We start from the raw sequence: 44507 nt of genomic DNA, 5'->3' as shown, positions 1-44507 counted from the left end.
CGAAGGTGCGCTGCAGGTAGCCCGGCTGCTGCATCTCGGCGCGCGTCGCCGCCCGGGCCATCTGCCGCGGGTCGTCGGACTGCGGCCGTTCCGAGGCGGGCAGCGTCTGGGTCATCTCCTGGAGCACCTGCTGGCGCTGCTGCGGGGTGAGCTGAGAGAACGCCTGGGCGTGCGCCTCCTCGATCCGCTCCGGAGGAGCCGTGCGCAGTAGGTACCGGTAACGGGCGATGGCCGCTCGGTCCTGCGCCGTGGCGCCGGTGGTGGAGTCCTGAGGACCGTTGGCATACCCCTGCCGACCGTTCCCCTGCTGCTGGTACTGCTGCGGGTAGTCCTGCTGCTGGTTCCGCTGCTCCGGGGTCTCCCGGCCGAGCAGCCTGTCGAGGAATCCCATGTCCACTCCTTCTGGGGGCCTGAGTCGAGGTCGCCGGTCGAGATCGGCGTGGTCACGGCTCCATCCGTCCAACGACCCACATCCCGAGCGGTTCCCGGGAAACGTCCAGAGAACCTCTCAGACCGCGCCCAGGGATGCCAGTCGAGGTCACTGGCAGCGGCGGACCGCCAGCATGGCGACGTCGTCGTCGTGACGGGCCGGTCCCACCCGGCGCACCCGTCGGGCGACCCGTTCGAGGAAGGTATGCAGGTGGTCGCGGTCCTCGGCGACCGAGTGGCGGACCACGGCGGTGAGGCGGTCGACGCCGGCATCGAGGTCCTCGTCGCGGCGCTCGACGAGACCGTCCGTGTAGAGCAGGACGACGCCGCCGCGAGGCAGGTAGACCGGCTGGGGGCGGCGATCGACGTCCCCGACCCCGAAGGCCGGCCAGACGGTGACCTGCCAGCGGACGGGCGTGCCGTCCAGGCCCACGAGCAGAGGCGGCGGGTGCCCGGCGACGAGCACGTCGGCGCTGTCGGTCTCGCCGCCGAAGGCCATCAGGACCAACGTGACCAGCGGCTGCTCGCTGGACAGGGCCAGCATCCGGTCCAGCCCGGCGGCCACGGCTCGCAGGTCTGGGTCCGCCGCCACCAGGGCCCGGACCGCCGCCTGCAGGCGCGCGGCGGTCGCGGCCGCGTCCACGCCGCGACCCATGACATCCCCGATCACCGCGACATATCGGTCGGTCATCAGGTCGATGACGTCGAAGAAGTCGCCGCCGACCTCGGCGCGGCCGGACGGCTGGTAGAGCGTGGCGAGGTCCCAGCCCTTCAGCTCCGGGAGCCGCTGCGGCAGCAGGGCGTGTTGCAGCGTCTCGGCCGCTCGCTGCGTCTGCGAGAAGAGGTCGGCGTTGTCGATGGCGAGCGCGGCACGGCGGGCGAGGTCCTCGGCGAAGACGATGTCCTCGGCGGTGTACTGCCGACTGCCTGAGGCGAGCGACATCGTCCCGGTGGTGCGGCCACGGGCGACGAGCGGGACGACGATCACCGACTGCAGGGCGAGCTGCTCGGCGAGCGCGATGAGCTCCGGGTCCTGCGACACCCGCTGGATGAGCTCCACGGTCACCGGCGAGTAGAGCTGGCTGCGGCCAGTCCGGGCGACGGCGTAGGACCCCACCTCGGCGTTCGGGTTCGTGGGGACCCGCGTCATCAGCTGGTGCGCGGCCGCCGCGAGCTCGGGGTCGCTGTGCGCCACGACCAGCGTGTGCAGCCGGCCATCCTCCAGCAGCTGGACGGCGCACCAGTCGGCGACCGACGACACCGCCAGCTCGGCGACCGTTTGCATGGTGGCGTGGTGGTCGAGGCTGCGGGCCAGCTGCTCCGACGCCGACGAGAGGAACTCGATCCGCCGCAGTCGCTCCGCGCTGCTGGCCTCCGCCCGGAGCCGCAGGACGGTCTGCGTGCAGACGTCGGCGGCGATGTGGAGCAGCTCGATCTCCTCCATCTCGGGCCGCGGGGCCGGCGCGTCGAACCGGAGCGCAAGCGCCCCGAAGGCCTGGTCCTCACCGCTACGGAGCGGGAACGCGAGCATCGCCACGGTGTCGCTTCCCGCGAGGTTCGGATACGCCGCGGCCAGCTCCTCGCTGTCGAGAAGGAGCACCGGTTGGCCGGTGAGGATCGCGTCGCAGATCGGCACCGGCTCGGAGAGCGGGAACCGGCCGGCCGCCAGCTCCGGGACCAGGGGGGTACCGCGCAGCCCGAGGGTGACGAGGTCGTCGCCATCGCGCAGGGCGAGCATGGTCACGCTGGCCGACACGGCATCGCCGACGAGGCGCGTGATGATGTCGGTGACGGTGTCGAGGTCGGTGGCGGCGGAGAGGTCGCGCGTCACCCGGCCGAGCCGGGTGAACCGCTGCAGCTCCATGGGTGCTCGCCCTCTTTCCGGGCTCGGCCCGCTCGACAACCATCGGGGTATGCGCGTGACCGGCGGCCCCGAGCGCGCCGTACGAGCGGATCCCAAACGCTAATCGGGTGGACGAGTCCGCCGAGAGTGATTGGCGATGTTCGGGGGAAAGACGGTGATCTGTCCCGGTGGAGGTGCCGCCGGCATACCCGTGGTCGGACGTCTGGGGTCCGACCGGGCGGTGTCCGGGCCGCTACGCCGCGTAGGCCCGCGAGACCGCCGTGTCGAGCTCACCCGACGGCCAGCGGGCAGCCAGCAGCACCGTCGCGCCGAGGCAGATCACGGCGCACATCGTGACCGCGGAGGCGGGGTTGGTCAGCTCCGAGAACCAGCCCGCGACGAGGTAGGAGCAGCCGGCCGCGGTGACCGACAGGGCGCCGCCGAGCCCGAACACGGCACCCCGGCGGTTGTCCGGCGTCACCAGGGAGAACGTGGACTGCAGCGGCAGCATGAACGCCTGCAGCGTTCCGGCCACGAACCAGAGCATGGCCGTCACGACGATCGGCGGCCGGAACGCGGTGAACAGCAGGGGAACCGGCATGGCCAGCGCCATGGCGATGATCCGTCCGTTGGAGACGTGCGGCTCCCACCGGCTCACGACGACGACACCGACCGCCGCTCCCGCGATGGGACAGGCCATCAGCAGCCCCCCGAACCCGGGGCTGCCCGCATACGGAAGGGCGACCGCCTCGGGCGCGGAGATGCCGAGGGTCGCGACCAGGCTGAGCCCCAACAGCCGGCGCAGGACGCGGTGCCGCGTGACCACCCCGGCGGCCGTCCCGAGGTCGGCGAGGAAGCCGGAGAGGCCGGGCCGCGGTTCGCCCGGTACCGGGCGGGCGGAGACCACGAGGGCGACGACCGCGGCGGAGATGACGAAGGTCGCGAAGTCCAGCGCAAGCCCCCGGACCGGCCCCAGCGCGAGCACGATGATCCCACCGAGCGCGAAGCCGAGGGCCTGGTTGGCCTGCTCCGCGAGGGCCGACAGCCCCATCGCCCGCAGGAACACGCGCCGGTCGGCGAAGAGGTCGGTCATGAGGACCAGCTGGGCCGCGGACGCTGGGCCGCCGAGCGTCTCGAGCACGAACAGCGCGACGAGCAGGACCGGCACCGGAGCCTCGACCGACACGGCCCAGATCAGCACGAGCACCATGGCAGCGCGGCTGACGTGGGAGGCGATGAGCACGTACTTGTACGGGACGCGGTCGGCGATCGGCCCGAGCACGCTGCGCCCGAAGATCGACGGCACCAGGCTGACGGCGAGCGTCGTCGCGGTGGCGAGGGGCGACTGCGTGCGGTCGTAGACCACGGCGGCAACGGTCAGCCGCGCGATGTAGTCGCCCCACGTGGAAAGGCTGGCGGCGATGAAGAGCGAGAGATACCCACGGACCGCGAACACCTGGGAGAGCGGCGGCATGGACGTCTGATTTGTCCCGTGCCCCGACACCCGGCCGACGGTACAGGTCACGGCCGCGGCGGGGCTACTCCAGACCGTTGTTGACCACTGCTGCCTGGTCCTGGCGGCTCTGGTAGAAGTTCTGGTCTGTCGCGGCCCGGCTGCGGCGGGCAACGCGCAGGTAGTCCTCCTCGAGCGTCGACTGCGCACCGGGTGGCCGGCCGATGATCCGGCCGATACCGTCGGCGTCGCGCATATCGGCCGGGACCGACTCGACCGGCCGCCCTCGCCAGAGCACGGAGGCGTTGCGCAGGGACGCCGCGAGGCGCCAGCCGGTCCGCAGGCTGCGAGCGTCGGGGGCTGAGAGCTGCCCGGCGGCCTCGGCCGCGTCGAGCCCGGCCATCGTGCTCGGGGTGCGCAGCGCAGGGTCGGCGGCGGCGTGCTGGAGCTGGACCAGCTGGACCGTCCACTCGACGTCGGTGAGACCGCCGAGACCGAGCTTGAGATGCGTTCGCTTGTCGCCGCCCCGGGGCAGCCGCTCCGCCTCGACGCGGGCCTTCATCAGCCGGATGTCGCGGACCTGCGCGGCGGTGAGCCCGCCCGCGGGGTACCGAACCGGCTCGATGACGTCCATGAACGCCTGGCCCAGGTCGGGGTCTCCCCCGACCGGCCGGGCCCGCAGCAGGGCCTGGAACTCCCACGTCGCCGCCCAGCGCTGGTAGTAGGTCGTGTACGCGGCGAGGCTGCGGACCAGCGGGCCGGCCTTGCCCTCGGGACGCAGGTCGTTGTCCAGGGTGAGCTGCGGGTCCGGGCCGGTAGGCCCGAAAAGGCGGCGCATCTCCTGGACGACGAGCACCGCCCGGCGCTGGGCCTCCTCGTCGGACACCTCACCGGTGGCCCGGTGGACGAAGATCACGTCGGCGTCCGACGCATACCCCATCTCGCGGCCGCCGAGGCTGCCCATCCCGATGGCCGCCATAGCGGTGCCGAGCGCCGACCCGACCTGCTCCTCCACCTTGCGCACGGCGATCTCGAGGACGACGTGGATGATCGCCGACGTGAGGTCGGACAGCGAGCGGCCGACCGCGGCGAGGTCGATCTCGTGGGCGAGGTCGGCGATGGCGATCCGGAGCAGCTCGTGCCGGCGCAGCTGCATCACCGACGCCGTGGCCGCGTCCGCGTCCGGCCTTCGTCCCGCCGCGCTGCCGAGGGTGAGCCGGAGCTGCTCCAGGGCGCGCGGGGTCAGGCCGCCCGCCTCCCCGAGGATCGCGACCGACTCCGGCGAGCGCACGAGGAGGTCCGCCGCGTAGCGGCTGCGACCCAAGGTCCTGGCGAGGCGCTCGGCCGACGAGCCCTCGTCCCGGAGCATCTTGAGGTACCAGTGGATGGTGCCGAGCTCCTCGCTGACCCGACGGAAGGCCAGCAGGCCGGCGTCCGGGTCCGCTTCGTCGGCGAACCAGCCGAGCATCACCGGCAGCAGGGTCCGCTGGATCGCGGCCCGCCGCGTCACGCCCGAGGTGAGCGACTCCAGGTGGCGCATCGCGCCGGCCGGGTCGCGGAACCCGAGCGCGGCGAGGCGGGCCCGGGCGGCCTCCGGCGTCAGCGAGGTGTCGGCGGACGTGAGCTTGGCGGCGGCGTTGAGCAGCGGCCGGTAGAACAGCCGCTCGTGGATGCGCCGGACCTCGCGGGACCGTGACGCACGCAGCTCGACGACCTCCTTGGCGGGGGTGACCCGCAGCCCGATGGCCCGGCCGAGACGCCGTAGCTCGGTCTCGCTGGTGGGCATGAGGTGCGTCCGGCGCAGGCGGTAGAGCTGGATCCGGTGCTCGAGAGTCCGCAGCAGTCGGTAGGCCTCGCCCAGGGTCAGCGCGTCCTCGCGGCCGATGTAGCCGCCCTTCGCGAGCGCCGACAGACCCTCCAGCGTGGTCGCGGACCGCAGGGACGGGTCGCCGCGCCCGTGCACCAGCTGCAGCAGCTGAACGGAGAACTCGACGTCGCGCAGACCACCGCGGCCGAGCTTGAGCTGCCGGTCCGCTTCGGCGGCCGGGACGTGCTGCTCGACACGCCGGCGCATCGCCTGGACGTCCTCGACGAAGTGGTCGCGGCCCGCGGCGTCCCAGACCAGCGGCTGGATCGCCTCCTTGTAGGCCTTCCCGACCTCCAGGTCCCCGGCCGACACCCACGCCTTCAGCAGGGCCTGGAACTCCCAGGTCTTCGCCCAGCGCTCGTAGTAGGTCCGGTGGCTGGCGATGGTCCGCACCAGTGGTCCGGACTTGCCCTCGGGGCGGAGGGCGGCGTCGACCGGCCAGAGGGTGCCCTCGCCGGTGTTGGCGGAACAGGCTCGCATCATGCCGGTGGCCAGGGCGGTGGCGACGGTGATCGCGCGGTCCTCGTCGACGCCTTCAGCCGGCTCGGCGACGAAGATGACGTCGACGTCGGACACGTAGTTCAGCTCGCCACCGCCGGTCTTTCCCATCCCGATCACGGCGAGCCGGGCGTCCTCAGCCCCGGGGCCGTACTCCTCCCGAGCGATGGCCAGCCCGGCCCCCAGGGCCGCCTCGGCGAGCCACGACAGCTGCTCCCCGGCCGTCGGCATGTATCCCACGGGGTCCGACGACGTGAGGTCGAGCGCGGCGATGCTCAGCAGCTCGCGCCGGTAGGCGATGCGAAGGGCGTCGTATGCCGTTCGCTCCCCCCGTTCCTCCGGCCCGACCGCGGCGACCAGGCTCTCCCGGAGACCGGCGGCGGTGGGCGGGGTCGCGTCGGCCACGCAGCGCCAGTGGTCGGGATGTCCGACGAGGTGGTCGACCAGGGCGATGGAGCCGCCGAGGACGGCGACCAGCCGGTGGCGCGCCGGTCCGGGTCGCCGGAGGGCGACGAGCAGCGCGGCACCGTCATCATCGCGGTCCGGGACGGGACGGCCGTTCTCGGGGAGGTTCCTGGCGCGGGCCCGGGCTCCGCGGTCGCGCAGCGACTCCATCAGCCGGACGAGTCCCAGCAACGCCTGGTCGGGGTCGGCGGCCGCGCTGAGGGCGTCGGGCAGGCCGTCGTGGAAGACGTCGTCGAGCGGGTCCGCGAAGCCCGTGAGCGCCCGGTCCTGAAGGAGTGCCTCGGCCCGGCTGGGGTCGGCGAAACCGAGCCGGGCGAGCTGCCCGCCGGCCGTCGTGGCCCGCGTCGTCACCGACTCGCCGCCGCTAGAGACGCGGCAGGTAGCGGTCGAGCTCGAACTGGGTCACCTGGCCACGGTAGTCCTCCCACTCCGCCCGCTTGTTGCGCAGGAAGAAGTCGAAGACGTGCTCGCCCAGCGTCTCGGCGACGAGCTCGCTGCGCTCCATCACCTCGAGCGCGCGGCCCAGTGAGAGCGGCAGCGGCTCGATGCCCATGGCCCGTCGCTCGGAGTCGGTGAGGTTCCAGACGTCGTCCTCGGTCTCCGGCGGGACCTCGTACCCCTCCTCGATGCCCTTGAGCCCGGCGTTGAGGATCACCGCGAACGCGAGGTAAGGGTTGCACGCCGCGTCGAGCGAGCGCATCTCGACGCGCGTCGACTGGCCCTTGCTCGGCTTGTACATGGGGATCCGGATCAGCGCGGACCGGTTGTTGTGGCCCCAGGTGATGTACTCCGGGGCCTCGCCCCCGCCCCAGAGCCGCTTGTAGGAGTTGACCCACTGGTTGGTCACTGCGGTGATCTCGGCGCCGTGCCGGAGTAGGCCGGCGACGAACTGCCGCCCGGTCTTGCTCAGCTGGTAGGGCGCGCCGGCCTCGTAGAACGCGTTGGTGTCGCCCTCGAACAGGCTGAGGTGCGTGTGCATCCCGGAGCCCGGGTACTCCGCGAAGGGCTTCGGCATGAAGGTCGCGTAGATGCCCTGCTCCAGCGCCACCTCCTTGACGACCGTCTTGAACGTCATGATGTTGTCCGCGGTGGTGAGCGCGTCCGCATACCGCAGGTCGATCTCGTTCTGACCCGGCGCGCCCTCGTGGTGGCTGAACTCGACCGAGATGCCCATCGCCTCGAGCATGGTGATCGTGGCACGGCGGAAGTCGTGGCTGTTGCCGTGCGGGACGTGGTCGAAGTAGCCCGCGTCGTCCACCGGCTTCGGCTTGCGCCCCTTCTTCCAGCTCTCTTTGATGAGAAAGAACTCGATCTCCGGGTGGGTGTAGAAGGTGAAGCCCAGCTCACCGGCCCGCCACAGGGCCCGGCGCAGCACCTGGCGGGGGTCGGCGAAGCTCGGCGATCCGTCGGGCATCTGCAGGTCGCAGAACATCCGCGCGGTGCCCGGGGACTCACCGCGCCACGGCAGCACCTGGAAGGTCGCCGGGTCGGGCTTGGCCAGCATGTCCGCCTCGAAGACCCGCGCGAACCCCTCGATGGCCGACCCGTCGAAGCCGATTCCCTCGGAGAACGCCCCCTCGAGCTCGGCCGGGGCGACAGCCACCGACTTCAGCGTGCCGATCACGTCGGTGAACCACAGCCGGACGAAGCGGATGTCGCGCTCCTCGATGGTGCGGAGCACGAACTCTTGCTGGCGGTCCATGGGTCGATCCTGCCGCACGCGGGTGTGGCCGGAGTGACCCACCCGCAGGCTGGACGCGGTGTCCCCGTCGTGTGCCACCCTCGACCGATGACGGAGTCGCCCACCTCGACCCTGCACGCCTACCTCGGCTACCCCGACGCCGTGGCCGCGATCGACTTCGTCCAGCGTGGTCTCGGTTTCCGCCTGGTCCGCCGATGGCCAGACGAGGGCGCTACGGTCGCCCACGCCGAGCTGCGGCGCGGGGACGCGGCCATCACTCTCTTCACCGACGAGACCGGTTACGAGCGGCCGCCGCGCAAGGGAGACACCTGCGGCATCGGGCTCTACATCGCGGTCGCCACCAGTGACGACGTCGACGAGCGGTATGCGTCGGCCACCGCCGCGGGCGGCACCGGCGTGTGGGTCCCGGAGCAGAGCGAGTGGAACTACCGGTGCCGGGTCGTCGACCCACAGGGCGTCCAGTGGACGCTGGGCACCTACCGCCCGGGCGAGCCGGCCGCCGGGTAGCCGACGGCGGGACGTGACTCAGACGCTGCTGGTCAGGTCGACCCACGTCCGCGACCCGTCCAGCGGGGAGAGGCTCCGCACGCGCATCCCCGGGTGCAGTCGGTCGTCGCGTCGGTACAGGTCGAGCAACCGCTGCTCCGCCTCGAGGTCGCCGGCGTCGGCGGCGACGAGGAGGGCCGCCACCTCGTCGACGTAGGCCACCTCGTCGTCCTGGGTGCCGGGCCCGCCGCACATCCCCCAGTCGTCCCAGAGCAGCATCTCGTCGCCGAACCGGTGAGCGACCTCCTGGACGACGTAGTTGCGGACCATCCAGGCTCCCCGGACGTCCGGGACCGACTCGTCGACCCCGTAGCGCTCCACGTCGATCCGGCCGGCCCGGTGGGCGCGCCACACCTCGGCGGCGGTCTCGAAGCCGGCGCCCTCCCCCGTGTCGAGGTCGAGCGGATCGGGGATCCCTTCGCTCCGTTCGGCTACCTCCGGTTCGAACCGGCGCCAGCGGCCGTCGTCCCACACCTCAGGGACGACATGGTCGTGGTGCCACCGGGGGACGAAATAGCCCGCGAACCCGATGCGGCTCCGCGCCGGGACTCCATGCTGCCGGAGGATCGCGACGGACACCAGGGCGAAGTCGCGACAGCACCCCTGGACCCGGGTGGTCGGGGTGCGCGGGACCGACAACGGCTCCGGATGGCGCTCCTGGTCGTGGCCGAGGATGGCCGAGACCCAGCGGGAGCCGATCTCGCCGGCCGTCTCGACCGGGAGGTCCTCCCCGGACGCCCGGTAGTGGATGACGACGTTGCGAGCGACCTCCCCGACCACGGCGAGGTCCGGGACCACCCCGTCGAGCAGGGGCGCGTACGGCCCCGGGTCGGAGAACCGGGAGTGGGCTCCGTGATCGACGACGGACGGCGCGCCGGTGGTCACCGGAGGACCGCCTGCGCGCTGTTGTGGCCTGGTATGCCGCTCACCCCGCCGCCGCGGCGCGCGCCTGCCCCGCACACCGTCACCCTCGGATGGATCGTCTCGACGCCCCAGGTCCCGACCTCCTCGGGTCGCTGCGCCCAGGGCCACTGCAGCGGCCGGTGGAAGATGTTGCCGCCCGGCAGGCCGAGGTCCCGCTCCAGGTCGGCCGGCGTCCGTACCTCGAGGCAGGGGTTCCCGTGGGCGTCGCGGGCGAGGACGTCGGCCAGCGGCTCGTCCAGAACCGAGTCCAGGGCGCGGAGGACGGCCCGTGTCGCTTCGTCGCGGCGGACCGCCTGGCGGCCGCCCGAGCGCCCCCGGAACAACCGCGCCGGGAAGTGCAGCCCGAACAGGGTCAGCGTCTGGGCGTCCGACGCGGCAAGGTCGGGACCGAGGATGCTGCGGTCCGAGAGTGTGTGGCAGTAGACCTCGCACGGGGCCAGGGCCGGGATCCGGCCGCTGTCGGCGACGGCGTGGGCGTCCTGGAGGTGGGCCATCCCCTCATGGACGTGGAGCGTGCCGGCGAACGCGACTCGGGGGTCGACTGTGCGGTCCTTCAGCCGCGGGAGCCGGGTAAGCAGGAGGTTGACCTTGAGCTGGGCACCTTCCGGCGGCGGCTCGTCACCGGAGACGGGCGCCGACCCGGACGCCGACAGCAGCGCGTCCAGTCCGGCCGGGGCCAGGCCGGCGTGGACGTGGCCGCGTGACCGGTGCTCACGGTCGCCCAGGCGCCAGACGACCTCGCCGTCTCCGTCGACGGAGACGACGTCGGCGTCGGTGACGAGCTCGGCACCCGCGCCGACCGCCGCCTTCGCCAGCGCGTCGGTCACGGCGCCCATGCCACCCACCGGCACGTCCCAGTCGCCGGTGCCACCGCCCATCTGGTGGTAGAGGAAGCAGATGTTCTGGGCCAGCGACGGGTCGTCGAGGTCGGCGAACGTCCCGATGAGGGCGTCGGTGGCGACGATCCCGCGGACGGTGTCGTCGGCGAACGTGGCACGCAGCAGCGCGCCGAGCGGCGCCGCGGTGAGAGCTTCCCACAGCTCGTCGTCGGCAACCAGCCGTCGCACGTCGTCGGCCGACCGTAGTGGCTCCAGCACGGTTGGCCAGAGCCGCTGTGCCACCTGCGCCACTCGGGGGTAGAACCGTTGCCACGCAACGTAGTCCACGTCGTCGCCCAGCGCCGCGACGAACGAGGCCCGGGTGGCGTCGGGGTCGCCGGCGTCGACGAGCAGGCCGCGAGTCGGGTCGGCGGCCAGGGGTGTGTACGACGCGTACCGGCGCCGCACGAGACGGACGTCCAGGTCGAGGTCCTCGACCACCCGTCGAGGGAGCAGCGAGACGAGGTACGAGTAGCGCGAGAGCCGGGCCTCGACGCCCGGGAACGGCGCCGCCGAGACCGCGGCTCCGCCGGGGTGGTCCAGCCGCTCGAGGACGAGAACGCGCCGCCCGGCGCGCGCGAGGTAGGCGGCCGCCGTCAGCCCGTTGTGGCCGGCACCGACGACGACGTCGTCGTAGGTCGAGACGCCCATCGACCGATCCTGCCAGAGATGCGCGACCGGCCCCCGGGAGCGTCCCGGGGGCCGGCTGCGTTTCGTGCGGGAGTGGTGGTGCTCAGCCGGCGAAGGCCACGTGGACCTGCAGCTCGTTGCCGCCGTCCCTCGTGTGCGTCACTGTCATGGACGTACCGGTTCCGGCCACCCTGACCGAGTTCCACGGGTTCGCGGAGCTCCAGTACTTGTTCGGGTTCGTGTCGTCGAAGACCGGGATGCCGGGCGACGACGGAACCGTCACGGGAACGCCGTTGCGGTGGAAGGTCACCGCGTCGGTGGCCTCCTGACCGAAGGTCGCGTCGAACGGCTGCCGGCGGTTGCCGAGCTTGACGCCGTCCGGGAACGTGATCGGCGCGGGCCGCGCGTCGACCGGCAGCACCAGGCCGGCACCGGGGTGCGTGATCGTGTTGTTGTCGTTGTACGCGTAGTCGACGTAGCTGACGAGCAGACCGTTCTGGTAGGGGAACCGCTCGACCCAGTCCGGCCGGGTGTTCGCAAAGCCGACGTTGTACGGTCCGGTCTTCAGCGTCTCGTCGTAGCCGGTGTAGGTCCGGTTCTCCGTGATGTAGTAGCGCGGCGTGGTCTTCTCGACCGTCCCGGAGATGACCGTGAAGCCCTTGGCCGTCCACGCGCCCGCGCTCGCCTCGACATCGTCGACCGGGCCGGCCACGCCGTCCTTGGTCACCGTGATGTCGTCGATGAACGCGTCCTTACTCAGTCTTTACGAAGGTTGCTGTGGCACACCCCATGCTCGACGTTGGGGCCGGTCGACGAGCGGCCGCCCCCAACTAGGCTCGAACCATGGCGCAGCTGCGACTCGCATTGGCCCAGGTCAACCCGGTGTTGGGCGACCTCGCCGGGAACGCCCGGATGATCCGTGACCGGGTGGCCGAAGCCGCCGCCGCCGGAGCGCACCTGGTCGCGTTCCCCGAGATGGTGCTCACCGCATACCCGGTCGAGGACCTCGCGCTGCGGGAGTCCTTCGTCGAGGCGAGCCGCCGCGCGCTGGTCCGGCTGGCAGCCGACCTGGCCACCGACGGGTACGCCGACCTGCCGGTGGTCGTCGGCTACCTCGACCGCGCGGACGAGAATGCCCTCGATGGCGACCCGGGCCGAACCCTCCCCCAGAACTGTGCGGCGGTCATCCATGGCGGCCGGGTCGTCGGCCGCTACGCGAAGCACCACCTGCCCAACTACGGCGTCTTCGACGAGTACCGGATCTTCGCGCCCGGCGAGTCGCTCACCGTGGTCCGGATCCGCGGCGTCGACGTGGCCATCGCCATCTGCGAGGACCTGTGGCAGGAAGGCGGGCCGGTCGCGCAGACCCGCGACGCGGGCGCCGAGCTGCTGCTCGTCATCAACGGCTCGCCCTACGAGCGGGAGAAGGACGATACCCGGCTCGAGCTGGTCCGGCGACGCGCGGCACAGGCCGGGTGCACGCTCGCCTACCTCAACATGGTCGGCGGCCAGGACGAGCTCGTCTTCGACGGCGACTCGATGGTGGTCGGGACCGACGGCGTCGTGCTCGCGCGCGGCCCGCAGTTCGTCGAGTCGCTCGTCGTCGTGGACCTGCAGATGACGCCGTCGACGGTCGACGACGCGGCACTGCCGGAGGGCGTGGTTCACGTCGTCGTGTCGTCCGAGCCGGCCGACCGGTATGCGCCCGTGGACCCTCCGATGTACCCACGGCTCGACCCGGTCGAGGAGGTGTGGCGCGCGGTCGGGCTCGGGCTGCGGGACTACGTGCGAAAGAACGGGTTCCGCAAGGTCCTGCTCGGGGTGTCCGGCGGGATCGACTCGACGGTCGTGGCGACCATTGCCGCGGACGTGCTCGGCGGCGAGAACGTCGTGGCGATCAGCAACCCGAGCAAGTACTCGTCGGACGGCTCCAAGGACGACGCCGCCGAGCTGGCCAAGAACCTCGGCCTGGACTACCGGGTCGTCCCGATCCAGCCGATGGTCGACCCGTTCCTCGCGTCCCTCGGACTCACCGGAGTCGCCGAGGAGAACCTCCAGGCGCGCGTCCGGGGCGTCATCTGGATGGGCATCTCCAACCAGGAAGGCCCACTCGTCCTCGCCAACTCCAACAAGAGCGAGGTGTCAGTCGGGTACTCGACGATCTACGGCGACAGCGTGGGCGGGTTCGCCCCGATCAAGGACGTGCCGAAGACCTTGGTGTGGGAGCTTGCCAGCTGGCGCAACCGGTATGCGGAGGCGCGCGGCGAGCCGCCCCCCATTCCGGAGGCGACAATCACCAAGCCGCCGTCGGCCGAGCTGCGCCCGGGCCAGACCGACCAGGACTCCCTGCCGCCCTACGAGATCCTCGACGCGATCCTCGCCGGCTACGTCGGGGTGGCCCATGGGCGCGAGCGGCTCATCGCCGACGGCTTCGACCCGGCAACGGTGGACAGGGTGATCCAGCTCGTCGACCGCGCGGAGTGGAAGCGTCGCCAGTTCGCCCCCGGCCCGAAGATCTCACCGCTGGCGTTCGGCAAGGACCGACGGCTGCCGATCACCAGCCGCTGGCGGGAAGAGGGCGAGGACCGGTCGTGACGACACCCCGCCAGACGCCCGTGACGTTGCGGCCTTGGTCGGCCGACGACCTGCCGTTGCTCGAACGGAACAACGCACCCGAGATGACCGTCCACCTCGGTGGACCCGAGTCGCCGGAGAAGGTGAGTGACCGGCACGAGCGCTACCTACGCCACTGGCTCGACGGGACGGCCTGGATGTTCACCGCCCGGGTCGACGACGAACCGGTGGGCCTGGTCGGCTACTGGAACACCACCCACGAGGGCCGGGACGTGTTCGAGTGTGCCTACGGGATCCTGCCCGAGTTCCAGGGTCGCGGTCTCGCGGCGGCGGCGATGCAGACCTGCCTGGCCCACGCCGCGCTGCACGGGACGCGCGACGACGTCTACGCCTACCCGAAGGTCACGAACGGGCCCAGCAACGCACTCTGCGAGCGGCTCGGGTTCGTCCTCGAGGGCGAGCAGGACTTCGAGTACCCCAAGGGGCATCCCATCCGTGCGAACGCGTGGCGGTATGCGTTGGGCCCGCTCCGGGAGGCGACGTCGGGCACCGACGGCGCGTAGCAGCAGCGGCGAGGGCGGTCCGACGCAGCTCGTCCGGCCTGACACTCTCGTCGGGTGCGCGCAGGTTTCGTACGTGGCGCGCAGGATTCAACGTCCGCGCGGCGTCGCCAACCTGCGCGCGACGGGCTTGAATGTCCTGCGCGCCGACCTCCCCGCCTGGCGAGAGCGGTTCACAAGGTCCGCGCAGACCTTGTGGTCAGAGCGCAGACCGTGCACCGTGTGCGCGTTGATCACCACATCTGCGCAGACCCTGAGCGGGTGCGCGCAGACAGCATGCGCGCGGTCAGCAACCTGCGCGCGCCGCCCAGGACGACTCTGAGCCCCCACCACCGGCTGGCGCTCAGGTGGTGATCGCAAACCCGCCGCTCGGTAGGTGGACACCGTTGTGCCCCACCGGGTTGCGCCGGCCTCCCTCGGGCGTCCATGCCCAGCCGGTCCCCGGCGCCAGCGGCGACACGGACGTCGGGGAGGTGCTCGAGTTGACGTAGAGGACCGCCGGGGTCGCGGACCCTCGCGCGTACGAGACGGTCGTGACGAGCGGTTGCAGCATCAGGGCGTCGAGCTGCAGGTCTCCGGTCGTCTCGACCACCAGGCTGATCGACCCGGCGGGCAGGCTGCGGGAGAGGGGGAAGGGTTTGAGGAGGCCGTCGGCCTGGACGACCCCGGTGTCGCGCAGACCGCCGTTGTCCACGCGACCGAGCAGCGTCCGTCGACCGCGGGCGTTGACGGCCGTGTAGGTGCTCGTGCCGTGGCTTCCTGGCCGCCGGTTGACGATGGGGTGGACGAGCGCGCCGTCGTGTCCGGAGACGTCGAGCGTGACCGTGCCGCCAGACGGCACGGCGACGTAGGCGGCGCCCGACCAGTTCGCGGCGCCGGTCCAGGCCGACGGCGGATGCATGACGGCCGCCCCGGAGGCGAGCACACCGTTCTCGGCCTCGAGGACGCGGAGCCCGTCGAAGGAGTAGCCGGTGATCGACGCGGCGAGGGCCGCCGCGACCGGATGGGCGTCGAGGGCGAGCATGGCGAGCAGGCCGTGGATGGTCGACTCGGCGCCGGAGTTGGCATTGATCCGGCCGTCCACCTCGACCCCGTCGAACGTCGCCCCGGTGGCCGGGTCGTAGGTCGCCCGCCCACTGGTGTTCGCGCCGAAGAACCAGCCCGCGGCGACCCCGCCCATGGTCAGAAAGCCCGGCGAGGAGGTGAGGTCCGCCGCCGCCAGCAGCCCGGAGACCCGTCCCTCGGCGCCGTAGGCGATCTGGGCCTCGCCGGGGACAGGGGTCCAGGAGTTGTGCGGTCCACCGGACGTCAGCACCTGGGGCGTGAACGACCCGGCGTCGGACAGACCCGCCGCGCGGAGGGTCGACCCGCCGAGCACCTGGGCCGTCCGGCACAGCGCCTGCGGTGCCTCGCCACCCCACGCGTGCCAGAAGCTCTGCGACAGCGTCCACGGCAGGAGGGCGCCGAACGGCCAGACCGCCGTGTCACCCGACCGCATCGCCGCGACGCCCTCGGCCAGCCGGCTCAGCGCCATGCGAGCGCGCTGGTCGTCGGGCTGCGCGCGCACGTAGGCGGCCAGCCCCAGACAGGCTTCGGCCGTCGCGTCGGCACCGCCGGTGATGAGCCAGGCCGGGACCCGCACGTCGTCGGCCACGAGCCACTGGCCGTAGGCGCTGAGCGAGCCGCGGTCGAGGGCGTCGAGCCCGAGGTGCAGCCGGTCGCGCAGGAACGCGGCCATCGCCGGGTCGGCGCCTTGGAAGGCGGCGTAGCCCTCCCCCACGGCCCACAGCGTCCGCGCCAGCCAGTACGACTCGGCCGAGTCGGAGGGGTTGGGCGAGTCCGCCGGCTGCGGCGTGAGGTTGAGGGTGCCGTCGGCCTGCATCCACAGGGCGACGTTGCCCGCATTCGGCCCGGTGGCGTCCTGGAGGTAGGTCAGCGTGCGGAGCAGACCCCGGGCATCGGCCAGCGCTCCGGCGGCCCCCTGCGTCGCGGCCCGCACGAAGACCACGGCCGCGCGGGCGATGTCGTCGGCGTTGTAGGCGCCTTGCGACCAGTACCCGGTCGTAGCGTCGAGCGACCCGCCACCGATCCTCGTCCACCCGCCGCCCGCATTGGCGTTGGCGTAGGTCCACGGGGCCACGCCCATGGGGTTCGCGGCGACGTCGATCGTCGTGTGGAGCGCACTGGGCGCCAGGCGGACGTCGTCGAGCAGCCAGCGCAGGTGGGCGAGGTTCGTCAGTGGTGTCACGGGTGTCGGAGCTGCGGCCGTGGTCGCGGCGGATGCCGGTGCGGCGGCACCGACGGCACCGACGGCGAGACCGCTTCCGGCAAGGGCGGCCGTGGCGGTGATGAACGAACGGCGGGTGATCATCGGGCGCTCCGTTGCGGTCGTGGGTTCTGAGAAGGTGTCCGGCGGCCCGGCCGGTCAGCCGGGAAGGACCTGCGACCAGCGGTCGCCTGGGACGAACGTGGCGACACCGAGGGTGGAGTCCGACTGGCCGTAGTAGGCGAGCCACCGGTCGCGGAACCACACCAGGCCCTCGACGAAGGTGACATTGTCGACCAGCCCGTGGCGCTCCTCGTGGGTGAGGGGCTCGATCCAGGGCCGGGTGAGCTCGGCGAGCACCTCCTGGGGGCGCTCGGGATGCACGAGGAGCTGGCCGGCGGTGTAGCGGACCGACCCGTCGGGGTCCTTGACCGCTGCGTTGTGGACCAGCAGCACCAGCCCGTCGTCGGTCAGCAGAGGCGGTGGACCGACCTCGACCAGGAAGTCGGTGAAGGTGCCGGGCCGTGGCGCCATGAGCGGCGGGTCGATGTCCGACGTCGTCGGCGTCCAGTGCAGGAGGTCTCGCGACGTCGCGGCCCAGATGGAGCCCTCACCGAAAAGCATCAGGTAGTGGTCGCCGACCCGCTCGCGGAGGATCCCGCCGGCCTTGGACCAGGCGCCGGTCTCGCCCCGCCCCTGCGGCTGGAAGGTGTCGAAGTCGGGGAAGAGCGGACCGTGCTTGGTCCACGTATGCAGGTCACTGGAGGTGGCCAGACAGAGCAGCGAACGGTCCCGGTCCCAGCCGGAGTAGGTGAGGTAGTACGTGCCGTCGACCTCGGTGACCCGCGGGTCCTCGACGCCGAACCGGTCGTAGTCCTCGCTCGGTGAGAGCACCGGCTGGGGTTCGCGTTCGAACACGTACCCGCCGTCGCTCCAGGCGAGGCCGACGTGCGAGACGATGTCGTCGGCGTGGGCGCGGTAGAGCAGCGCGACTCGGTCGCCCACGACGACGGCCGCGGGGTTGTAGACGCTGCCGGACTCCCACGAGTCGCCGCGCGGCGCGAGGATCGGGTTGTGCTCATACGGCGTGAACGGCCCGAGCGGGAAGTGGACGGGACCTCTACCCGACGTGACGACCTCATCGGACGATCGCGGACGAGCGGTCTTCGTGACCATCAGTGCCTCACCCCTTCACGGATCCGCCGACGACACTGGCGACGAGGTAGCGCTGCAGGAAGAGGTAGGCGACGAGCAGTGGCGCGGCGACGATGATGGTCGCGGAGGCCAGCAGACTCCATTGGCTGGTGTAAGTGCCCTTGAACGCGAACAGGCCCAGCGTGAGCGGGTACTTGCTCGCGTCGGGCAGCAGGATGGTCGCGAGGATGATGTCGTTCCACACGCCGATCGCCTGCAGGATGAAGACGGTCGCCAGCACCGGTCGGATGAGCGCGGGCAGGAACCGGAACAGGTACCTCGTGTAGGAGATCCCGTCGAGGGCCGCGGCCTCGTCGATCTCCTTGGGAACCGACTTGAGGTAGCCCGTGATCAGCAGCGGACCGACACCGACCCCCGACGCCATGATGAGCACGTAGCCGAGCCGGGTGTCGTAGAGGTTCATCCGCAGGGCCAGCTGGAAGACCGTCACGAGCGTGTTGGGTAGGAACAGCATCGCCGCGAACAGGCCGTTCCAGAGCCGGGTGTGCTTCAGGTAGCCCCGCGCGACCGGGAAGCCGACCATGAGCGACATCGCCGTCCCGAGCGCCGCCGCCACCAGGGTGTACAGGATCGAGTTGAGGAAGTATGCGGCGAAGTTGCCCTTGGACCAGGCGGTCCCGAAGTTGCTCAGCTCGGGCGCCGTGACCAGGCCGGTGGGGTTGCTGCCGAACTCAGCGTCGGACTTCAGCGCGGTGTTGACGAGGAACAGCAGCGGGTAGAGGTAGATCAGGACGACGACGACCAGCAGGGCGTAGAGCACGATCTTGCCGCGGACACGGTGGTTCTTGGCCGGTGGTGGATTCGGCCGGTCCGGCCGTGGGGTGGCCGCGGAGGGAGCGAGGGTGGGCCCGATGACACTCACAGCGACGTCTCCCGTCGCCGTAGGTAGCCCAGGAGGAACAGCGAGACGATCATCACGATGATGAACTGGACGATCGAGATGGCGGCCGCGTAGCCCTGCGACAGGGCGGCCCCGCCCTGGGCACCGCCGAACCCCTGCGTGAAGATCGCCAGCGACAGCACCTGGGTGGCGGGGTTGATCGGGCCGGTCAGGACGTAGATGAGCTGGTAGCTCTGCAGGGCGCCGATCACACTGAGCAGGGTGTTGGCCGTCACCGCGGGGGCCAGCAACGGCACGGTGACGTAGCGCAGGCGCTGCCAGCTTCCTGCGCCGTCGATCGACGCGACCTCGTAGAGCTCGGTCGGGATGGCCTGCAGGCCGGCGAGATAGATGACCACGGCGACGCCGACGCCCGACCACACCTGCACGGCGATGACGAGCGGCATGGCCAGCGACGGTGAGCCGAAGAAGGCCGACGAGCCACCGAACCAGCTCCACACGCTGGCCGCGGGACCACCCGTGGGGTTGAACACCAGGCTGAAAACCAGCCCGATGACCGTGACGCCGAGGATCGTCGGTAGGAACACGATCCCGCGAGCGATGTTGCGGCCGCGCAGCCGCTGGTTCAGCAGCACCGCGACGAACAGGGCGATCGCGTTCTGCAGCAGTGTGACCGAGATGGCGAAGACCAGCGTGTTCCACAGGGCGTGCAGGTTGTAGCCGAGCTGCGCCGAGCCGAAGAACGTCGCGTAGTTCTGGAGCCCGACGAAGTGCACCGGTAGGAACGGCAGGGACCGGATGTCGCTGAACGAGATCGCGAGGATCCCGATGGCGGGGACCAGCGAGAAGACGATGACCAGCGCGAGACCGAGAGCGAAGATGAGCTGTGCGGTCGAGCGCCGACCGAAGAGGAAGACGCTTCCTTTCACGTCGGCAGTCCGGTCACTTCGACAGTCCGGCAGCCCAGTCGTTCTGGGCGGCACCGGCGGCGGCGGCCGCGTCCTGCGACCCCATCGGGCTCACCCCGGCCCAGTTGAACGGGACGGATGCGGCGGGCCCGGCCTTGGTGTTGACGATCCAGATCGTGTCCCACGCCGGCTGGAACTGCGCGGTGGCGTCGGCGATCGACGTGTAGAAGTCGTTGCTCTTGGCGCCCGTGACCGACGGCGCGAAGCCGGCCTGGTCGTCGAACATCGCGTAGTTCTTGGTGAAGAAGTCCATCCAGCTCACCGCCGCCTGCGGGTTCTTGGCGTTGCTCGGGATGGCCAGGGACAGCTCGACCTTGCCGCCCAGCGCCTTGTTGTCCGCCGGGTTGTCGCTGGCGGGGAGCGGGAAGTAGCCGAAGTCGAGCGCCGACCCACCCGCCTTCTGCAGGGCCGTGACGTCCCACGTGCCGTCCGCGATCATCGCGGACTTGCCGTTGACGAAGTCGGCGGTCATGGTCGTGTAGTTAACGCCGGCAAAGTTGGGCTCGGCGTAGCCGTAGAGGGTCTGCAGCTTGGTGAGCACCTCGAGCTGCTTACCGTCGTTGAGCTTGACCGAACCGTCGTAGAGGCCCTTCGCGAGAGCGTCCTTGTCCGCCTTCGCCGGGTATACGGACTGCACGATGCCAAGGGTCGCCACGCCTGCCGTGTCCTTGCCGGCGAGGCCGATGGGAGTGACGTTCTTCGCCTTCAGGGCGTCACAGGCGGCGGTGAACTGCGCCCAGGTCGTCGGGACGTTGATCCCGTTGTCCTTGAAGATCTTCTTGTTGTACATCATCCCCGTGTAGTAGCTGAGCCCCGTCGGGACGCTGTAGCTCTTGCCCTTGTACTTCGTGGCGTCGAGGACGGTCTTGTCGAAGGCACTGAGGAACGGCTGACCGGTCAGGTCGAGGAACCCCCCGGCGTCGGCCAGCCGGGCGTCGTCCCCCTCGTTGCCGGGCGGGACGTAGCTCGGCAGCTCCCGTGGGAAGGCCACGACGATGTCGGCACTGCCCGCGGTCAGCCGTGACGAGCGGGCTTGGTTGTAGTCCTCGTTCGGGATCGGCGAGAAGGTCACCTGGACCCCTGGGTGCGCCGCCTGGAACGCCTTGTTGACCGCCTGGAAGCCCGCGTCGGACCCCGTGGCACTCGAGACGAGGATGTTGAGCGAGCCGCTCACGTCACCCCCGACCGAGGGGGCCGCGGCTCCACCGCCATCTCCGCTGGAGCAGGCGGCCAGTGTCGCGGTCACGGCCGCGATCGCTGCGATGGTCGATATTCGGGTCACGCGCAACTTCATCGTCGCCATCCTGTGCTCTCCCAATAACCGAAACGTTTTGGTAAATCGGAAACGTAGCACTGCCACGGGTCGTGGCGATAGGTGAGAGGACCGAAACGTTTCGGGTCAGCCGTGCGCCCGGCGCCTCGACACCGCTCGTTCCGCCGGCGGTGCCGCCAGCGACTCGCGGTAGAGCGGCACGGTGGCGGGCACGTCGACGTCGGCGAGCTGCTCTCCTCCGAGAATTCCCAGCAGGAGCCGGGCCGCCGCCTCACCCAGCGCCCGCGGCGAGGTGGCCACCGTCGTCAGCGCGGGCCGCACGTAGGCCCCGATCTCCAGGCCGTCGAACCCGGTCACCGACATCTGTCCCGGCACGTCGACACCGAGTGAGCTCGCCCTGGCGATGAACCCGATGGCCATGAGGTCGTTGGCGCAGACGACGGCGGTCGGCCACTCCCCGGGTCCCGCCAGGATGCGATCCGCGGCCCGGCTCCCGCTCTCCGTCGAGAAGTCCCCGTAGACCGGGGCCCCGGGCTTCAGCCCGGCCTCGGTGACCGCCGAGCGCCAGACCTCCACCCGCTGCCGGGTGTGGATGAGCCCACGGCGACCGGCGACGTGGGCGATCCGGCGGTGCCCCAGGTCGATCAGACGGTGCATGAGCTGTTCCAGTCCCGGGAGGTGGTCCTGTCGGACGGCGGGCACACCGCAGTTCGGCGCCGGGTTGACAGCGACGGCGGGCAGCTCGAGGTCCTGGAGCATCGGCACTCGAGCGTCGTTCTGCGCCATGTCGGTGAGGAAGGCCCCGTCGATCCGGTGGTCGAGGGCTAGCCGCCGGTAGCGCTCGATAGCGGCCGATCGGTTGTCGGCCAGCTGGAGCACCAGTGCGTAGCCCTTCCGGCTCAGGACCACCTCGACCCCAGCCAGGAACCCGGCGAAGAACGGGTCGGACTCGATCACGCTCGACGGACGCTCGATGACCAGACCGACGGCATACGCGCGCTTTCCGGACAGGCTTCGCCCGCGCAACGACGGCACCCAGCCCAGCTCACCGGCCACCGCGAGGATGCGGGCGCGGGTCGCGTCGGAGACTCCGGGTCGCTCGTTGAGCGCGGCGGACACCGACGCGATAGACACGCCGGCCTCGGCCGCTACGTCGAGGATCGTGACCCGTCGCCTCACCACAGGGTCATCATGGACCTCGACCCGCGCTCAGCGCTCGGAGCAGCAGGGCTTCGGCGACGGCGGTCCGGCGCAGCTCGTCCGGGCTGACACTCTCGTCGGGTGCGTGGATACGGCAGGCCGGTTCCTCCACCCCGATGAGCAGGATCTCCGCGTCGGGATGCGCCTCGGACAGCGTGACGCACAACGGGATCGCGCCGCCCTGGCCGGTCTGCACCATCGGCCGGCCGTACGCCTGCTCCATCGCGACGGCGAGTGCGGCGTATGCCGGGCCGTCGGTCCGTGCCGCGAACGGGCGCCCCAGGGTCTTGGGCTCGACCGTGATCCGGGCGTTCCAGGGCGCGGCGGCGGTGAGCTGTTCCACGAGCCGCTGCTGCGCGTCGGCCGCGTCGACGCCGGCGGGCACGCGAAGGTTCACCACGGCCCGGGCCTCCGCCTGCACCGACGCCGTCACGTCCTTGATGGCGGGTCCCTCGATGGCGAGGACCGTCGCCACCGGTCGCGCCCACAAGGCGTCCGCGACGGTCCCTCCGCCGATGACGTCCACCCCGTCGAGAACTCCCGCGTCCGAACGGAACCGCTCCACCGGGTAGGCGGCGCCCGTCCACTTCCCGTCGGTCGGCACCCCACCCACCGTGGTCGCACCGTCGTCGTCGCGCAGCGTGTCGAGAACCCGGATCAGCGCGGCCATCGCATCGGGCGCCGCACCTCCGAAGGCGCCGGAGTGCACGGGTCCGGAGAGGGTCCGCACCGTCACGAGGACGCTGCCGGTCCCCCGCAGGCTGGTCGTCACCGTCGGGACGCCCGCCTCAACGTTGCCGGTGTCCGCGACGACGATGACGTCGGCGGCGAAGAGGTCCGGCTGCGCGGCGACGAGCCGTTCCAGGCCACCGGTCGACATCTCCTCCGAGCCCTCGCACACGACGGTCAGGGACACCGGCCAGCCGCCCTCGACGTCGCGCAGCGCGCGAAGCGCGGTGAGGTGCATGACGAGGTTGCCCTTGCAGTCCGCCGCCCCCCGCGCATACCAGCGGCCGTCCCGTTCGGTGAGGGTCCACGGGTCGCTGGACCACGCGTCCTCGTCTCCCGCCGGCTGGACGTCGTAGTGCGCGTAGAGCAGGACTCGTGGCGCGCCGACCGGACCGACGGTCCGACCGAGGACGACGACGCTGCCGTCGTCGGCGTCGAGGAGCCGGATGTCGTCGAAGCCCAGGTCGCGGTAGAGGCCTTCGACCAGTTCTGCCGCCTCTCGACCCGCCGGGACGGGCACGCGCTCCTCCGACGCCACCGACGGGATCGCCACGAGCCGCTCGAGGTCCTCTCGAGCCTGCGCCATGAGCCGGTCGACCGCCGACGCCAAGGCGTCGGCGGTCATCCGACGATCTCGTCCACGTAGGTCGGGAGCATCTTCCACCAGGTGGGCCAGTCGTGGTCGTACTCCGGGCCCCAGTCGTCGACCCGGTTCGGGATCCCCTTCTCCCCCAACACGTTTCCGGCGGCCCACGACTCCCCCGTGTCCTCCCAGCGGCCGGAGCCGGAGGCCAGGACGACGAACCGCTGACGCAGCAGGTCGAGCTGCGGGCCCTCCATCCCCTTGACGAAGTGGACGGGAGACGAGAAGTAGAGGTCGTCGTTGAACCCACCGAGGAACTTCTCCATGTGGAACGTCCCGCTCATGCAGATCGCGGCGCGGAACAGCTGCGGGTAGCGGCACACCATGGCCAGCGCGTTGAAGGCACCGATCGACGACCCTGCGGCGACGATCTCGTGGCCACCGGTGTCGGCCTGGATGGCCGGGACCACCTCCGACGCGATCGCGTCGTGGTACTGGTTGAACAACCACATCCGGTGCTCCGGCGAGCCTTCGTGCGTCGCCAGAGCGCGGCCCGCGGTGCTGTCCACCGAGTAGACCTTCACCCGGCCCGCGTCGACCGCCTCGGCCAGGTGGCCGAGCAGGTGGTGTCGTTCGATCTCCTCCGCGTCACCACCCGCGGTCGGGAAGACCAGCAGGGGTGTCCCGTAGTGCCCCCACCGCGCCAGCGTCAGCTCGCGCTGGGTCCTCGGGGAGATCCAGCGTTCTACGACCTTGTCCACTCGGGTCAGCCTCTCTACTCGTAGACGAACTTCTGCTCGCCCGGGAAGATCCACGTCAGGGCGTCCCGCAACCGGTCGCGCCAGTTCTCCCAGTTGTGGCCGTCGCGGGCCTCGGCGTAGCGGACCTCCATGCCGGTGTCGCGGAACGTCGAGACCATCGAGCGGTTCGGGGTGATGAGCGGCTCGTAGATCCCGCACGTCTGGTAGATCCGGTCCGCGACCACCCGTGGCCGGGCGCGGTACCCGTTGACGAACTTCACGACCGGGTCGAACACCGGCCCACCGCCGTGCTCCGCGCCGATGTCGGTGAAGACGAACGACCCCGACTCCACCAGCAGCGACCCGAACACCGACGGGTAGCGCACCGCGGTCGAGAGCGATGCCACTCCCCCGAAGCTCGAACCCATCAGGCACCGCCCGTCAGGAAGGTCGATCAGCGGCAGCTCCTCGGTGAGGTAGGGCACCAGCTCCCGTGCGACGAAGCGCGCATGAGGGGCGTAGTTCGCATACTCGACGAGCCGGTTCCCCGGCGGGATGAAGGCTGCCACGAGGGGTGCGACCTCACCGCGGTGGATGAGGTTGTCCAGGACGGTCTTGGCGGCGGCGTAGTTCAGGTAGTCGTCGCCGTCGTGGACGATGAGCAGCGGGTAGCGCCGGACCTCGCGGAACCGAGCGGGCCGGTAGAGCCGGATCCACTGCTCACGGCGAAGGGCCTTGCTGCGCAACGAGATCGAGTCGATCGTACCGGGACGAGCCTCGGGGTCGGGCAGAGTCCATGACGGTACGACGTAGCCCGAGGCGGCCGCCACCGACTGCGAGCCGAACGGACCGTGGGCCAGACGGGGGTTGAGCGGGTCGTTGAGGTACTGCTCACGCACCCCCCCGCGGACGACCTCGAACTGGTACTCCACCCGCGACATCTCGGGCAGCTCGATCGTCGCGTGCCACAGGTCGGTGTCGGGGAGGCGGCGCAGGTGAAGGGGATCCGGCAGCCCGACGACCCGGTGACGGACCATCACCTCCTCGGCGTCGCCGCGCCAGAGGAAGGTGGCGAACCGGCCCTCGATGATCGGGGCGGTGTGGCGTTGGAGGAACCGGTCGACGGCGCCCGTGTCCGATGTCGCGAGCCGGTCGCGCAACCGGTTGATCGCCAGCTTGCGCTGGTGCCCGCTCGTCGGGGCCGTGGTGGTGGGCGACGTCATGCGCCGGCCTCGACCACGCCGACCGTCCCGTCGGCACGGATCACTCTCGCGCCGGGCGGAAGCGCCCCGTCCGGCCCCACCGCGACCTTCGCCCCGTCGTCGAGGAGCAGGCACGCCGACCGCTCGAACCGCCGGACGAAGACCTGCATCCGGATGCGGTCGTCGAGGTGGATCCGGCGGCGGGCGTGGGGCAGTGCGACGACGTTCTCGACCCGGGCGAGCCCGCGGTCCCAGACCTCGGCGGCGCCGTTCGCCTGCACGAAGTCGTTGAACAGCACCACGGTTCGCGTCATGGCCATCGCTCCGGCAGACCACGCGACGACCGGCAGCTCGGCCGGTGGCCGGACCGAGAAGAACTGCATGGTGCGCAGCAGCATGCCGACGTGTCCGCCGGCGACGGCGAGGACGGAGGAGCCGGCCAGCAGGCGGCCGACCTCCGCCCGGTGCTCGGCCCAGAGCTCGCTGCCGCCCGCCGCGCCGGTCGCGTACGCCTCGCTGTAGAGCGCACGGACCTCGTCGAGGTACCACTGGTCGAGCCGCTGGACCGCGCCGACCCCGTCGGCGTAGGCCGCCGCGATCACGTCCGCCCGACCCTTCCGGCGGCGCACCGCGTAGACGGCGTCAAGCGCGTGGTGGAGGCGTACCGAGTAGGTGCCGGCGAGGTCGTCGACCGCGTCCCGCAGCGTGAGGGCCGCGGCGGCCACGGCCTCGTCATGTTCGAGGACGTCCATCATGCGGCCGAACAGGCGCAGGTTCTGGGACCGGCCGTCCATGACGGCGTCGAGCTCGCCGTCGTCGGACTCGCGCTCCTCCCACCCGGCGGTGATGGTCGCGACGGGTCCCTCGACGTCAAGGCTGCGCACGACGGCCCCGGCGGTCGTGAGGAACCGCTGGGGGCCGAGCAGGTGGGTCGAGCTCATCCGTCCACGTCCATGCGGGTCAGCCCGCATGGACGTGCACGGTGCGTCCCGTGTCGTCCAGCATCCCGTGGAGGACGTCGTAGTCGGGGTGCTTCATCCGGACGTAGGCGTTGGCCATGTAGCCGGCCTCGACCGGCTGGGTCGGGGTGCCGGGGTCGGGCAGGTGCGCGTCGATGATCCACTCGTTGTAGCGGTCGCGGATGTCGTCCAGCCCGCTGTACCCCTGGATCGTGCCGTCCCCGGACGGGCGGAGCGCGATGATCCCGGCGGAGTACTGGCGGGACAGGGCGCGGTCCGGGCCGCCGTGGACGATGCCGTTGGCCCACTCGCGGTAGACGTCGACGTCGTTGGCCGCGGAGTAGAGGTCCCACGCGCCCACACCGGGCGGGCGGCACCCGATCTCGGAGAACCGCAGCCCCTTCGGTCCGTAGAACCACTCCATGTGGGTCGCCGACGTCTCGATGCCGAGCGCCTCGATCACCCGAGCGCCCATCTCGCGCACTTCGCCGTAGAACGAGGACTGGTCGATCCGGTTCGAGGTGATGAACTGCGGCGAGATCCAGCGGTGCCGCATCGCCTCGAGGACGTTCGGGTAGTAGTGGGTCGCCCAGTCGTGGACGACGTGGCCGTTGACGGCGATGGTGTCGTAGAACCCCTCGTGGCCCTCAACGAACTCCTCGACGGCGATGGAGTCGGCGTCACCGAACGAGACGAGCGCGGCGTCGAGCTCGGCGTCGTTGTCGACGCGGGTCGTGCCCAGCGCACCGGCCCCGGCCCGCGGCTTGAGGATCAGCGGGTAGCCGACGTGACGGGCGAACTCGCCGGCCTGGTCGGCGGTGTCGACGGCAGCGGACGCCGCCGTCGGGACCCCCGCCTGGCGCAGGGCCTCCTTCATCGACGGCTTGTCGCGGCAGAGCCAGGTCGTACGGACCGAGGTGCCGGGTATGCCGCGCCACTCGCGGACCCTCGCGGCGGTCATCTGGTGCGACTCGATGGTCGACTCGAGCCGGTCCACCCACACCTGGTCCTGAGCCCAGCGGACGGCGGCGTCGAGCTGCTGCTCGTCGGTCACGTTGGAGACCTGGTAGTACGCCCGCATCTGGCCGCGCAGCTCGTCGCCGAGGTCCCCCTCGGGAGACTCGCCGACCCCGATGACGCCGGCTCCCACACCCGCCAGTGCCGCGACGAAGCGGCGCTGGTTGTTCGGGAAGGCCGGCTCGACGAAGACGATGTTCACGCTCGGGAGCCTAGTGGCGCCTCATCCTCCAGGTGACGCCCACCAGAACACGTCGAGCTGCGACACGTCGTGGCCCCGGTACCCCCGAGGCCCCCATCAGTCGTCGACCTGCGGATTCTCGTGGCCGGAGAGGCTGTGGATGACGTCGGCCCCTACGGTGGCTGGTCGGCCAGTCTGAGGGGATGACCTCCAGCGGCCCGCTCCTCACCCGAGCGATGGCGTTGGCCGGCGGGATCAGCGACTGGCAGCTGCGCGGCCCCTCGTACGAGCGACTCTTCCACGGCGTCAATGCCCCCTCGGACCTGCCGATCAGCGCCGCACTCATGGCGCCCGCGGCGGGTTGTTGGCCGCACCAGCAGGCTCTCTCGCGGCACGGCATACCGCCGCCGAGCTCTGGCGCGGCATCGTTCCCGACCAGCCCGACGTCCACCTCGCCATCCCGCCGGGCGCGCGGATGCAGGTGGCCGGTGTCGACGCCCGGGCATGGGCCGGCACATCGTCCAGCCGCCGGGCCGGGATCCGCCTCACTACCCCGGCCGACACGTTCGTCGACCTCGCCGCCGACCTGACCCTGGTGGATCTGGTCGTCCTCGGTGACTTGCTCGTTCGGCGGGGGCTGTTGGCGCCGCGTGACCTGACCGCCGCGGCCGAGCTGGCACACGGCCAAGGGGTGCGTGCGGCTCGGCGAGCGGCACGCCTGGTCCGGCTCGGCGTCGACTCGGCGATGGAGACCCGGCTACGGCTGCTGCTGGGCCTGGCCGGGTTACCGGAGCCCGTTGTCAACCTCGTCATCCGCGACGACGTCGGCACCTGGCTGTTCCGCCTCGACCATGCCTACCCCGAGGTCAAGGTCGCGATCGAGTACGACGGTCGCCAGCATGCCGAGAGCCGGACGCAGTGGGCCAAGGACGTCGGTCGGCGCGAGTGGTTCGACGGTGATGGCTGGCGGATCGTCTACGTGCTCTCGGGTGACCTCTACCAACGCCCGGACCTGACCCTCGACCACGTGGTCGGTGTGCTCCAGGCAAAGGGCATTCGCACTCGGGTCCGCGGGGTGGAGTGGCAGCGGCACTTCCCGGTACGCCGGGGCGCCTGACCTCCGGACGAGAATCGTCGCCGAGATGCGGATGTTCGCGGTGTGCAGGGCGTGCGAGGGCTCGGAACGGCGTCGAGATGCCACTTATCGAGGGCCGAGCCGGGCCGCAACTCTGTTGCCCGGCCTCGGGCTACCCAGGACACTCGTCTCCCGTGAGAGCGTGGCTGTCGCGAACGCGGATGGATGTGACGCCGTACCGGCAGTCGCGCGACTTCCGGCTGCTGTTCCTCGCCGGCACCGTCTTCTACCTCGGCGGGATGGTCACCTACGTCGCCGTCCCGTATCAGCTCTACGACATCACGGGTTCGAACTTCGTCGTCGGCGCGGTCGGCCTCGTGGAGCTGGTCCCGCTCATCGTCTTCGGCCTCTGGGGCGGCGCGCTGGCCGACCACATGGACCGGCGGACCCTGTTGGTGTGGACCGGCGTCGCACAGGTGGTGTTCACCGGCGTCCTCGTCGTCAACGCCTTCCTTTCCGAGCCGCAGGTATGGGTCATCTTCGTCGTCGCGGGCCTCCTGTCCGCCGCTCAGTCGCTGCAGCGTCCGTCGCGCGAGGCCTTGATCCCCCGCACCGTCGCCCACGACCAGCTCCCGGCGGCGGTCGCGCTGTCCACGGCGGGGGTCCAGGTCGGCATGCTGGCCGGGCCCGCGGTCGGCGGCGTGCTGCTGCACGCGGTCGGCACCGGCTGGTGCTTCCTGGTCGACGTCGTCGGCATCGCGATCGCGACCTCGCTCTTCTTCCGGATGCGCGCGTACCCACCGGTGGAGGATGCCGCCCCGCCCAGCCTGCGCGGGATCGGCGAAGGCCTGACGTATGCGGTCGGCCGCCGGGACTTGCTCGGCACCTACCTCATCGACATCGTCGCGATGTTCATGGCGATGCCCACCGTGCTCTTCCCCGCCTTCGCGCAGGACGTGCTGCAGCGACCGGAGATGCTCGGACTGCTCTACTCCGCAGGTACCGTCGGTGCGCTCATCGCGTCGCTCACCTCCGGATGGACGGGACGCATGCACCATCACGGCCGCGCGGTGGTGCTCGCTGCGATGGCCTGGGGCGCGTCGGTCGCGGTCGCCGGCCTGCTCTACAACCCCTGGCTGGTCCTGCTGTGCTTCACCGTCGCCGGTGCCATGGACAACATCAGTGGCATCTTCCGCAGCATCATCTGGCACCAGACCATCCCGGACTCGATGCGTGGCCGGCTGGCCGGAATCGAGATGCTGTCGTACTCGATCGGCCCCATCGGTGGGGAGATCCGGTCAGGCCTGGTCGCCGACCGGTTCGGCGTCCGGCAGGCCATCACCACTGGTGGGATCCTCTGCGTCCTCGGAGTCGCCGCCACCTCGCTGTGGCTACGGGGCTTCTGGACCTACGACGACCGCACCGACCAGTACGCCGTGCACGAACGGAAGGTCAGAGCCGAACGGGCCGAGCTGGAGGGCTGACCCGCATACGCCTCAATCTCCGGTGTCAGGGCTGGTAGGGCGGGGCCACACCCCAACCCCAGCGTGGCACGGGTGCCTCGGTGACGACCTCGGCGCCGGGCTGGGAGTTGTGCAGGGCCAGGCGGGTCGCCCACTCGAGGTACCCGACGAGCGCGGCCCGGAACTCCGGGTCGTCCGGGAGTCCGGCGTCGTCAGCGGCGAGGCTCATCAGTGAGGCGAACCGGAACCGCTGCTCCACCGTGATGCCGAGGCCACGATGGTGGTCGAGCATCCGCTGGTAGCCACCGAGCGGTGTGTAGTCGGCCGGACCACCGAAGACCTCCACCCACCACAGGACCACGTGGGCGCGGTGCTCCTGGGACACGCCGCCCGGGAACAGGGGGCTCAGCAGGTCGTCGACCTCCACGCGGTCGTAGAACGCCGCGATCAGCCGCCGGAACGCGTCCGTACCGCCGGCCCACGCATACAGGCTCGGCGGCTCGTCCTCAGTCGTCGGCGTCACCCGAGGACGACGCGCCGGAGTTCCACCGGCGCTCCTCCTCGTCCCACTTCTCCGTGCGCTCGTGGGCGGACTGCAGCGCCCGCGCCGCCTCCGCCTCGCTCTCGTAGGGGCCCATGACGTCCTGCGCCTGACCTCGGTTGTCGTCGGTCTCGACCTGACCGGTCGCCGTGTTGTACCAGTAGCTCACGGGTGCTCACCTGCTCTCGCTCGGCTGGGACGCGGCCTCTCGGACGCCGTGCTTAGACTCCAGCGTATGCCGGTTACCTTCGCAACCGTCGCGCCGCACGACGTCTCGCCGCGCCGGCCGGTGCCCAGTGCCATCGCCCGGCCCGAGTACGTCGACCGGCCCCGCCCGGAGCCGTTCACCGGGTCGGAGGTCAAGGACGCCGACACCATCGCCCGGATGCGGGTAGCGAGCCGGATCGCCGCCCAGGCCATGGAGGCCGCCGCCGCCGCCATCGCACCGGGCGTCACCACCGACGAGATCGACGCGGTGGGTCACGAGTTCCTCCTCGACCATGGCGCCTACCCGTCGACCCTCGGCTACAAGGCGTTCCCGAAGTCGCTGTGCACCTCCGTCAACGAGGTCATCTGCCACGGCATCCCCGACTCCCGTCGCCTCGAGGACGGCGACATCGTCAACATCGACATCACCGCATTCATCGGCGGAGTCCACGGCGACACCGACGCGACCTACCTGGTCGGCGCCGTCGACGAGGAGTCCCGGCTTCTCGTCGAACGCACCCGTGAGGCGATGATGCGGGGCATCCGCGCCGCCCTGCCGGGCCGTCCGATCAACGTCATCGGACGGGTCATCGAGTCGTATGCGCGCCGCTTCGGCTACGGGGTGGTCCGCGACTTCACCGGGCACGGGATCGGGACGAGCTTCCACAGTGGCCTGGTGATTCCCCACTACGACGCGGCCCCCGCATACGGACGCCTCATCGAACCCGGCATGACCTTCACCATCGAGCCGATGCTCAACCTCGGCACCGCGGACTGGCAGATGTGGGACGACCGCTGGACGGTCGTGACCGCCGACCGGAGGCGGTCGGCGCAGTTCGAGCACACGATCCTCATCACCGAGGACGGGAACGAGATCCTCACTCTGCCGTGAGGGTGGGTTGACCTGCCAGACTGCACCTCACCGACCAATCTCAGCGACCGATCTCACCGACGAGCAGGCGAAGGCGGAACCATGGCGAAGCACCATGTGGCCCTGGGAATCGACATCGGCGGCAGCGGGATCAAGGGCGCCGTCGTCGATCTCGGCAAGGGCGAGTTCACGACGAAGCGCAAGAAGATCCTCACCCCGAAGCCGGCGACACCCGAGGCGGTCATCGAGGTCGTCGCCCAGCTCATCGACCACTTCGCCGACAAGATCGACGACAAGACGGCGGTCGGCATCACGGTCCCGGCGGTCGTCCAGCACGGCGTCGTCCTGTCGGCCGCCAACATCGACCCGACGTGGATCGAGTTCGAGGGCGAGAAGGCCCTCGAGAAGCGGCTCGGCCGGGACGTCCACCTCGTCAACGACGCCGACGCCGCCGGCTACGCCGAGCTGCACTACGGCGCGGCCATGGACGAGAACGGTCTGGTCATCCTCACGACGTTGGGGACCGGAATCGGCAGCGCGATCCTCTACCGCAACGTCCTGGTGCCCAACAGCGAGCTCGGCCACCTCGAGATCGACGGCAAGGACGCCGAGGACGAGGCGGCGTCGTCGGTGAAGGACACCCTGGGCCTCACCTACGAGGAGTACGTGCCGCGGCTGCAGCGCTACTACTCGGTGGTCGAGGCACTCTTCTCGCCCGACCTGTTCGTCGTCGGCGGCGGCATCTCCAAGGACGCCGACCAGTTCCTGCCGAAGCTCAAGCTGCGGACGCCGATCATCCCGGCCACCCTCGAGAACCGAGCCGGCATCATCGGGGCCGCCCGCCTCGCCCACGAGGAGCGCGGCCGGCACGACTGATCGGCGCATCGTCGACTCGTCAACCAGAGGCCTCGACTTCTGCCCGGACGTCTGCCCAGAATGACGGGATGACCCCGACTCAGGAAACTCCCAGGAAGTCCCTGTCCCGGCGCGCGCTCCTCGGTATCGCCGCCGGCACCGCCCTGCTCCCGGTCGCCATGTCGGGAGGCACGGCCCAGGCACGTCGTCGGGTCGGGCCGGCTCCCGAGACCGTCGCGCTCCCCGACGGGTTCCGGCCCGAGGGCATCTCCTCGGGCCCCGGCACGACCTACTACGCCGGTTCGATGGCCAACGGCCGCATCGTCACCGGAGATCTCCTCGGCGGTCCGCAGTCGGTGCTCCTCCCGCCGGCCGACGGTCGGGCGGTTCGCGGCCTGTACTACGACGAGCGGAGCAACCTCCTCTGGTTCGTCGGCAACGTGTCGACGGTGCAGTGGGTCTGGGCGATCAACGCCACCAAGGGCGCCCTGGTCTTCGGGCAGTCCGCCCCCGGAGGGGGCTTCCACAACGACCTCGTCCTCACGGACTCCTACGTCTACGTCACCGACTCGAGTGTCGACCGGCTGGTCCGGGTACCTCTCAACCCCGCCACCGGGCAGCCCACCGGCGCCCTCAGCTTCCTCGCGCTCGGTGGCGCATGGCCGGTGGGCCTGGCGGGAACCACCAACGCCAACGGTATTCGCGAGCTACCGGACGGCTCGCTCGTCCTCAACAACAGCCGCGTCGGGGGCCTGTGGCAGGTCGACTCGGCCACGGGGGCGGCTCGGGCCATCCCGGTCAAGGGCGGTCCTGGCCTCATCGGCGGCGACGGCCTGGAGATCGACGGGACCACGCTGTACGACGTGCGGGGCAGCGACCAGAGCTCGGTCGCCGTCCTCGTTCTCTCGCGGTCCGGAAGCGGGTGGACTGCGAAGTGGGCCGGCGCCCGCAGCGACGAGACGCTGGACGTCCCCTCGACCGCCACCCTCGCGGGTGGCTGGCTCTGGGTGGTCAACGCCCGGTTCGGCAACCCGTCGCCGTTGACCATCCCCTACTGGATCACCCGGCTTCCGGCGAAGTAGCGCCCTCAGTCGACGGTGATGTCGGCGGCGCCGCCTCCCGTGAGGTTGTGCACGATGAGGTCGTCGCCGCCGTAGCCCTCGACGTGTCCGAGGTAGAGCCGGCGACCCGCCTCCGACAGCAGCGCGTCGTGGATGGGCACGATCTGCCGGGGCGCCACCCGCCGGACGAAGGCGATCGTCTCGGCCACCCGCGCCCACGGTGCGTTGAGCGGTACGGCGAGCACGTCCACGTCACCCGGTTTCCCGTCGTAGGCGTCGCCGGGGTGGTAGAGCGTCGGCTCGCCGTCGGCCTGCAGGACCACACCCACGTTGGTGCACCGCGGTACGGCGTCGTGGTTCACCGCGTGGAGCTGCCCGACGCCCCGGATCGTCGCGGCCCCGAGGCGGTGCCCCTCGCCGTCGGCGAGCACGACCACGTCCGAGCTCGTCCCGTCGAGCAGCTCCGCAGAGTCGGGGTCGGCGAAGACCGGGGCCTGCCGGTTGAAGGCCAGCAGGGCCGGAAACCGTTCCTCGTCGAGGTGGTCGGCGTGCTGGTGGGTGACGACCACGGCGTCGAGGTCGCGCAGCGACTCGAACCCCGTCGAGAACGACCCCGGGTCGACGAGGATGCGAGTGTCGGCGAGCTCCACGAGCAGGCAGGCGTGGCCGAGATGAGTGACGCGCATGGCGCCAAGGTACCGACCCGGAGCCCGGCTCGGCCCGGGTGCCCACGCACACCATCGCGGGCATACGCTCTGAAACGCGGCCGGTGGCCGCGGCCCGGCACTGCCGGACCAGGTGTGGCCGCCCACCCTTCGGGGTATGCCGGACATCGACGCTCACAACGGTGTGGCGTCCTGACGAGGGAGGAGTCTCATGAGCGACAACCCACTGGACCCGAGCACCGAAGGACCGGCGGACGGCGGAGCCAACCCCGGCGGGCATGACGGCGGGGCCGACGGCGGCGCGGACAGCGGTGCCGAGGGCACGGCCGACGGCGGAGCCAACACCGGCGGCCACGACGGCGGAGCCGACGGCTCGGCCGATGGCGGTGCCGACGGTGGCGCCGACCGTGGCGCGGACGGCGGAGCCGACAGCGGTGCCGGCGTCTAGGTGACCGTCTCCACGAGGACACGGGTGCCCGCCCTCACGGGCGGGCACCTCGCCCTCCGGCGCCTGATTTCCGTTCCCGTCGACGAGTTCGGTTCGCAGTACTGGGGATCCCACCCGTTGTTGAGCCACGCGGCGGAGCTGCCGAAAGGGTTCGACGACCTGTTCTCCAACGACGCCGTCGACGAGCTCGTCTCGCGTCGCGGACTCCGCACCCCGTTCCTTCGGGTGGCCAAGGACGGATCGACCCTGCCGGACAGCGCCTTCACGGCCGGCGGCGGGACCGGCGCCGGCATCGCCGACCAGGCGAGCGACGACAAGCTGCTGCGGCTGTTCGCCGACGGCGCGACCCTCGTGCTCCAGGGCCTGCACCGCACGTGGGAGCCGGTCCTCGTCTTCACCCAGGACCTGGCCGCCGACCTCGGTCACCCGGTGCAGGTCAACGCGTACGTGACCCCGGCCCAGAACACCGGCTTCAGCGACCACTACGACGTCCACGACGTGTTCGTCCTCCAGGTGGCCGGAGAGAAGCGCTGGCGGATCCACGAACCCGTTCACCCAAGCCCGCTGCGCGACCAGCCGTGGACCGACCGGCGCACCGCGGTCGAGGAGGCCGCCGGGCGTCCAGCGCTGCTCGACGAGACGCTGCGACCGGGCGACTGTCTCTACCTCCCCCGCGGCTACCTCCACGCCGCCAAGGCCCTCGGCGACGTCAGCACCCACCTCACCATCGGGGTCCATCCCTGGACGCGCCGGCACCTGGCCGACGAGCTGGTCGGCCGCGCGGTCGTCGCCGCGAGCGAGGATGAGCGGGTACGCGCGTCCCTCGGTCTCGGGGTCGACCTCGCCGATCCGGCCGCCTGGGAAGGCGATGTCGACATCGTGCGCGAGGCGCTCGTCCGCGCTCTGCGCGACGTGGCGGCCGAGACCCTCGCCGACGCCCTCGGCCTCAAGTGGGGTCGCGCGCAGCGGGCCGCTCCGGTGAGTCCGGTGGCGACGGTCCGCGCCGCGGCCGCCCTGGACGGCTCGGAACGGCTGCTCCTCCGCCGGCACCTCGAAGCCCGTGTCGACGGCGAGAGGGTGCACAGTCGGGCCGGTGAGCTGTTGGTGGACTCGACCGAACAGGACTCGGTTGCGGCCCTCGTCACGACCGGCTCGGCCTCCGTCTCGGAACTCGGCATCGACCTCGCGCGTCGTCTGCTGCTCGGCGGCGTCGTGACCCTCGAGGGCGCGTTGCCGGGCGTCGCAGCCGACGAGCTGTCCCACCCGTGAACCAGCGTCGCCTCCCCGATGGCGGGCGACGCTTCGTCGTTTCTCTCGCCCTCCTTGCCGGCGCGCTCGTCGGCGTCTCGGGCTGCAACGGCCCGGGTGCGGACCAGGCGGCCCAGGTGGCCCAGTCGTTCGCGCAGCTCGCGGGCACGGACACAGCACAGGCATGTGGCCTGTTGGCGCCCGGAACCCACGACGAGGTCGAGAAGGCGGCCAAGAAGGGGTGCGCCGAAGCGCTCGGTGACGACGACCTGCCCGACGCGTCCGCTGTCGACACCGTGGAGGTCTTCGGCCACGACGCGATCGTCCGGTTCGGCAACGACACCATCTTCCTGGCCCGTTTCCCCGAGGGCTGGCGGGTCACGGCCGCCGGGTGCCAGCCGGGACCGAGCGACCAGAAGCCCTACGACTGCAACGTGTCGGGAGGCTGACGTGAGAGGGGTATTCGTGACCTACCTGGTCTTCATCGTCGGTGGACTGGCCTACCTCTTCACCATCGGGTTCCTCCAGCGATGACCGCTCGACAGGCGCTGCGGCAGAGCAGTCTCAGCTGGTTCTTCGGGCTCATCCTGCTGCTCACCCTCATCGGTCAGGCGTTCACCGGCGTCGCCGAGTACAACTCACAGGTCGTCATCGACGACCTGCCGCAGATGGGCATCGGCGAGTACGTCACCTCGTCACAGTTCGCCGTCGACGTCGCGGAGAACTGGCAGTCCGAGTACCTCCAGTTCTTCCTCTACATCGTCCTGACCGTCTGGCTGGTCCAGCGGGGCTCGCCGGAGTCCAAGCCGGTCGAGGACGCGGGCGGCGAGGATGATGAGAAGCAGAAGCTGGGCCGGCACGCGAGCCAGGGCTCGCCCGCGTGGGCCAAGGCCGGCGGCTGGCGGACGACCCTCTACTCCAACTCCCTCGGCCTCGCCATGGGACTGTTCTTCCTCGGCTCGTGGGGGGCGCAGCTGGTCGCCGGCACGAGCGCGTACAACAGCGAGCGGTTGCAGAACCTGCTCGCTCCGATCTCGATGCCCCAGTACTTCGCCTCGGCTAACTTCTGGAACCGCACACTGCAGAACTGGCAGTCGGAGTTCCTCGCGGTCGGGAGCATGGTCGTGCTCAGCATCTACCTTCGGCAGCGTGGGTCGCCCGAGTCGAAGCCCGTAGGGTCGCCGCACACCGCGACCGGGGTCGAAGGCTGAGTCGGGTTGGCGACCGGTCGGGTTCGCGTGGGAATCTCCGGGTGGACCTACGCCAGCTGGCGTGGCGACTTCTACCCCACCGGACTGCCGCGCACCCGTGAGCTCGCCTACTCCGCAGACCGGATGTCCTCGGTCGAGGTGAACGGTTCGTTCTACTCGCTGCAGCGACCCACCTCGTACGCGCGCTGGCGGGACTCGACGCCGGACGACTTCGTGTTCGCCGTCAAAGGCAGCCGGTTCATCACCCACATGAAGCAGCTCGCGGACGTCGACGTGGCCTTGGCCAACTTCTGGGCATCCGGTGTGCTGGCGCTCGGACACAAGCTGGGACCCGTCCTCTGGCAGCTCCCCGCCCGGACCCGCTTCGACGCACCGCGACTGGCGAACTTCTTCGACCGGCTCCCGCGCTCGACGTCGGAAGCGGCGGGCCTGGCCCGCGGTCACGACGAGAAGGTGCCGGAGAACCGGGCCCTGGTCGAGGCGGTGGACGAGCGCACGATCCAGCACGTCCTCGAGGCCAGACACGCTAGCTTCGCCACCGAGGAAGCAGCCGACCTGTTGCGCGCCAACGATATCGGGACCGTCTGGGCGGATGCGGCCGGCAAGTTCCCCGTCATCGACGCAGACACCAGCGGAGTGCGGTACGTCCGCCTGCATGGGCACACCGAGCTGTATGCGAGTGGCTACAGCTCTCGGTCACTGGACCAGTGGGCTGACCGCTGTCGGACCTGGGCGGAGGCCGGACGCGACGTCTACGTCTACTTCGACAACGACATGCGCGGGCGTGCGCCCTGGGACGCGGTCGGCCTGCTCCGCCGGCTCGGCTCCTAGATCCGCGCCAGCGTGGCCGGATCCTCCTCCCCGCCGAAGTAGTGGTCGAGGACCGCGGTGAAGCGCCGCCGCGTCCCTTCGTCGTCGGCGGCGTGGGCGAACAGCGTCATCGACGAGCGGAGCTTCACCGCATCGATGCCACCGAGCACCTCGACCGCGTCGGTGGCCTCGAGACCGGCCAGGACGTCGGCGCAGTCGACGAGGCGAGGTCCGAGCACCGGGTGGGCGAGGTAGGCCCGCGCCTCGTCGAGGCCTCGAACGCCGTAGTGGACCGCGGTCGGGCTCTGCCCGAGCCCGGCGACCTGCGGCAGCACGAACCACATCCAGTGCGACGTCTTGCGACCGCGGCGCAGCTCAGCGAGCGCCGTCGCATACGTGCCGCCGGAGTCCTGCGCCTCGACGAACCGCACCAGGTCGGGGAAGCCGCTCTCGCTCATCCGCCCATGGTGTCGCGAGGCTGGCGCGAACGCCTCCCGGGCCGGCTGCCATGCTGCAGGACGTGTGGATCGGATGGCTCGAGCTGGACCTGCTCCTCGGCGACGTCCACTCCCTCAAGGAGAAGCGGTCCGTCGTCCGGCCGATCGTCGCCGAGCTGCAGCGTCGCTTCGCGGTCTCGGCGGCCGAGGTCGGCGACCAGGACGTGCACCGTCGCGCCACGGTGGGTGTCGTCCTGGTTGCCGCCGACCGCCACCACGTGGTCGAGGTGCTGGACGCCGCCGAGCGCCTGGTGGCGCAGCGACCGGAAGCCGATCTGCTCAGCGCCCGTCGCGGTCTGCAGACCAGCGACGACTGACGCGCGGCCTAGCGAGCGCGGGCGGCCTTGAGCACCTGCTTGGGGATCTTCTTGTCGAGCTGGTACTTCCGCTTGGTCTCCCGTTCGGCGTAGCCCTCGCGCTCGAGCCGCATGCAGGTGACCGGGCACTTCGTGCAGCGGGGCTTGTCCTTGCAGCACGTGTTCTTGACGGTCACCGTGGGCACGCGCCGAGTGTAGGTAAGGCTTACCTATCCTCCAAATCGGCCCACCGTGTGGACGCTGGGCAATTGGTGCTTGCCGCCTTCTCCCCCAGCCGGAAGACTCCGCGCCATGAGTCCCGAGGGCGAGCCGGCCGACCGGATGCGGCAACGGCTGGCCATTCTGTCCGCCCGGGAGCGTCGCCAGGCGCTGTTCAGGACCGCGTTCCGCTCGGTCGTGGCGTTCGCCGTGATCCTCGGGATCTACTTCCTGCTGCCGGTCGGCGACTGGGGCGGCGACGGGTGGAGCGCGTTCCGGCTCGTGCTCGGCGTGCTGATCTTCGCGGCGATCCTCGCGTGGCAGGTCTGGCGGATCCTGCAGTCCCCCCTGCCCGCCCTGCAGGCGATCGAGGCGCTGATCGTCGCCATCCCGACCTTCATCGTCGTGTACGCCAGCACCTATGTCGGCATCTCGGCCGCCTCCCCCGGGAGCTTCAGCCAGGCCCTCGACAAGCCAGCGTCCTTGTACTTCACGGTGGTCACGCTGGGGACCGTCGGGTACGGCGACATCGCGCCGGTGAGCGTCGGCGCCCGGATGGCCGTCAGCTCGCAAATCATGCTCGGTCTCGTGCTCATCTCCGTCATCATCCGGCTGCTGGCGGGAGCGGCGCGCCGGTCGCTGGACCGGAATGCCGACCCCCCGGCGGTGGGCTGACGCGCGGACTCGCGCTCCGGCGAATCCGTACGGCCGCCCGCGGGCACTCACTGCGCGGCGTGAGTCGGCCAATCACCTGATTGGGGTGACGCCCGGCCAACGTGCAGTTCCGAGGATCGGGGAACTGGAGTGGGTGGGCCAGTTGTGCCTGGGTGCAGTCGGCTCGGGTCGACGGGCCGCCATGTGTCGATCTAGACCGAGTCTGACCAGACACCGGTCCTACCGGATTCGTCAAATAGCGCATTCGTGGCGCGTAGGAGCCCTCGCCGCCCGAAAGTGTCTGACCGACGACGATTCGGTCCTCAGGGTGACTTCGGCACACGAGTCAGGTTCAGTTCCGCACGGCGGTGCAGGAGTGCACGCTCGCTCTCATTTCTGGTGTGCATGGCCGCCTCGGTGAACGCGCTGGCCGCCTGCGCGTGTAGCCCGGCTTGTTCGAGGAGGTCGCCGCGCACACTCGAGGCCAGCGGCGAGCTGCCGAGCGCACCGGTGCTCACCTTGTCCAGTACGGCGAGCCCGGCATCCGGCCCGAACGCCCGCCCGTGTGCGACCGCCCGGTTCACCTCGACGACCGGTCCGGGCGCGGCGTCGGCGAGGACGTCGTACAGCACGGCGATCCGGTGCCAGCTCGTGTCGTCGGCACGCTCTGCACGGGCGTGCTCGGCGGCGATCAGGGCCTGCAAGAAGTACTTACCAACCGGCTTCCCGCGCGCGGCGAGCAGCTCTGCTCGCTGCAGGGCGGCCACCGCGCGTCGGATCAACAACTGGTCCCACCGCGTCCGGTCCTGCGCCTCCAGCAAGACCGGCGCACCGTGCTCATCCAGCCGGGCGGCAATCCGTGAGCCTTGGAACTCAAGCAGCGCCTGCAGTCCGAGTACCTCGGGCTCGTCGGGAACGACTGCGGCCAGCATCCGCGCGAGTCGCATCGCCTCGTTGGCCAGATCAGGGCGCATCCAGTCCGCGCCGGCGGTGGCGGTGTATCCCTCGTTGAAGATCAGGTAGATCACGGCCATGACGTCGTCGAGACGCCTGGTCCGCTCAGGCCCCGTGGGCAGATCGAACTCGGCGTGAGCTGCTGACAGCGTCTTCTTGGCTCGCGCGATGCGCTGACCCATGGAGGCTTCGGAGGCCATGAACCCGCGTGCGATCTCGGCGGTGGTGAGTCCGCCGACGAGACGTAGCGTGAGGGCGGCCCGGGACTCAGCTGTCAGGGCGGGGTGGCAGGAGAGGAAGATGAGCCGTAGAACGTCGTCCTCGATGTAGTCGACCTGGGCGTCAAGGTCGGCCATCGCCTTCTCCTCTCCACCTCGGGCATGGTCGAGTTCAGCGAGCTTGCTGCGGAGGTTGTCCGCCCTCCGGAAGTGGTCGATGCCGCGCCGCTTCGCGATGGTCATCAGCCACGCGATCGGGTTCTGCGGGACCCCGGTCGTCGGCCACTGCTGCAGCGCAGCCACGAGGGCGTCCTGGGCCAGGTCCTCAGCGAGTTCCAGATCCCGAGTCATCCGTACGAGGGCGCCGACGAGGCGGGCCGACTCGGCCCGCCACGCCGCGACGATGGCCTCGTTCGAGTCATCCGCACGGGTCTCTGCCGGCACGCTGCCAGCGTAGTAAGTCCTCGTCAGTCGCCGGGGGCCTCTGGGCCGGTGGAGATCTGGCGGAGGGTCGAGATCACCGTGACCTCCGGCCAGTACTTCGCGTGGAGCTCAGCGAACTCCCGCTGATCGGCGACGGCATCCTCGAGGCTCTCGTACTGCAGGATGGACCAGCCGCCGACGACCTCCTTGGCCTCGGCGTACGGTCCGTCGACCCGGCTGACCTCGCCCTGGCGGACGACGAAGTTCACGGCGTCCTCAGTTCCGTACAGACCGCCCCCGTCGAGGAACACACCCTTGGCCGCCCGTTCCCCGATGTGAGCGTCCATCGCATCGAACAGCGCCTGGGGCGGCGTGCCGACCCCCTCTTCCATCCTGACGAACCCCATGAAACGTGGCATCTCGATCACTCCCTATGGTTGACGGCGACCTGCTTCGTGCACGTACGTCGAACAGTCGCCAGGCTCTTCGACATCGACCCGCGAAGAATTTTTCAGACGTGCCTCCACTCCCGCACACCACCACGATGTCAAGGGCGACGTCTTGGACATACGGTGCCAGGAACCTCCCATGCATGAGGGCCTCGGAAGCACTCCCGAAGGTGCGCGGTCGGCTGGCTTCAGATGTCGAGCCGCGTTCCCATGACGATGGTTCGCTGCGCGGGCAGCCCGAAGCGGACCGACGGGTCGGCCGCATTGCGGGCCAACCCGATGAACAGAAGCGTGCGCCACTTCGACATCCCGGCCCCCGGGGCGTAGCGGAGGGTGGCGCGGGAGACGAAGTAGGACGCCTGGTCCGGGTCGAAGTCCAGCTCCGAACCTTCCTGACGGGTCGCTTGGCGGACGCCCTCGGGGATGTCGATGCTGTCGGCGAACCCGTACTTGAGCAGCAGGTGGACGATCCCGTCGTGGGCGTAACCCAGGTCGTCGACGATGACCTGTTCGTCGGCCGGCACGTGGGGAACGTTCTGGGTGATGGCGGACACGATCACCACATGGCGGTGCAGCACCTCGTTGTGCTGGACGTTGGCCCGCAACGCCAGCGGGGTGGTCTGCTTGGTCGGGTGCGGGAAGATGGCGGTGCCCGGAACGCGGGTGAGGGGGTTCTCGTGCAGGTGCTCGACGAAGTCCTCGAGCGGTCCCTCCTCCCGGTTGCGCTTCTCGGTGATGATGGTCCGTCCCTTCTGCCAGGTCGTCATCACCGTGAACATCACCGCGGCGATCAGCAGGGGAAGCCAGCCACCGTGGAACACCTTGGTGAGGTTCGCCGCCAGGAACGTCGCCTCGATCCCGCCGAACACCACCCCCGCGAGGACGAGTCGCCAGGTCGGCCACCCGAAGAGCGTCCTGGCCACGACCAGCAGGAGCAGGGTGTCGATCAACAGGGCTCCGGTCACCGATACCCCGTATGCGGTCGCCAACCGCTGCGACGACTGGAAGGTCAGCATCAGCACCAGCACGGCGACGAACATCGCCGCGTTGACGACGGGTAGGTAGATCTGGCCCATCTGGCGCTCGGAGGTCTGCCGGACAGACAGCGGCGGAAGGAACCCCAGCTGCATGGCCTGGCGAGACATCGAGAAGGCTCCGGAGATGACCGCCTGTGAGGCGATCACCGTGGCGGCGGTGGCCAGGACGACGAGGGGAAGACGGGCCCACTCCGGGACGAGCAGGAAGAACGGACTACTGATCGCCGTGGGGTCGGCAAGGATCAGGCCGCCCTGTCCGAGATAGTTCAGCGTCAGGGCCGGGAAGGCGACCGCGAACCAGGCTCGGCTGATCGCCGGCCGACCGAAGTGGCCCATGTCCGCGTACAGCGCCTCGGCACCCGTGATGGACAAGACGATCGCCCCGAGGGCGATGAACGCGATGCCCGGGTGGGAGACGACGAAGGCGGCCCCGTAGGTCGGCAGCAGCGACCGGACGATGCCCGGCTGCCGCAGCACCTCGGCGAGCCCGGCCAGCGCGAGAACCACGAACCACAGCAGCATGATCGGCCCGAACAAGGAACCCACCCGTGCCGTCCCCCACCGTTGGGCCAGGAACAGCAGCGTCAGGATCGTCGCCGCGATGGGCAGCACGAGGTGGGTCACTCCCAAGCCGGTGACACCGAGGCCCTCGACCGCAGAGAGCACCGAGATCGCGGGGGTGATGACCGAGTCGCCGTAGAACAAAGACGCGCCCAGCACCCCGAGCGCGGACACCACCGCCAGCCGCCGGCCACGGACGCTGTGCATCGTGCGCCGGGCCAGCGCCGCGAGCGCCATCACACCGCCCTCCCCGTCGTTGTCCGCGCGCATCACCACCAGGACGTACTTGACCGACACGATGACGGTCACCGACCAGAACACCAGCGAGATCACGCCGTAGACGTCGTCAGGTGTCGCCTTGACCTCGCCCTGGTCCACCGAGAAGACGGTCTGCAGTGCGTACAGCGGGCTGGTCCCGATGTCGCCGAAGACGATGCCGAGTGCGCCGAGAACCATCAGCGACGTGGCCTTCGGCCGGCGCCGGACGCTCCCGGTCGGCTCGAGCGAGCCGAGCTTGTCATCCGCCGGGCCGCGCGACGGCCGCGCCGTCACCAGCACCCGCTTTGTCCGACCCACGCGTTCACAGCCCCAGGCTGTCACCCCAACACAGGGCCGGCACGTTCTTGACCACCACCGCCACCGAGATCAGTGTCTGGGGCTGCGGAGTCACCCGTTCACGATCATCGAACCGACACGGCCCGTTCGGCTGGCGCAGCCGCCCATCGAGTGACGCCCAGTACCGCCCGCTCCGAGTTCCGGCCCGCAACGGCGGCAAGCGGGCCCAGGTCACGCGCCCTGCAGGCGGTTCAGAAACCGGCCGTCTTCGGCTAGTTCTCCCACAATCGCCTCGCCACAACCCGAAACGGACTCCAGAAGCCCCTCTCGCACGGTGACGCACGTTCTTGCCGAGCGTCGGATGGTCTTCTCGAACGCCACAACTGTCAGCGTCGTCAGTTGTCGTGGGCGTTCTCGCGGCGGCTTCAGGGGGTCAGCGCAACACCTGGCTTGGTCGAGGGGTGTTGTGTTGTGGGTCGTTCAGGTCGTACCGCGATTTCTGTGCAGGTTCGTCGCCGGTTCTGGGCTGCGGTCCGGGAGGGGATGTTGACCGATGACGCGGCGCGTGCGGTCGGCGTGTCGGAGGGGACCGGACGGAGCTGGTTCCGCAGGGTGGGTGGGGTGGTCCCAGCGTTGACGCCGCCGT

At 70.6% G+C, this 44507-nt stretch carries 41 protein-coding genes and 1 pseudogene; 15 read left to right on the top strand and 27 right to left on the bottom strand.

Features of this window, described 5'->3' with window-relative positions; genetic code table 11:
- The 5 genes and pseudogenes from VIG79_RS02710 to glnA all read right to left on the bottom strand — a co-directional run.
- Positions 1 to 391: pseudogene (locus tag VIG79_RS02710) on the bottom strand (hypothetical protein); the annotation flags it as partial.
- 147 nt (positions 392 to 538) lie between these two features.
- The gene (locus VIG79_RS02705; protein WP_331881827.1) at positions 539 to 2293 is read right to left on the bottom strand and encodes a GAF domain-containing SpoIIE family protein phosphatase; all 1755 of its coding nucleotides are present in this window, start codon (positions 2291 to 2293) and stop codon (positions 539 to 541) included.
- Between the two features lie 232 nt (positions 2294 to 2525).
- On the bottom strand, positions 2526 to 3746 hold the full coding sequence (locus VIG79_RS02700; RefSeq protein ID WP_331881824.1) for an MFS transporter: 1221 nt from the start codon (positions 3744 to 3746) through the stop codon (positions 2526 to 2528).
- Between the two features lie 64 nt (positions 3747 to 3810).
- Positions 3811 to 6906, bottom strand: coding sequence for a bifunctional [glutamine synthetase] adenylyltransferase/[glutamine synthetase]-adenylyl-L-tyrosine phosphorylase (locus VIG79_RS02695; protein WP_331881822.1), 3096 nt, complete (start codon positions 6904 to 6906; stop codon positions 3811 to 3813).
- 13 nt (positions 6907 to 6919) lie between these two features.
- A complete protein-coding gene (gene glnA, locus VIG79_RS02690) occupies positions 6920 to 8257 on the bottom strand; it encodes a type I glutamate--ammonia ligase (RefSeq protein WP_331881819.1) in 1338 nt (445 codons plus the stop codon).
- Positions 8258 to 8344: 87 nt separating this feature from the next.
- Between glnA and VIG79_RS02685 the strand changes: the two genes are divergently transcribed.
- The gene (locus VIG79_RS02685; RefSeq protein ID WP_331881816.1) at positions 8345 to 8764 is read left to right on the top strand and encodes a VOC family protein; all 420 of its coding nucleotides are present in this window, start codon (positions 8345 to 8347) and stop codon (positions 8762 to 8764) included.
- Positions 8765 to 8782: 18 nt separating this feature from the next.
- Here VIG79_RS02685 and VIG79_RS02680 read toward each other — a convergent pair whose 3' ends face one another.
- From VIG79_RS02680 to VIG79_RS02670, 3 genes are all read right to left on the bottom strand, one after another.
- Complete coding sequence (locus VIG79_RS02680) at positions 8783 to 9688, bottom strand: transglutaminase-like domain-containing protein (RefSeq protein WP_331881814.1); 906 nt, start codon at positions 9686 to 9688, stop codon at positions 8783 to 8785.
- Positions 9685 to 11256 (bottom strand): NAD(P)/FAD-dependent oxidoreductase, encoded by a 1572-nt coding sequence (locus VIG79_RS02675; protein WP_331881811.1) that lies wholly within the window; start codon positions 11254 to 11256, stop codon positions 9685 to 9687. The genes VIG79_RS02680 and VIG79_RS02675 overlap by 4 nt, the downstream gene beginning before the upstream one ends.
- 82 nt (positions 11257 to 11338) lie before the next feature.
- On the bottom strand, positions 11339 to 11962 hold the full coding sequence (locus tag VIG79_RS02670; RefSeq protein ID WP_331881808.1) for a hypothetical protein: 624 nt from the start codon (positions 11960 to 11962) through the stop codon (positions 11339 to 11341).
- A gap of 116 nt (positions 11963 to 12078) precedes the next feature.
- Between VIG79_RS02670 and VIG79_RS02665 the strand changes: the two genes are divergently transcribed.
- Together VIG79_RS02665 and VIG79_RS02660 are read left to right on the top strand one after the other, a co-directional pair.
- A complete protein-coding gene (locus VIG79_RS02665; RefSeq protein ID WP_331881805.1) occupies positions 12079 to 13830 on the top strand; it encodes an NAD+ synthase in 1752 nt (583 codons plus the stop codon).
- Positions 13827 to 14372 carry a GNAT family protein gene (locus tag VIG79_RS02660; protein ID WP_331881803.1) on the top strand — a complete coding sequence of 182 codons (546 nt, stop codon included), beginning with the start codon at positions 13827 to 13829 and terminating at the stop codon, positions 14370 to 14372. Before VIG79_RS02665 ends, VIG79_RS02660 begins: the two co-directional genes overlap by 4 nt.
- Before the next feature lie 340 nt (positions 14373 to 14712).
- Here the strand turns inward: VIG79_RS02660 and VIG79_RS02655 are convergent, their stop codons facing one another.
- From VIG79_RS02655 to VIG79_RS02605, 11 genes are all read right to left on the bottom strand, one after another.
- The gene (locus VIG79_RS02655; RefSeq protein ID WP_331881801.1) at positions 14713 to 16740 is read right to left on the bottom strand and encodes a hypothetical protein; all 2028 of its coding nucleotides are present in this window, start codon (positions 16738 to 16740) and stop codon (positions 14713 to 14715) included.
- A gap of 54 nt (positions 16741 to 16794) precedes the next feature.
- The gene (locus VIG79_RS02650) at positions 16795 to 17811 is read right to left on the bottom strand and encodes a glycoside hydrolase family 130 protein (RefSeq protein WP_331881799.1); all 1017 of its coding nucleotides are present in this window, start codon (positions 17809 to 17811) and stop codon (positions 16795 to 16797) included.
- A gap of 7 nt (positions 17812 to 17818) precedes the next feature.
- Complete coding sequence (locus VIG79_RS02645; RefSeq protein ID WP_331881796.1) at positions 17819 to 18712, bottom strand: carbohydrate ABC transporter permease; 894 nt, start codon at positions 18710 to 18712, stop codon at positions 17819 to 17821.
- A complete protein-coding gene (locus tag VIG79_RS02640) occupies positions 18709 to 19620 on the bottom strand; it encodes a sugar ABC transporter permease (protein ID WP_331881793.1) in 912 nt (303 codons plus the stop codon). Before VIG79_RS02640 ends, VIG79_RS02645 begins: the two co-directional genes overlap by 4 nt.
- Positions 19621 to 19633: 13 nt before the next feature.
- Complete coding sequence (locus VIG79_RS02635; protein ID WP_331881790.1) at positions 19634 to 20953, bottom strand: ABC transporter substrate-binding protein; 1320 nt, start codon at positions 20951 to 20953, stop codon at positions 19634 to 19636.
- A 105-nt stretch (positions 20954 to 21058) separates the two neighbouring features.
- Positions 21059 to 22114 (bottom strand): LacI family DNA-binding transcriptional regulator, encoded by a 1056-nt coding sequence (locus VIG79_RS02630; RefSeq protein WP_331881787.1) that lies wholly within the window; start codon positions 22112 to 22114, stop codon positions 21059 to 21061.
- Between the two features lie 7 nt (positions 22115 to 22121).
- A complete protein-coding gene (locus tag VIG79_RS02625) occupies positions 22122 to 23486 on the bottom strand; it encodes a dipeptidase (RefSeq protein ID WP_331881784.1) in 1365 nt (454 codons plus the stop codon).
- Positions 23483 to 24205, bottom strand: a complete 723-nt coding sequence (locus tag VIG79_RS02620) for an esterase family protein (protein WP_331881781.1) — start codon at positions 24203 to 24205, stop codon at positions 23483 to 23485. The genes VIG79_RS02625 and VIG79_RS02620 overlap by 4 nt, the downstream gene beginning before the upstream one ends.
- Positions 24206 to 24219: 14 nt before the next feature.
- The gene (locus VIG79_RS02615) at positions 24220 to 25407 is read right to left on the bottom strand and encodes an alpha/beta hydrolase (protein WP_331881778.1); all 1188 of its coding nucleotides are present in this window, start codon (positions 25405 to 25407) and stop codon (positions 24220 to 24222) included.
- A complete protein-coding gene (locus VIG79_RS02610) occupies positions 25404 to 26327 on the bottom strand; it encodes a hypothetical protein (RefSeq protein ID WP_331881775.1) in 924 nt (307 codons plus the stop codon). Before VIG79_RS02610 ends, VIG79_RS02615 begins: the two co-directional genes overlap by 4 nt.
- Positions 26328 to 26346: 19 nt before the next feature.
- The gene (locus tag VIG79_RS02605; protein ID WP_331881772.1) at positions 26347 to 27564 is read right to left on the bottom strand and encodes an ATP-grasp domain-containing protein; all 1218 of its coding nucleotides are present in this window, start codon (positions 27562 to 27564) and stop codon (positions 26347 to 26349) included.
- A 343-nt stretch (positions 27565 to 27907) separates the two neighbouring features.
- Between VIG79_RS02605 and VIG79_RS02600 the strand changes: the two genes are divergently transcribed.
- Positions 27908 to 28660 (top strand): hypothetical protein, encoded by a 753-nt coding sequence (locus tag VIG79_RS02600; RefSeq protein ID WP_331881769.1) that lies wholly within the window; start codon positions 27908 to 27910, stop codon positions 28658 to 28660.
- 179 nt (positions 28661 to 28839) lie between these two features.
- Entirely contained in the window at positions 28840 to 30102 is a 1263-nt protein-coding gene (locus VIG79_RS02595; protein WP_331881766.1) for an MFS transporter, read from the top strand.
- Positions 30103 to 30127: 25 nt separating this feature from the next.
- Here VIG79_RS02595 and VIG79_RS02590 read toward each other — a convergent pair whose 3' ends face one another.
- The gene (locus VIG79_RS02590) at positions 30128 to 30604 is read right to left on the bottom strand and encodes a group II truncated hemoglobin (protein WP_331881763.1); all 477 of its coding nucleotides are present in this window, start codon (positions 30602 to 30604) and stop codon (positions 30128 to 30130) included.
- Positions 30588 to 30791: a methionine aminopeptidase gene (locus VIG79_RS02585; protein WP_331881760.1), complete on the bottom strand. Its 204-nt coding sequence runs from the start codon at positions 30789 to 30791 to the stop codon at positions 30588 to 30590. Before VIG79_RS02585 ends, VIG79_RS02590 begins: the two co-directional genes overlap by 17 nt.
- 66 nt (positions 30792 to 30857) lie before the next feature.
- Here VIG79_RS02585 and map point away from each other — a divergent pair, with 66 nt between their 5' ends.
- From map to VIG79_RS02570, 3 genes are all read left to right on the top strand, one after another.
- Positions 30858 to 31721 carry a type I methionyl aminopeptidase gene (gene map, locus VIG79_RS02580; RefSeq protein ID WP_331881757.1) on the top strand — a complete coding sequence of 288 codons (864 nt, stop codon included), beginning with the start codon at positions 30858 to 30860 and terminating at the stop codon, positions 31719 to 31721.
- Between the two features lie 81 nt (positions 31722 to 31802).
- Positions 31803 to 32576, top strand: a complete 774-nt coding sequence (gene ppgK, locus VIG79_RS02575; RefSeq protein WP_331881754.1) for a polyphosphate--glucose phosphotransferase — start codon at positions 31803 to 31805, stop codon at positions 32574 to 32576.
- Between the two features lie 68 nt (positions 32577 to 32644).
- A complete protein-coding gene (locus tag VIG79_RS02570; protein WP_331881751.1) occupies positions 32645 to 33637 on the top strand; it encodes a hypothetical protein in 993 nt (330 codons plus the stop codon).
- A gap of 5 nt (positions 33638 to 33642) precedes the next feature.
- Here VIG79_RS02570 and VIG79_RS02565 read toward each other — a convergent pair whose 3' ends face one another.
- Positions 33643 to 34302 carry an MBL fold metallo-hydrolase gene (locus VIG79_RS02565; RefSeq protein WP_331881748.1) on the bottom strand — a complete coding sequence of 220 codons (660 nt, stop codon included), beginning with the start codon at positions 34300 to 34302 and terminating at the stop codon, positions 33643 to 33645.
- 190 nt (positions 34303 to 34492) lie between these two features.
- Here VIG79_RS02565 and VIG79_RS02560 point away from each other — a divergent pair, with 190 nt between their 5' ends.
- The 5 genes from VIG79_RS02560 to VIG79_RS02540 all read left to right on the top strand — a co-directional run bounded on the left by VIG79_RS02560 (position 34493) and on the right by VIG79_RS02540 (position 38019).
- Positions 34493 to 34729 carry a BatC protein gene (locus VIG79_RS02560; RefSeq protein WP_331881744.1) on the top strand — a complete coding sequence of 79 codons (237 nt, stop codon included), beginning with the start codon at positions 34493 to 34495 and terminating at the stop codon, positions 34727 to 34729.
- Positions 34730 to 35998, top strand: coding sequence for a cupin domain-containing protein (locus tag VIG79_RS02555; RefSeq protein WP_414672565.1), 1269 nt, complete (start codon positions 34730 to 34732; stop codon positions 35996 to 35998).
- Positions 35995 to 36426, top strand: a complete 432-nt coding sequence (locus tag VIG79_RS02550; RefSeq protein WP_331881738.1) for a hypothetical protein — start codon at positions 35995 to 35997, stop codon at positions 36424 to 36426. The genes VIG79_RS02555 and VIG79_RS02550 overlap by 4 nt, the downstream gene beginning before the upstream one ends.
- A gap of 81 nt (positions 36427 to 36507) precedes the next feature.
- Positions 36508 to 37188: a DUF6766 family protein gene (locus VIG79_RS02545; protein WP_331881735.1), complete on the top strand. Its 681-nt coding sequence runs from the start codon at positions 36508 to 36510 to the stop codon at positions 37186 to 37188.
- 27 nt (positions 37189 to 37215) lie between these two features.
- A complete protein-coding gene (locus VIG79_RS02540) occupies positions 37216 to 38019 on the top strand; it encodes a DUF72 domain-containing protein (protein WP_331881732.1) in 804 nt (267 codons plus the stop codon).
- Here the strand turns inward: VIG79_RS02540 and VIG79_RS02535 are convergent.
- The gene (locus VIG79_RS02535; RefSeq protein ID WP_331881729.1) at positions 38016 to 38456 is read right to left on the bottom strand and encodes a DUF1810 domain-containing protein; all 441 of its coding nucleotides are present in this window, start codon (positions 38454 to 38456) and stop codon (positions 38016 to 38018) included. The two genes, VIG79_RS02540 and VIG79_RS02535, sit on opposite strands and share 4 nt — an antisense overlap.
- 62 nt (positions 38457 to 38518) lie before the next feature.
- On the opposite strand from VIG79_RS02535, the gene VIG79_RS02530 reads away from it, so the two are divergent.
- Complete coding sequence (locus VIG79_RS02530; RefSeq protein WP_331881726.1) at positions 38519 to 38812, top strand: DUF503 domain-containing protein; 294 nt, start codon at positions 38519 to 38521, stop codon at positions 38810 to 38812.
- An 8-nt stretch (positions 38813 to 38820) separates the two neighbouring features.
- On the opposite strand, the gene VIG79_RS02525 is transcribed toward VIG79_RS02530, so the two are convergent.
- A complete protein-coding gene (locus tag VIG79_RS02525; protein WP_331881723.1) occupies positions 38821 to 38997 on the bottom strand; it encodes a hypothetical protein in 177 nt (58 codons plus the stop codon).
- 106 nt (positions 38998 to 39103) lie between these two features.
- Here VIG79_RS02525 and VIG79_RS02520 point away from each other — a divergent pair, with 106 nt between their 5' ends.
- On the top strand, positions 39104 to 39685 hold the full coding sequence (locus VIG79_RS02520) for a potassium channel family protein (RefSeq protein WP_331881720.1): 582 nt from the start codon (positions 39104 to 39106) through the stop codon (positions 39683 to 39685).
- A 302-nt stretch (positions 39686 to 39987) separates the two neighbouring features.
- Here VIG79_RS02520 and VIG79_RS02515 read toward each other — a convergent pair whose 3' ends face one another.
- The 3 genes from VIG79_RS02515 to VIG79_RS02505 form a co-directional block, all read right to left on the bottom strand.
- Complete coding sequence (locus VIG79_RS02515; protein ID WP_331881717.1) at positions 39988 to 41280, bottom strand: RNA polymerase sigma factor; 1293 nt, start codon at positions 41278 to 41280, stop codon at positions 39988 to 39990.
- A 23-nt stretch (positions 41281 to 41303) separates the two neighbouring features.
- On the bottom strand, positions 41304 to 41651 hold the full coding sequence (locus VIG79_RS02510) for a YciI family protein (protein WP_331881715.1): 348 nt from the start codon (positions 41649 to 41651) through the stop codon (positions 41304 to 41306).
- Between the two features lie 245 nt (positions 41652 to 41896).
- A complete protein-coding gene (locus tag VIG79_RS02505) occupies positions 41897 to 43858 on the bottom strand; it encodes a potassium transporter Kup (RefSeq protein ID WP_331881712.1) in 1962 nt (653 codons plus the stop codon).
- Between the last annotated feature and the right edge of the window lie 649 nt (positions 43859 to 44507).

The organism is Lapillicoccus sp. (assembly GCF_036559105.1).
GTDB lineage: Bacteria > Actinomycetota > Actinomycetes > Actinomycetales > Dermatophilaceae > Lapillicoccus.
This window is presented reverse-complemented; position numbering and strand designations above follow the sequence as displayed.

What these genes read in the sequence shown, in the direction of transcription:
- VIG79_RS02705 (WP_331881827.1), bottom strand. Translation starts at nt 2,293, where the DNA reads ATGGAGCTGCAGCGGTTCACCCGGCTCGGCCGGGTGACGCGCGACCTC.
- VIG79_RS02700 (WP_331881824.1), bottom strand. Translation starts at nt 3,746, where the DNA reads ATGCCGCCGCTCTCCCAGGTGTTCGCGGTCCGTGGGTATCTCTCGCTC.
- glnA (WP_331881819.1), bottom strand. Translation starts at nt 8,257, where the DNA reads ATGGACCGCCAGCAAGAGTTCGTGCTCCGCACCATCGAGGAGCGCGAC.
- VIG79_RS02685 (WP_331881816.1), top strand. Translation starts at nt 8,345, where the DNA reads ATGACGGAGTCGCCCACCTCGACCCTGCACGCCTACCTCGGCTACCCC.
- VIG79_RS02675 (WP_331881811.1), bottom strand. Translation starts at nt 11,256, where the DNA reads ATGGGCGTCTCGACCTACGACGACGTCGTCGTCGGTGCCGGCCACAAC.
- VIG79_RS02665 (WP_331881805.1), top strand. Translation starts at nt 12,079, where the DNA reads ATGGCGCAGCTGCGACTCGCATTGGCCCAGGTCAACCCGGTGTTGGGC.
- VIG79_RS02655 (WP_331881801.1), bottom strand. Translation starts at nt 16,740, where the DNA reads ATGATCACCCGCCGTTCGTTCATCACCGCCACGGCCGCCCTTGCCGGA.
- VIG79_RS02650 (WP_331881799.1), bottom strand. Translation starts at nt 17,811, where the DNA reads ATGGTCACGAAGACCGCTCGTCCGCGATCGTCCGATGAGGTCGTCACG.
- VIG79_RS02635 (WP_331881790.1), bottom strand. Translation starts at nt 20,953, where the DNA reads ATGAAGTTGCGCGTGACCCGAATATCGACCATCGCAGCGATCGCGGCC.
- VIG79_RS02625 (WP_331881784.1), bottom strand. Translation starts at nt 23,486, where the DNA reads ATGACCGCCGACGCCTTGGCGTCGGCGGTCGACCGGCTCATGGCGCAG.
- VIG79_RS02615 (WP_331881778.1), bottom strand. Translation starts at nt 25,407, where the DNA reads ATGACGTCGCCCACCACCACGGCCCCGACGAGCGGGCACCAGCGCAAG.
- VIG79_RS02610 (WP_331881775.1), bottom strand. Translation starts at nt 26,327, where the DNA reads ATGAGCTCGACCCACCTGCTCGGCCCCCAGCGGTTCCTCACGACCGCC.
- VIG79_RS02595 (WP_331881766.1), top strand. Translation starts at nt 28,840, where the DNA reads ATGGATGTGACGCCGTACCGGCAGTCGCGCGACTTCCGGCTGCTGTTC.
- map (WP_331881757.1), top strand. Translation starts at nt 30,858, where the DNA reads ATGCCGGTTACCTTCGCAACCGTCGCGCCGCACGACGTCTCGCCGCGC.
- ppgK (WP_331881754.1), top strand. Translation starts at nt 31,803, where the DNA reads ATGGCGAAGCACCATGTGGCCCTGGGAATCGACATCGGCGGCAGCGGG.
- VIG79_RS02570 (WP_331881751.1), top strand. Translation starts at nt 32,645, where the DNA reads ATGACCCCGACTCAGGAAACTCCCAGGAAGTCCCTGTCCCGGCGCGCG.
- VIG79_RS02565 (WP_331881748.1), bottom strand. Translation starts at nt 34,302, where the DNA reads ATGCGCGTCACTCATCTCGGCCACGCCTGCCTGCTCGTGGAGCTCGCC.
- VIG79_RS02560 (WP_331881744.1), top strand. Translation starts at nt 34,493, where the DNA reads ATGAGCGACAACCCACTGGACCCGAGCACCGAAGGACCGGCGGACGGC.
- VIG79_RS02545 (WP_331881735.1), top strand. Translation starts at nt 36,508, where the DNA reads ATGACCGCTCGACAGGCGCTGCGGCAGAGCAGTCTCAGCTGGTTCTTC.
- VIG79_RS02535 (WP_331881729.1), bottom strand. Translation starts at nt 38,456, where the DNA reads ATGAGCGAGAGCGGCTTCCCCGACCTGGTGCGGTTCGTCGAGGCGCAG.
- VIG79_RS02520 (WP_331881720.1), top strand. Translation starts at nt 39,104, where the DNA reads ATGAGTCCCGAGGGCGAGCCGGCCGACCGGATGCGGCAACGGCTGGCC.
- VIG79_RS02510 (WP_331881715.1), bottom strand. Translation starts at nt 41,651, where the DNA reads ATGGAAGAGGGGGTCGGCACGCCGCCCCAGGCGCTGTTCGATGCGATG.